The sequence below is a fragment of the Nonomuraea sp. NPDC003707 genome (genome assembly GCF_053587055.1).
In genome coordinates, this window is the sequence record NZ_JBSFNK010000011.1 from 323,508 (window position 1) to 370,251 (window position 46,744).

Genomic DNA, 46,744 nt, shown 5'->3' on the forward strand with positions numbered 1-46,744 from the left:
GAGGGCCTAGGCTGAGACCATCGTGCCGACCGGCAGCCTGCCCTCCATCACCCCGGGGTCCTCGGTGTAGCCGAGCGTGGCGCCCAAGGAGATCAGCAGCCTGCGCATCCTGGCGTTGTCGGACAGCATGGTGGCCTTGACCTCGGCGTACCCCAGGTCGCGGGCGCTCCGCACGAGCATCCTGGCCATCGCGGTGCCCAGGCCGTGCCCCTGCCAGCGGTCCTCGACCAGGAAGGCCATCTCCGCGATGCCCGGGTCGGGGGTGAACATGAGGTTGGCCATCGCCACGACCTGCCCGTCATGCCCGGCGACCAGCGAGAATCCCCTGCTCCTGTCGCACAGCCGGTCGAACGTGCGCGCCGGCAGCGCGGGCATCGAGGTGAAGTAGCGGAACCGGCGCGACTCGGGCGAGCACCTGTCGTGCAGGTCGCGCACGGCCTCGCGGTAGATCGAGGTGAGCGGCCGGACCGTGACCTCGACGCCGTCGGAGAGCTTGATCGCGCGCTCGGCGGCGCTCGTCTCCGCGGGCTGGGCGAGCCTGGCGAAGGAGGCCGCTCTGGCCGCCTCGGTCAGCGTGAACGGCAGCTCCGCGCGGCGCAGCCGGACCGCCCGCCTGGGGGCCACGGGGACGACGAGCTGGGTCGGGTCGGGAAGATCACTCACCGCTTCACCATAGATCCACCTGGCGTCGTCCGCGCGCAGCAGCTCGGCCAGGAGCTCGGGCAGCCGCCACGGCATGGAACGCAGCCTGGAGGCCAGCAGCAGCGCCCTGGTGGGCTCGTCGGTCAGCTCGTGGGCGGTGGCGGGGACCACCTGGACGCGGCGGCCGCCGGCCGCCTCCAGCGCCTCGCGCACCGTCTCGGGGTTGGCGGGGATGTCGGCGACGAACTCGTCGACGGTGCCGTCCGCGTCGGACTGCACGCTCAGGCCGAGGATGTTGCCGCCCCTGGCCGCCAGGGCCGCGGCGAGTGAGGCCAGCCGGCCGGGTCGCTCGTCCACCGTGGTGCGGATGCGCAAGAATCCCATGGCTTGAGCATGCCTGGCAGCTGTTACACGACCGCTAACGATGTGTTTCATCGCGTATTTCATCGCTAGATCGTGCGATTTATACCCATATTTCCCTCCATCGCCCCCTCCGCACCCGCCGCTCCCCGAGCGCGGCGAGGACGCCGTCACGGGCCCGTCAGCAGCCCGGGGGCCGCCCCGCTTGTCGCAGGTCACCGGGCCGGGCGGGAAGATGTACGGCGGGCTCGGAGCGCGCGAGCCGGATCCACCACAGAAAGGAACCCCATGAACATCCTCTTCCGAGGAGGCCGCGTCTTCACGCCGGGCGGCGTGCGGGACGAGGCCGTGCTGGTGAGCGACGGCGTGATCGCCGCGGTGGGTCCGGAGGGCGAGCTGGCCCGCCAGGCGCCGTCCCACGAGACGGTGGATCTGGAGGGTGGACTGCTGGTGCCCGGCTTCACGGATGCGCACATGCACCCGGTCCAGGCGGGCCTCGAACGGGCAAAGTGCGACTTGTCAGAAGATTTCGGCCTTGACGCGTACATAGCCGTGATAGCCGACTATGCCGCGAAAAATCCGGCTAAAGAGTGGATCGATGGCGGCGGCTGGGACATGGCGGCGTTCCCCGGCGGCCTCCCCCACCGCGACCAGCTCGACTTCCTCGACCGTCCCGCGTACCTCATCCAGCGCGACCACCACGCCGCCTGGGTCAACACCCGGGCCCTCCGGCTGGCCGGCATCACCAAGGACACGCCGGACCCCGCCGACGGCCGCATAGAGCGCGACGCCGCGGGCGAGCCCACCGGCGTGCTGCACGAGGGCGCGATGGACCTCGTCGGCCTGCTCACCCCGCGCCCGACCGCCCAGGACCTGGACGACGCGCTGGAGGACGCGCAGCGGCACCTGTTCTCGCTGGGCATCACCGGCTGGCAGGACGCCATCGTGGGCTCCTACGCGGGCTCCCAGGACCAACTGCCCACCTACCTGTCCGCGGCCCGCTCAGGCAGGCTCAGGGCGCGTGTGGTTGGTGCCCTGTGGTGGGACAGGACGCGCGGCCTGGACCAGATCGAGGAGCTGGTCGAACGCCGTGCCGCCGCCGAAGGGCTCGACCGGTTCAGGGCCACCTCGGTCAAGATCATGCAGGACGGCATCACGGAGAACTTCACGGCCGCCACCCTGGAGCCGTACTGCCTCTGCGGCGGCACGGGCCTGTCGTACGTGGACCCGTACAAGCTCAAGGAGTACGTCGCCGAGCTGGACCGGCTCGGCTTCCAGGTGCACTTCCACGCCATCGGCGAGCGGGCCGTGCGCGAGGCCCTGGACAGCTTCGAGGGCACCGACCCCGCCAACCGCCACCACATCGCCCACCTGCAGATCATCGAGCCGTCGGACGTGCCGCGCTTCGCCGCCCTGGGCGTCACGGCCAACCTGCAGCCGCTGTGGGCCACGCACCACGCCCAGATGGACGAGTTGACCCTGCCCTACCTCGGGGAGCCGCGCTCGTCGTGGCAGTACCCGTTCGCGGACCTGCTGGCGCACGGCACCCGCTTCTGCGCGGGCAGCGACTGGCCGGTCTCCAACGCCGACCCGCTGCAGGGCATGCACGTCGCGGTCAACCGCACGGAGCCCGGCGGCTCGGTGCACGCCGGCTACCCGACCGCGCAGACCCCGTTCCTGCCCGGCCAGCGCATCGGCCTGGCCGCCGCCATGACCGCCTACACGGCGGGCTCGGCCTGGATCAACCGCTCTCCGGCCGGAGCCGTCGAGCCGGGCCGCCCGGCCGACCTGGTGGTCCTGGACCGCGACCCGTTCGAGCTCGCGCCGGGCGAGATCTGGACGACGCGGGCGCGCCTGACGTTCGTGGACGGCGATGTGGTCCACGAGGACCGCTGAGCGGCCGCGGAAACGGCGAAAGGGCCTCGGAGAACCGAGACCCTTTCGCCGAACCCAGCCACTACCAGGGGGACTTGTTGTTCCTCAGGCGCTCCAGTGCCTCCTCGAGGATCGCCTTGCCGTCCTTGTCGCTCCTGCGCTCCTTCACATAGGCAAGATGCGTCTTGTACGGCTCGTTCTTCGGTGGGGCAGGCGGGGCCGACTCGTCCTGTCCGGCAGGGAGGCCGCAACGTGGGCAGTCCCAATGTTCGGGAACCGCCGCGTCGCTGGCGAAACTGGGGCGCGTCTCGTGCATGTTGGCGCACCAGAACGAGACCCGCACTCTCGGAGCTGCCTCGCCGCGCTCGGCCTCCCCCATAGGGCCGGCGCCGACTCGGCTGCCACGGATCGCGTTGCCACTACCCACGGATGAACTCCTCGCTCGATCGCCCCGCGCGCAGGCACGGGGGGAGAATCACTGTCACGCGTTAACTTGTTTGCTCAGGGCTTCATGAGAAGGCCGAGAGCGATGATGCAGACGAACCAGATCGTGCCGGTGATGATCGTCAGCCGGTCGAGGTTGCGCTCCACCACCGAGGAACCACCGAAGTTCGACGAGAAACCGCCGCCGAACATGTCAGACAAGCCGCCACCCTTGCCCTTGTGGAGCAGCACGAGCAGGATCATGAGACCGCTCGCCAGGATGAGGGCGATGGAGATTCCGATTTCCACGGTATGCCTGTTCCTTCAATGCTTTGTTACGCGTGACGATTCAGACTTGCCTTCTGAGGGTACGGCCTGTTGTCAAGTCGCACCCCCAGAACGACTCAGTTAGCCTGGCATATCGGAGAAACGGCAGATCTTCGCGAACTCTCCGGCGTCGATGCTGGCACCGCCCACGAGCGCGCCATCGACATCGGGTTGAGCCATGATCCCCGCGATATTGCCCGACTTGACCGAGCCTCCGTAAAGGATACGGATCCCGGCGGCCACTTCGGAGTCGTAGAGCTCCGCGAGTCTGACTCGCAGCGCGCCACAAACCTCCTGGGCGTCCTCCGGGGTGGCCACCTCACCGGTGCCGATCGCCCACACCGGTTCGTAGGCCACCACTATCGATTTTGCCTGCTCGGCGCTGATTTTGCGCAGCGCGCCGTCGAGTTGTCCAAGACTGTGCGCGATGTGGCCGCCCTCTTGACGCACGGACAGGCCCTCCCCGACGCACAGGATCGGGGTGATCGAGTGCCGGTAGGCGGCCTGCACCTTGGCGTTGACCAGGTCGTCGTCCTCGTGGTGGTACTGCCGCCGCTCCGAGTGGCCGATCACCACATAGGTGCAGCCGAGCTTGGCCAGCATGGCGCCCGAGATCTCACCGGTGTAGGCGCCGCCCTCGTGCTGCGACAGGTCCTGGGCGCCGTACACGATCCTCAGCTTGTCGCCGTCGACCAGCGTCTGCACGCTGCGCAGGTCGGTGTACGGCGGCAGGACGGCGACCTCGGCCTTGTCGAAGTCCTTGTCGTTGAGTGCGAAGGCCAGCTTCTGGACCAGCGCGATGGCCTCGAGGTGGTTGAGGTTCATCTTCCAGTTGCCGGCGATGAGCGGCTTGCGGGTGCTCATGAGTAGCTCAGTCCTCCAGGGCCGCGAGTCCGGGGAGGGCCTTGCCCTCAAGGTATTCGAGGCTGGCCCCGCCACCGGTGGAGATGTGCGAGAAACCGTCCTCGGGGAGCTCCAGCTTCCGCACGGCCGCCGCCGAGTCGCCGCCGCCCACCACGGTGAAGGCCCCTTCGGCGCTGGTACGGGCGATCAGCGCCTCGGCCACCGCCCTGGTGCCGCCGGAGAACGCGTCGAACTCGAACACGCCCATGGGGCCGTTCCAGAAGACGGTCCTGGCGTCGGCCAGCTTCGAGGCGAACAGCTCGCGCGTCCTGGGCCCGATGTCGAGCCCCTCCCGATCGGCCGGGATCTCGGTGGCCGCGACCACGTCGTGCTCGGCGTCCGGCCCGAACGTGACCGCCGCCAGCACGTCGACCGGCAGCACGAGGTCGACGCCGCGCTCGGCGGCCGTGTTGAGGAAGCCGCGCACCTGGTCGAGCTGGTCCTCCTGGAGCAGCGACTTGCCGACCTCGTAACCCTGGGCCTTGAGGAACGTGTACGCCATCCCGCCGCCGATCAGCAGCCGGTCGACCTTGGTCAGCAGGTTGGCGATGACACCGAGCTTGTCGGAGACCTTGGCGCCGCCCAGCACCACCACATAGGGCCGCTCGGGGCTCTCGGTCAGCTTCTTCAGCACCTCGACCTCGGCCACGACCAGCCCGCCCGCCGCGTGCGGCAGCAGCCTGGGCACGTCGTAGACGCTGGCGTGCTTGCGGTGCACCGCGCCGAACCCGTCGCCCACGTAGAGCTCGGCCAGTCCCGCCAGCTTCCCGGCGAACGCGGCCCGCTCGGCGTCGTCCTTGGACTCCTCGCCCGGCTCGTAGCGCAGGTTCTCCAGCAGCGCGACCTCGCCGCCCTGGAGCGTTTCAACGGTGCCATGGGCGCTGTCGCCGACCACGTCGGTCGCGAACGCCACCTCCTGGCCCAGCAGCTCGCCCAGCCGCCCGGCCACCGGCCTGAGCGAGTATTTCGGGTCGGCCTTGCCCTTGGGCCTGCCCAGATGGGCACAGACGACGACCTTGGCGCCCCGGTCCACCAGCGCCTTGATCGTCGGCACCGACGCCCGGATGCGGCCGTCGTCGGTGATCGTCTCCCCGTCGAGGGGGACGTTGAGGTCGACGCGCACAAGCACGCGCCGCCCCTTCACGTCGAGCTCGTCGAGCGTGCGCATGCTCATGCTCCTGTTCATTGCCTCCGCTCCGCGGAGGCGGGCTCGGTCGCTTCGAGCCGTCGCCTGCCCTCGTCGCTCCGGTCGCTTCGCTCCCTGCGCTCCTCAGTCCAGGCGACGGCGCTCCCTCGCGAACACATGGGCCCCACCCCACGGCGGCGGCTTGTTCGCTCTGAGCCGTTGCCCTCCCTCACCGGGCAAGGCAACGGCGTTCCCCCACGGACTCGGTGGGTCAGAGGTCGCGGCCGACCAGCTCGATCAGGTCGGCGAGGCGGTTGGAGTAGCCCCACTCGTTGTCGTACCAGCCGACGACCTTGACCTGGTTGCCGATGACCTTGGTCAGGCCGGCGTCGAAGATGCACGAGTGCGGGTCGGTGACGATGTCGGAGGAGACGATCTGGTCCTCGGTGTAGCTGAGGATGCCCTTGAGCGGCCCCTCGGCGGCGGCCTTGACCGCGGCGTTGACCTCCTCGACGGTGACCTCGCGGCTGACGTCGACGGTGAGGTCGGTGGCCGAGCCGGTGGGGATCGGCACGCGCATGGCGAAGCCGTCGAGCTTGCCCTTGAGCTCGGGCAGCACCAGGCCGATGGCCTTGGCGGCGCCGGTGGAGGTGGGCACCACGTTGAGCGCGGCGGCGCGGGCGCGGCGCAGGTCGCCGTGCGGGCCGTCCTGGAGGTTCTGGTCCTGCGTGTACGCGTGGATGGTGGTCATCAGACCCTTCTCGATGGTGAAGGTGTCGTGAATGACCTTGGCCATCGGCGCCAGGCAGTTGGTCGTGCAGGAGGCGTTGGAGATGATCGTGTGGCTGGACGGGTCGTAGCTCTTCTCGTTGACGCCCATCACGATCGTGACGTCCTCGTTCTTCGCCGGAGCGGAGATGATGACCTTCTTCGCACCGTTCTCGGCGTGCACCTTGGCCTTCGTGGCGTCGGTGAACAGGCCCGTCGACTCCACGACCACGTCCACACCGAGGTCGCCCCAGGGCAGCTTGCCCGGGTCGCGCTCGGCGAAGACCTTGATCGCCTTGCCGTCGACCGCGATCTCGTCGCTCGTGGCCTTCACCTCGTAAGGCAGGCGGCCCAGGATGCTGTCGTACTTCAGCAGGTGGGCGAGCGTCGCGTTGTCGGTCAGGTCGTTGACCGCGACGATCTCGATGTCCTTGCCGCTGGCGGCGACAGCGCGCCAGAAGTTGCGACCGATGCGGCCGAAGCCGTTGACGCCTACGCGGATGCTCACGGGAACCGATCTCCTCGAAACCAGGTGGCGGGCTGAAACCTCAACCACGAACCCTATCGGACCTAAATTGGTTTAGACCACTGCAGGTCCCCGCATGTGAATCAGCGTTCCGGAGGCACGTTTTGCGAGGTTCGAGTAAAGTGCCCGACTCATCGATGTAAATTCGTGCATTCTCTGGGGGCTGAGATGTCACACAAGCGGTCCGGCCTGCTGCCCGGACTCATTGTAGGCGTACTATCTGCGCTGGTCAGCGCGGCAGTGCTGGGGGCGGCCGTGCTGTTCCAGACCCGCCTGCCCGCCGCCGTGATCGCCTTCGGCAACGGCCATCCGCTGTCGCTGGCCTCGTCTCTCGTGGTCGCCCTGATCGTCGCCCTGGCGATGGGCGCGGTACGGCCCCGCAGCATCCTCCTGATCCCCGTGGCCGCGCTGTACGCGGGCGGCGCCATGGCCGCGGGTCAGATCGCCGGCTCGTCGATCATGATCGGCTCCACCCTGCACACCCCGCCCGCCGAGCGCGGCCCCGCCGACCTGTCCGACATCACGCTGGACAACTTCTCCGCCGGCCTCCCCTTCGCGCCCGCGCTCTACCGGGATCCGCTCTCGGTGTCGTGGGCGGCCTGGCTCTACATCGCCGTGGCCGCCCTCGCCGCGCTGCTCCTGCTGACTTTGCGCGTGGTACGGGTCCGCCGCGCCCAGAGGGCCCAGGCGGCCGAGGCGGAGTCGGAGTCGGCGGAGCCGGAGTACCGCGCCCCGTTCGAGCCCGCCCAGGCCCCCACCCCGAAGCCGACAACGGACCTGTTCACCCCCCGCAACCCCACCAAGGACTGACCACCCCCACCCCACCTGTCCCGGGGCCCCACCCCCGCCCCACTGACAGGCACACCGCGACCGCCTGCCGGCCCACCGACAGGACGCGCCCCAGCCGCTCCACACCGCCGACAGGCGCACCCAGCCGCCCCAAAACCCGGCAACCCACCGACATGCGCGCCCCTGGCAACTCGGCAACCCGCCGACCGGCGCTCCCGACCGCTCGTCGGCCCACCCTCCGGACGCCGGCTCACCGGGCGCCGACCCACCCAAGTGCCCAGCCAGCGCCCAACCCCGGCCAACGCCCAACCCGGCGCCAACCAGCCAAGTGCTCCAACCAGCCGGTGGACCGCCTGCGCACCCCGACCACCCGCCGACCGACCACCGGCACCCAACGAGCCAGCACGTCGCCTCTGGGCCCTCCTGCGCCGCGCACAGCCACCGCGAATCCACGGCTCACGAGCCACCGGCACCCGGAGCACCGGCGCTGCAGCCACTGGCCGCACACCAGGCGCTCCAGCCATCCACGCAACGCACCAGCCATCGGCCCCCGGCCAAGCCGACCACGGAGCCGGCCCAGAATGCGCGTCGTCACGGCGAGCAACCCGTGAGCCTTCACGACCGGCCATGACAGACGGCCACCCACGTCGGCGCGTGCGGCCCACCGTGCGCAGCCGTAAAAGCTGGGCCAGACCGGTGCGCAGCCGTAAGAGACGGGCTTGAAGCGCACGCCGCAGCAGGTGACCGGGCCCCCACCAGGCACAGCCGCGGCATCCGGAGACCTAAAAAGTCACGGGGCCAGCATGTCGACGGTGAGGTTGGCCTCGGTGTTGGGGATGCCCATGTCGGAGGCGCGCTTGTCGGCCATGGCCAGCAGCCGCCGGATCCGCCCCGCGATGGCGTCCTTGGTCAGCGGCGGGTCGGCGATCTGCCCCAGCTCTTCCAGAGACGCCTGCTTGTGCTCCACCCGCAGCCGCCCCGCCACCACCAGATGATCGGGCGCCTCGTCCCCGAGGATCTCCAGAGCGCGCTGCACCCGCGCCCCCGCCGCCACCGCCGCCCGCGCCGACCGCCGCAGGTTGGCGTCGTCGAAGTTGGCCAGCCGGTTGGCGGTGGCCCGGACCTCGCGGCGCATCCGGCGCTCCTCCCAGGCCAGCACGCTGTCGTGCGCCCCCAGGCGGGTGAGCAGCGCGCTGATGGCGTCGCCGTCGCGCACCACGACGCGGTCGACGCCGCGCACCTCGCGCGCCTTGGCGTGGATCTTGAGCCGCCGCGCCGAGCCCACCAGGGCGAGCGCCGCCTCCGGACCCGGGCAGGTGACCTCGAGCGACATCGAACGCCCCGGCTCGGTGAGGGAGCCGTGCGCGAGGAACGCGCCGCGCCAGGCGGCCTCGGCGTCGCAGGCGGCCCCCGCCACCACCTGGCGGGGCAGGCCGCGCACCGGGCGGCCGTGGTTGTCGATGAGGCCCGTCTGGCGCGCGAGCGCCTCGCCGTCGCGGTAGACCCGCACGACGTAGCGCGAGCCCTTGCGCAGGCCGGCGGGCGCGAGCACCAGCACCTCGGCCTTGTGCCCGAACACCTCGCCGATGTCCTTGATCAGTCGCCGTGCGGTGGCGTTCGTGTCGAGCTCGGCCTCGATCACGATCCGTCCGCCCACCAGGTGCAGGCCGCTGGCGAATCGCAGCAGCGTGGAAACCTCCGCCTTGCGGCAGCACGGCTTCAGCACCGGCAGGCGGCTCAGTTCGTCTTTCACCACACCTGTCATGGCCATGCGTTAGTCCTCTCCCCCATCAGACCGGCTCTCAGCAGTCTCTCGCACCTTCGCGCCACGCCGACCAGGATCAACGCTTCTGGAGGAAAATCTCGTCCAGGACGGAGGCAAGACGTCGTGGGTCATGCCTCGGCGAGCCGTCCGCGGCGGCCACGTCGGCCATCACGAGCCGTGCGCCGAGCGCCGCAGCGGCCTTGTCCAGCGCGCCGGGGTCGTCCACCACTCCGGTGTCGGCGAGCACGACGTCGATCGACAGGTCGGGAGCGTGCTGCCTGAGCACCTCCAGGTGCTGCTGGGAGGAGAAATCGTCCGTCTCACCCGGCTGGGGCGCCAGGTTGAGGGTCACGAGCCGCTTGGCCTTGGTCGAGTGCAGGGCCCTGGCCAGCTCGGGCACCTTGAGATGCGGCAGCACGCTGGTGAACCACGATCCCGGCCCGAACACCACCCAGTCGGCCTCCTGCACCGCCTCGACCGCCTCGGGCCGCGCGGGCGGGTCCTCGGGCACGAGCGAGATCGCCTGCACCCGTCCAGGCGTCAGCGCGCACGCCACCTGCCCGCGCACGGTCGATCTGACGCCGTCGAGCTCCACCTCGGCCACGATGTCGAGCGGCACCGACGCCATCGGCAGCACCCGGCCGTGCGCGCCCAGCAGGCGTCCGACCCAGTCGAGCCCGGCCACGGGGTCGCCGAGCAGCTCCCACAGGGCCACGATGAGCAGGTTGCCGACGGCGTGCCCGTGCAGCTCGCCCTCGCTGCGGAAGCGGTGCTGCACCACCTCGCTCCAGGTGCTGCCCCACTCGTCGTCGCCGCACAGCGCGGCGAGCGCCATCCGCAGGTCGCCGGGGGGCAGCACGCCGAGCTCGCGCCGCAGCCGCCCGCTGGACCCGCCGTCGTCGGCGACGGTCACCACGGCGGTCAACCGGTCGGTCACCATCCGTAATGCGGACAGGGACGCGTAGAGCCCGTGCCCGCCGCCCAGCGCCACGACGTGCGGCCCGAACCCCGAGAACGTCCGCGTGTACGTCCCGCGCTCCGGCACCGGATTGCCCGCGGCCGGCCGCGCGAGCCGCACCGGGCACACGTCACCCTCCGAGGCCGGGTCCGGGTTCTCCTCACGCCCCACACCGGCCCCCTCAGAACCCGTACTCTCAGCACGCCCTTCAGAGCCCGGACCCACCGCGGGCGGTCCAGGCGCGTCCGAGCGGGTCACGGCGCCGGGAAGCCCGCCCTCCGCCGACCGCGGTGAACCTGCTGCTGCGAAGCCTTCATCGGTCACTCCCGCCCCACATCCCGATGGCTCACCTGGACCTCCATCCCACGGTCGCGCAGGCGGGCGCCGACCTGTTCGGCCATGGCCACGCTACGGTGCTTGCCGCCCGTGCAGCCCACCGCGAGCGTCGCGTAACTCTTGCCCTCGCGCGCGTATCCGGCCGCGACCACCTGCAGGACCTCCTCGTACGCGTCGAGGAACTCCTTGGCCCCCGGCTGCCCGAGGACGTAGTCGCGCACGGGCGCGTCGAGCCCGTTCATCGGCCGCAGGTCCGGCACCCAGTGCGGATTGGGCAGGAACCGGCAGTCGACCACCAGGTCGGCGTCCACCGGCAGCCCGTACTTGAACCCGAAGGACACGACGTTGAGCCGCAGCCCCGGCCGGTCCTCACCGCCGAAGTACGCGACGATCTTGTTGCGCAGGTCGTGGACGTTGTGCGACGAGGTGTCGATCACCAGGTCGGCGTTGGCCCTGACCTCCCGCAGGATCCCCCGCTCACGGGTGATCCCGTCGACCAGGCGCCCTTCTCCCTGGAGGGGATGTGGCCTGCGGACGTTCTCGAACCTGCGCACCAGCTCCTCGTCGCTGGCCTCCAGGAACACCACCCGCACCCGCACGCCGCGTCCCTCGAGCTCCTCGATGGCCGCGTTGAGGTCGGTGGTGAAGGCCAGGCTGCGCACGTCGACGACGGCCGCCACCTTGTCGGCCGCCAGCTTGACCTTGCCCGCCTCCTCCGCCATCGCGAACAGCAGCCCGGGCGGCAGGTTGTCGATGACGAACCAGCCCAGGTCCTCGAGCGCTTTGGCGGCTGTGCTGCGCCCCGCCCCGGACATGCCGGTGACGATGACGAACGCCGGCTCGGTGCTCATTGCCTCTCTCCGTCCCGCACGCCCTGCCCGGGCGCGCCACCATGGCGGAGGCACCCGGACACGCCGTGGCATCCTGGCGAGATCATGGTGACTCTCCCTTCAGTGTCGACACGATGACCTCGGCGATGGACGGGCCGATGCCGGGAACCTCGCACATTTCCGCGGCAGTGGCCTCGCGTAGCTTCTTCACGGAGCCGAAGTGTTTGAGCAGCGCCTGCCTGCGCGCCGGCCCGAGGCCGGGCACGCCGTCGAGCGCGCTCTCCTTCACCGTCTTGGACCTCTTGGAACGATGGTAGGTGATGGCGAACCTGTGTGCCTCGTCCCGCACGCGTTGCAGCAGGTAGAGACCCTCGCTTGAACGAGGCATGATCACCGGCTGGTCATCGCCGGGCAACCACACCTCCTCCAGCCGCTTGGCCAGCCCGCACACGGACACGTCGTCGATGCCGAGCTCGTCGAGCGCCCGCTGCGCGGCGGCCGCCTGGGGACCCGCGCCGTCGACGACGACGAGGTTGGGCGGATAGGCGAACTTGCGCGGTTTGCCGGTCTCAGGGTCGATGGGGCCGTGGCCGGTGTCGTCGTCGGCGACCAGCTCGCCGGTGGCCGAGCGTTCCTCCAGGTAGCGGCGGAAGCGGCGCATGATCACCTCGTAGATCGAGGCGACGTCGCCCTCCTTGGTCTTGACGGCGAAGCGCCGGTATTCGCTCTTGCGCGCCAGCCCGTCCTCGAAGACGACCATCGACGCCACGACGTTCTCGCCCTGCAGGTGGGAGACGTCGTAGCACTCGACGCGCAGCGGCGCCTGGTCGAGGTCGAGCGCGTCGGCGATCTCCTGCAGCGCCTTGCTGCGGGTGGTCAGATCGCTGGCGCGGCGGATCTTGTGCTGCGCCAGCGACTCCTTGGCGTTGCGCTCGACGGTCTCCATCAGCGACTTCTTGTCGCCGCGCTGCGGCACGCGCACCTCGACACGGGCCCGGCGCTGCTCGGTCAGCAGCTCGGCGACCGCGTCGTTGTCGGGCGGCAGCGCGGGCACGAGCACCTCGCGCGGCATCGAGTCGGGGCTCGCCTCGGCATACATCTGGAGCAGGAACTGCTCGACCAGCTCACCGGGGGAGCTCTCCTCGACCTTGTCGACCACCCAGCCGCGCTGGCCGCGGATGCGGCCGCCGCGCACGTAGAAGACCTGAACGGCGGCTTCGAGCGGGTCCTCGGCCAGCGCGATCACGTCGGCGTCGGTGCCCTCGCCGAGCACCACGGCCTGCTTCTCCAGCGCCCGCTGCAACGCCTGGATGTCGTCGCGCAACCGCGCGGCGCGCTCGTACTCCTGCTCGCCGGCGGCCTCGCGCATCTCCTTCTCGAGGCGTTTGATGAAGCGGCTGGTGTTGCCCGCCATGAAGTCGCAGAAGTCCTCGGCCAGCTCGCGGTGCTCCTCCGGGGTGACCCGGCCGACGCACGGCGCCGAGCACTTGTCGATGTAGCCGAGCAGGCACGGGCGGCCGATCTGGCCGGCCCGCTTGAACACCCCCGCCGTGCACGTGCGCACCGGGAAGACCCGCAGCAGCAGGTCGACGGTCTCGCGGATGGCCCACGCGTGCGAATAGGGGCCGAAGTAGCGCGTGCCCTTGCGCTTGGCCCCGCGCATGACCTGCACGCGCGGGAAGTCCTCGCCCATGGTGACCGCGAGGTAGGGGTACGACTTGTCGTCGCGGTATTTCACGTTGAAGCGCGGGTCGAACTCCTTGATCCAGGAGTATTCGAGCTGCAGCGCCTCGACCTCGGTGCCGACGACGGTCCAGTCGACGTCGGCGGCCGTGGTCAGCATCGTCTGGGTCCGCGGGTGCAGCGCGGAGAAGTCGGCGAAGTACGAATTGAGCCGCTGGCGCAGGCTCTTGGCCTTGCCGACGTAGATCACCCGGCCGTGCGCGTCCCTGAACCGGTAGACCCCCGGGGAATCGGGGATCGAACCCGGCTTGGGCCGGAAACTCAAGGGGGTGCCCGCTGATCTCGCCACGTTCAAAGACTAGTAGCCCCCACCGACAAGGTTGCCCGCCGCGCCTTCCCACCAGGCGCGGCGGGCCCTCCCTGAGAAGGGGCCCGCCTACGCGAGCGTGATCTGGTCGCCCTCAACCTTGATCTGCTGCGCGGGCAGCGGCTTGTCGGCCGGTCCGTCCTTGACCGAGCCGTCCGCGATGGCGAACTTGCTGTTGTGACACGGGCAGACGATCACCCCGTCCGAGACGCTGCCGACCGTGCACCCGTTGTGCGTGCACACGGCGCTGAACGCCTTGAACTCACCCGAAGTGGGCTGCGTCACCACGATCTTCTGGTCCTTGAAGATCGTCCCGCCGCCGACGGGGATGTCGGCGGTCTTGGCCAGCGCCCCACCGGCTTGCGGCGCGCCGGACTGCGGGGCGCTCGACTCGGAGGCGGTGCCGGCGGACTGTGCGGTATCGGTGCCGCCGCCGCAGGCGGTGAGCGCCAGCGCGAGGCCGCCCGCACCGACGCTCGCGAACACTGCACGGCGACTCTGAAGGTCATCTCCCATGCGCTCACCCAACCGCACCTAGGTGAGAAATTCATGAGACGCGATCTACGCGAGCTTGATCTTGTCTCCGTCCACGGTGATCTTCTTCTCCTCAAGCGGCTCGCTCGCGGGCCCGTCCTTGACGGAGCCGTCGCTGATGTTGAACTTGCTGCCGTGACAAGGGCAGTTGATCGTCTTGTTCGCGACGGTGGCGACCGTGCAGCCCGCGTGGGTGCAGACCGCCGTGAACGCCTTGAACTCCCCGGCAGTCGGCTGCGTGACCACGATCTTCTCGTTCTCGAAGACCTTCCCACCGCCTTCGGGGATATCGGCCGTGTCAGCCAGCGCCTTGCCGCCGCCGCTCTTCGCCTCGGCCTTTTTCTTCTTCGGCGACGACGACTCCTCGGCGGGCTCCTCCGCCGGCGGCTCCGCACTCGCCTCCGTCGTCGGCGAGCCGTAGCTCGCACACGCCGTCAGAACCGCCGCGAGCCCGGCGCCGCCGGCGCCGAGCATCATCGCCCGGCGAGTCGTTTCCGTCATGGTGTGTTCCTCCCAGATTGGCTTTCACTTCAGGTACGGCCAGCGCCCTCGCGCCGGTTCAGCGTGCCCGAGCCCAATCCGGTTCTCTACGCATAAGTACGTGTTCAGCAGGCCACTTCACGCCGCCACTTCACCCGCCACTTCAGGCGACCACGATGCCGTCACCCTCGACCCTGACCTTGTAGGACGTCAACGGGGCACTCGCGGGCCCCTTGGTGGCCTTGCCACTGTCGGCGGCGAACTCGCTGCCGTGGCAGGCACACCTGATGACGTTCTCCTTGGGGGTGCTGACCGCGCAGCCCTTGTGCGTGCAGATCGAACTGAACGCCATGAAGACCCCCTGCGTGGGCTGGGTCACCACGACCTGCAGGTCCTCGATCACCTTGCCCCCGCCCACGGGCACGTCGGCGACCTTGGCGATGACCTTGCCCTTGAGACTCGGCTGGGCCTTGGCATCTCCCCCGCCACACCCCGCCAACGCCAGCGAACACGCCGCGACCCCGGCCGCCCCCAGCACCTTGCGCCGCCCGAATCCCGCTTCAGGCCCCGTTTCAGGCACGGCTGCGCCCCCCTCCGTAACCGTCATGAACTGCCGACCCTCCGCGTCGCCGCTGACCCCCTGCAGGTCAAGCCGTTACCATCACCCAACCTTATTGCCGCCACCCCTCGGTCCCCCCGCCGGGTAGCACCCCCCACCACCACCCAGCCGGCCACTCCACCCCACCACAGCCACCACCGCGCCGCACGGCCGCCAGCACCTCACCAGCCCCCAATTATCGACCCCGACGACCGGCCCAGCCGCTTCCCAGCCACCCTCACCGACGAGAAGACCCGCCAATCCCCAGCCACCCGACCAGCAAGGCGATCCAACAACCCTCAACCACCCCAGCATGGAAGCCCGGTAGGCCCCGGCCACCCCCCACCAGCAAGGCAACCCGACACCCCAACCACCCTCGGCAGCGAGGCGATCCCGACAGCCCCACCAGCGAGAAAGCCCGGCAGCCTCGGCAGCCCCACTAGCAAGGCACCCGACACCCCCAACCACTCCAGCGCCGACGCGACCCGACACTCCCCACCAGCGGAGCAGCAAAGCAGCCCTCAGCCATCCACGCTGGCAACGCGGCCCAGCAGCCCTCAGCCGCTCACACCGGCGAGGCAGCCTCGCAGCCCCACAACCACCCCCACCAGCGAAACGGCCCAGCGACCCCACAACCGTCGGCATCCCGGCAATCGGTTGCCGAAGCGAGAACTCGACTACCGCCCGGCGTGATCGACGGTCAGCGGGTGGTAGGCCGGCGGTCAGCGCCGACGCCCACCCTGCCCATATGACTCTCACGACAGAACGCCCGACCACACCCCCCGTCCGACCCCGCTGGTGGCGGCGTCCCTGGGTGGCCCCTCTGGCGGTGGTGGCGATCGCGTTCGTCGCCTTCTCGCTGCCGCCCTACCTGTCCATGAACCCGGCCCAGTCCCGCGTGCCCGCCCCCGACTTCTTCCCACCTCACTTCGCGGTGCTGTCCCTGCACGTGATCTTCGGCTCGACCGCGATGATCACGTGCTGCCTGCAGATCTGGCCGTGGTTCCGCCAGCGCTATCCCCGCGCGCACCGCCGGATCGGCCGCGTGTACGTCTTCGGCGGCTGCCTGCCCAGCGGCGTGCTGGGCCTGATCGTGTCGGTCACCACGCCGTACTTCGGCCCGGTGACGGCGGCCAGCGGCGTTGTACTCGCAACCCTCTGGGTGGCCTGCACGCTGGCGGGCTGGCGGATGGCCAGGCAGCGCAGGTTCGTCGACCACCGCCGGTGGATGATCCGCAGCTTCGCCCTGACCCTGTCCATCATCACGAACCGCCTCTGGGGCGTCGTGTTCACCATCGCCCTGTCGCCCGAACTGGAGACAACCTTCCATGGCGACGAGACGCTGCTGGCGAGCATGGTAAGCGCGCTGAGCGCGTGGCTGGGCTGGGTGCTGCCGCTGCTGTTCGCCGAGTGGTGGCTGGAGCGCGGCGACGCCGCCAAGCGCCGCGCCCGCGCCGCCGCAAGCCGCCAAGCAGCCTGAACGCACACTTCGCCCCGCTACCACCCCGCGCACAGAACCAACGTCGCCCCGCTACTACCCGCGCACAAGCTACGAACGTCCCCCCGTTACCACCCCGCGCACAACTACGGACACCGCCCAGCGCCACCACGCACAACTACGAACGCTGCCCACGCCACCGCGCATGAGCACCCACGTCCGCCCAACACCCGCGCGTGTGGACACCGCATCTCTCCGGCATCACCACTTCGCGCGTAAGCACGAATATCGCCAGGCACCAGCACTCCGAGCCCAACCTCGTCCAGCACGACCACCCCACGTGGGCGCTGCTCCCACCAGCAACGCCCGCGCGCGGACACCCCGCGTCTGGCCTGCACCCCGTCCCGGCGCACCCCGGACCCATCCCGGCCGTCCCGGACCGCTGCGCGCGCACCGGGATGCCGCAGCGGTCCACACCGAGGCGGCCCCACCGGATGCCCCGATCGGCCACACCGAGATCTGCCGCCCGCACGAGGACACCCCCGTGCGGGACTCAGGCACGAGGACACCGCCCCATGCAGGATTCAGGCACGAGGACACCCCCGGGCGCGACTCAGAAGGAGAGAATCTTCCGCAGGAAGCGGCCCGTGTGGCTCTCCTCCACCAGCGCCACCTCCTCAGGCGTCCCACTGGCGACCAGCGTCCCGCCCCGGGACCCACCCTCAGGCCCCATGTCGATGATCCAGTCAGCGGTCTTGATCACATCGAGGTTGTGCTCGATCACGATCACCGTGTTACCGCCGTCGACCAGCCGTCCGAGCACCCCCAGCAGTCGCCGGATGTCCTCGAAGTGCAGCCCGGTCGTCGGCTCGTCCAGGACGTAGATCGTCCGCCCCGTCTGCCGCCGCTGGAGCTCCGAGGCGAGCTTGACGCGCTGCGCCTCGCCACCGGACAGCGTGGTCGCGGGCTGCCCGAGCCGTACGTAGCCCAGACCCACGTCGTTGAGCGTCTGCAGGTGGCGCTTGATCGCCGGGATCGCCTCGAAGAAGCCCAGGGCCTCCTCGATCGGCATGTCGAGCACCTCGGAGATCGTCTTGCCCTTGTAGTGGACCTCCAGCGTCTCCCTGTTGTAGCGGGCGCCGTGGCAGACCTCGCAGGGGACGTAGACGTCCGGCAGGAAGTTCATCTCGATCTTGATGGTGCCGTCGCCCGCGCACGCCTCGCAGCGCCCGCCCTTGACGTTGAAGCTGAAGCGCCCGGGCTGGTAGCCGCGCACCTTCGCCTCAGCCGTGGCCGCGAACAGCTTGCGGACGTGGTCGAACACGCCCGTGTACGTGGCCGGGTTGGAACGCGGCGTGCGCCCGATCGGCGACTGGTCGACGTGGACGACCTTGTCCACGTGGTCCATGCCGTTGATCCGCGAGTGCCGCCCCGGCACCGTGCGGGCGCCGTTGAGCTCCTTGGCCAGCGCGCTGTAGAGGATGTCGTTGACCAGCGTCGACTTGCCGGACCCCGACACACCCGTGACCGCCGTGAACACGCCCAGCGGGAAGTCGATGTCGACACCCTTGAGGTTGTGCTCGCGCGCCCCCTTGACCGTGATCTGCCGCTTCCTGTCGCGCTTGCGGCGCTTGGCCGGGATCGTGATGCTCTTGCGGCCGGACAGGTACTGGCCGGTCAGCGACTCCTCGCTGCTCAGGAGGTCCTGGACGGTGCCGGACACGACGACCTGGCCGCCGTGCTCGCCGGCGCCGGGGCCGATGTCGACCACCCAGTCGGCCGCCGCGATCGTGTCCTCGTCGTGCTCGACCACGATCAGCGTGTTGCCCATGTCGCGCAGCCGGACGAGGGTGTCGAGCAGCCGCATGTTGTCACGCTGGTGCAGGCCGATGGACGGCTCGTCGAGCACGTACAGGACGCCGACCAGGCCGGAGCCGATCTGCGTGGCCAGCCTGATGCGCTGGGCCTCGCCGCCCGCCAGGGTGGCGGCGGCGCGGTCCATGGTCAGGTAGTCGAGGCCGACGTCGAGCAGGAAGCCCATGCGGGCGTTGATCTCCTTGACCACCCGCTCGGCGATGTGCATGTCGCGGTCGGACAGCTTGAGCCCGGCCAGGAACTTCGCGCACTCGCCGATCGACATGGCCGCGACCTCGGCGATCGACTTGTCGGCGACGGTGACCGCCAGCGTGACCGGCTTGAGCCTGGCGCCCTTGCAGGCCGGGCACGGGATCTCCCGCATGTAGCCCTCGAACCGCTCGCGGGTCGAGTCGCTCTCCGCCTCGGCATGCCGGCGCTGCACCCACGGGATGACGCCGTCGTAGGTGGTGTAGTAGGAGCGCTGGCGACCGTAGCGGTTGCTGTAGCGTACGTGGACCTGCTCGTCGTGGCCGTACAGCAGCGACTTCTGCGCCTTCTTCGGCAGCTTCTCCCACGGCGTGTCGAGGGTGAACCCGACCGTGTGGCCGAGCGCCTCGATCAGCCTGACGAAGTATTCGCTCGTGTGGCCGCCGGACCAGGGGTGGAGCGCGCCGTCGCCGAGCGTGCGCTCGGGGTCGGGCACCACCAGGTCGGGGTCCACCTCCATCTTCGTGCCGAGGCCCGTGCACTCGGGGCAGGCGCCGAACGGGGAGTTGAACGAGAACGAGCGCGGCTCCAGCTCCTCGAACGACAGGTCGTCGTAGGGGCAGTAGAGGTGCTCGGAGTAGAACCGCTCCCGGTTGGGGTCGTCCTCCGGCAGGTCGACGAACTCGAGCGTGATCGTGCCGCCGGACAGCTGCAGCGCGGTCTCGACCGAGTCGTTGAGCCGGCGCCGCGCCGACTCCTTGACCGACAGGCGGTCGACGATGACCTCGATGTCGTGCTTCTCGTACTTCTTCAGCTTCGGCGGCTCCTCCAGCCGCACGACCGTGCCGTCGACCCTGGCCCTGGCGAAACCCTTGGTCTGCAGCTCGCGGAACAGCTCGGCGTATTCGCCCTTGCGGCCCCTGATGACCGGCGCGAGCACCTGGAAGCGGGTGCCCTCCTCCAGGTCCATCACGCGATCGACGATCTGCTCGGGCGTCTGCCTGGCGATCGGCCGCGCGCACACCGGGCAGTGCGGCTTGCCGATGCGCGCCCACAGCAGCCTCAGATAGTCGTAGACCTCGGTGATCGTGCCGACGGTCGAGCGCGGGTTCTTGCTGGTGGCCTTCTGGTCGATCGATACCGCGGGCGACAGGCCCTCGATGAAGTCGACGTCGGGCTTGTCCATCTGGCCGAGGAACTGGCGGGCGTACGCCGACAGCGACTCGACGTAGCGCCGCTGGCCCTCAGCGAAGATCGTGTCGAAGGCCAGGCTCGACTTCCCGGAGCCGGACAGGCCGGTGAAGACGATCAGCGAGTCTCGCGGCAGGTCGAGCGAGACGTCCTTGAGGTTGTGTTCTCGTGCACCACGCACGATCAGGCGGTCTGCCACGGCGATCCCGGAGGTCAAAAGGCGGATAGGTCCACGGGGGATGGTAGACGGAGGCTCCGACAATTTCGGCGGACCGTTGCCCGGCCCCCGAAAATCCGTCCCTCACAGGTTACGGCCATCTCCCACCCCGGCAGGAGCCCTTCCACATTCAACCAGCTGACCTGCGGCTTTATGCCGGGCGCCAGCCCACGCCCCCAACTGATGAAATATCCAGACATGACCGTCCTACTCGCGCTGCAGGCCGAGCCGGCCTCGGCCACCGGCCGGCTGCTGGCCACGGCCGCGTCCCTGTCCGACGCCGACCTCGCCGAGCCCTCCCTCCTGCCCGGCTGGACCAGAGGACACGTGCTCGCCCACGTCGCGCAGAACGCCGACTCCCACCTCAACCTCCTGACCTGGGCGAAGACGGGCGTCAAAGTCCCACAGTACGCCTCCCACGAGGCCAGGGCCGCCGCGATCGAGGCGTGCCCATGGTCGCGCTCGCACGGGGCTCCGCTGGTCACGCAAGCTGCCGCTCTCCGCCCCAGGCTCGCCGCTCCGGCACCACCCGCCCGGCCGCCCGGCACCTGGCCGACCTCGGGGACGGCGCCGCCCGCCTGGCCGCCGCCGTCCGCGACCTGCCCCAGGACCGCTGGTCGGCCCGGGTGGAGGGCATGCGCCCGCCCGAGCACCCCGCCTGGTACCTCCTGGTACGCCGCCTGCGCGAGATCGGCCTCCACCACGTGGACCTGGCCGCCGGGTACGGCCCCGCCGACTGGCCCGCACCGTTCGTCCTGCGCGAACTCCACGACTGCCGCGCCTGCCGGCCGCACGCCCGCGGCACGGTGAGCGAGATCATGCTCAAGAACCCGTCGGGCGAGATCACCGCCAGGTGGCCCGGCCTCGGCCCCGGCCCCACGGCCGAGGGCGCGCCGCCCGACATGCTGGCCTGGCCGACCGGCCGGTCGAGGGGTGAGGGCGTTACCCTGGTGCCAGTGGGGCAGTCGTTCACGCCCGCGGGCGAGGGCCTTCCGGAGCCGCCGCCGTGGCTGACGATGCCGGCCCCCGCTGATCTGCCCACGACACCCCCGAAGGACTACCCATGACCTACACAGGTGACGTCCAGGTCGGCGGCCCCGCCGACGTGCGCGAGCTGCCCGCGCTCACGATCTACAAGCTCGCCGTCGGCCCGTTCGACAACAACGCGTACCTGCTGCGTTGCTCGGAGACCGGCGACGGGCTGCTGATCGACGCGGCCGCCGACGCCGATCGGCTGCTCGCCCTGATCTCCGACCGGCCGGTCGGAGAGATCGTCACGACCCACCAGCACGGCGACCACTGGCAGGCTCTTGAGCAGCTGACCAAGGTCACCGGCGCCGAGGTGATCGCCCACCCGCTCGACGCGCCCGCCCTGCCCGTGCCGGTGGACCGCACGGTCGAGCACGGCGACACGATCACCGTCGGCGCCGTCACGCTGGAGGTCATCCACCTGCGCGGCCACACGCCGGGCTCGATCGCCCTGCTGTACGACGGCGGCGAGGCGGGACACCACCTGTTCACGGGCGACTCGCTGTTCCCCGGCGGCGTCGGCAACACCCAGAAGGACCCGCAGCGCTTCACCCAGCTCTACAACGACGTGGTGGAGCGCATCTTCGACCGCCTCCCCGACGAGACCTGGGTCTACCCGGGCCACGGCAAGGACACCACCCTCGCCACCGAACGCCCGTCCCTCCCCGAATGGAAGTCTCGCGGCTGGTGACCTAAGCGCCATTTGGGCGGGCCGCGCTGTTTCGGACGGAATTGCGCGGCCTGCCGCTTGGGGACGACCGTCTGAGAGCAAGCAACGCCTCTTCCGCGAGGGCGCCGCGCTCTCGACGCCGCCGTGGTCAGACTCATCACGGAATCGGCCCAGAACGCGCGTCGTCACGGCGAGCAACCCGTGAGCCTTCACGACCGGCCATGACAGACGGCCACCCACGTCGGTGCGTGCGGCCCACCGTGCGCAGCCGTAAAAGCTGGGCTTGAAGACCGGCGCGCGGCCCACCGTGCGCAGCCGTAAAAGATGGGCCTAGGGATGGGTGGAGAGGACGTGGAGGATGCGGTCGGCGGCGAGGGCGGGGTCGTCGGCCAGGCCGACGACCTCGCCCCACGACCACCGATAGAACCATCCCTCGGACATCGGCACGCAGTCGACGGTCTCCGCCAGCAGCGCCGTGTCGGGATCGCTGATCCGCAACGCGGGCGGGTAGGGCCGGAGCGTGACCGTCAGCCCGCGTTGCTCCAGCTCCGTGGCCAGCTTGCCGAGATAGTACGTGCGCGTGTGCTCGCGCGGCGTAGCCGACATGGCTCCATCAAAGCCGAAGTAAGACGAAAAATCCCGGTCAGTTGTTAATACGTTCGGCCTCGCGGCGCTGCTCCCGCTTGTAGACCAGCACCCGCAGAGGGATCGCCGCCACGAGCGCGATCTGCATGCTCGCGCCGATCTTGATCGGCATGTCGCCGCCCTCGGGCCAGGCCACCCAGAAGGTCAGGAACGCCACGTTCACCATGATCCAGCCCAGGACGCCCGCCAGGAGCTGGCCCTTCGGCTTTGGGTACTCGATCCGGCTGACCATCAGCCACGCCACGGCGAGCACGGCCAGCAGGGACCAGACGCTCGGCTGGAACAGCAGCACGATGGAGATCACGGTCATGGCCCCCATGGGGATGGGCAGGCCCATGAAGTCGCCGCTCTTGGTCTTGACGCAGGCGAACCTGGCCAGGCGTACGACGCCGGCCACCAGCACGGCCGCCGCCGCCCCGACCACCATCGGGAACGGCACCTCTTTGGTGAACCCGCCCCAGATCACGACCATGAACGCGGGCGCGAACCCGAAGCTGATGACGTCGGCCAGGTTGTCGAGCTCGGCGCCCATCGCGGAGGCTCGGAAACGCCGCGCCACGAGGCCGTCGAACAGGTCGCACGTCGCGCCGATGAGCAGCAGCACGATGGCGGTGGCGAAAGAGCTGGGAACGGGCGTGAAATGACCGCCGGCGACCGTCAGCTGCTGGATCGCGGAGTAGGCCAGCACGCACACCGCGAGGAACCCGCAGACCGCGTTGCCCAGCGAGAGGGAGTCCGCGGCGGACAGGCGGAACGCCTTGCCGACGGGACCACGAGGTTCTTCCTCATCCGCCTGCCAACTGCCGGCGTCAGCCGCGGTCAATTCTGGTCACCCCCGCAACCGTCTTCTCACCCACGGACACCGCGGGAGAGATCCCTTCGGGAAGGTAGATGTCGACGCGCGAACCGAACCTGATGAGCCCGATCCGCTCGGCCTGCGCCACCTTCGCACCGCTGCTCACGTATGGCACGATCCTGCGCGCCACCGCGCCCGCGATCTGCACCATCTCGATGTCGCCCAGCGTGGTCTCGAAATGCCACACCACGCGTTCGTTCTGGTCGCTGTCCTTGTTGAACGCCGGCAGAAACCCACCTGCCACATGCTGCACGGAGGTGACATTTCCCGCAAGAGGGGCCCGATTGACGTGTACGTTCAGCGGGCTCATGAAGATCGCGACCCTGGTGCGGCCGTCCGGCCACGGGTCGATGCTCTGCACCACGCCGTCGGCGGGCGACAGGACGCGTCCCTCGCCGGGAGTGCGGTCAGGGTCGCGGAAGAACCAGAGCATACCGCCGGTGAGCGCGCTCAGCGGCACCGCCGCGAGCGCCCAGCGCCGGTCTCGGCGCGTCAGCAGCGCGGTGGCGGCCGCCGCGGCCACCGTCGGGAGGAGCCACGGGGAGACCCCGCGTGCGAGCCTGACGCGGCTCGACTTGGCAGAATCGTCTGACACGTACAACCTTTGATGGTGACTGGATTGGGCGCTTTGCCGTGATGTTACAGAACTAGCAACTATTACACGGCACAACTACACAAGCAAAGCGCCTCGAAGCCCTTTTCGCTAGACCTGCTCCGGGTGCGGTTCCTCGCCCTTGCGCGCGTCGATGCGGGCCTTGATCAGGCTGGCCACGGTGGTGATGACCATGGTGGCGCCGATGACCGAGAGCGACACCCAGATGGGAATTTCGGGCGCCCAGGAGACATGGCTGGCGTGCAACGCCTCCAATATCAGCTTAACCCCGATGAACCCCAGGATGAACGCCAAACCATAGCTGATGTAGACCAGTCGCTGCAGCAGCCCGCCCAGCAGGAAGTAGAGCTGACGCAATCCCATCAGGGCGAACGCGTTGGCCGTGAAGACGATGAACGGGTCCTTGGTGAGCCCGAAGATCGCCGGAATCGAGTCGAGCGCGAAGAGCAGGTCGGTGCTTCCGATCGCGACCATCACGATGAGCATCGGGGTCACCATGCGCCGGCCGTCGATCTTGACGGTGACCTTGGAGCCGACGTACCCGTCGGTGGTGGGGAAGGCCCTGCGCACCCACCTCAGCACGACGTTCTCGTTGAACTCCTCTTCCTCGCCCTTGAGGTGCTGGCGGATGAGGTTGATCGCGGTGTAGACGAGGAAGGCGCCGAACACGTAGAAGAGCCAGCTGAAGCGCTCCAGGGCGGCGGCCCCGAGCGCGATGAAGATACCGCGCATCACCAGCGCGAGCAGGATGCCCACGAGCAGCACCTTGTGCTGGTATTCGCGTGGCACGGCGAATCTGCTCATGATGATGAAGAAGATGAAGAGGTTGTCGACGCTCAAGCTGTATTCGGTGATGTAGCCGGCGAAGAACTCACCGGCCTTGTCTCCTCCGACAGTGGCCCACAGGAGCACTCCGAACACAATGGCGAGGGCGACATAGAAGGTCACCCAGTATCCGGCCTGCCGCATGGAGAACTCTCGGGCTTCTCCACGGTCGACTATCCACAAGTCAATGGCGAGGACGACAAGGAGACCGCCGATCACGGCGATCCAGGCCCACACGGGTACAGTCACGTCAAGACCCTCCGGCATGCACGACTCATTGCCGGAGGTCTCTCCCGCCCGCTGAAAACCGCGGACCGGCAGCCCCGGGGGCCCCGTGGAGCGGGGCTGCACCGTGATGACGAGGCTGTCGCGAAGGGATACTCCCCTCCCTAACCCAGGCAGTATACGAGAACCGTTCGGCGCGGCCTAATCATCCTTTGGATCTTGACCACCGTAAACGGCCAGCACGCTCTCGACGGCGTCGTCATCCCCGGGCATCTCCAGCCCCCGCCGCGCGGCCGCCGCAGCCAGTGTTTCCGCAGCTCCGGGAGCTACGAGCGCCTGTACGGCCCGGCGCAGCGCCTCAACATCCCCGGGTGGAACCAAGATCCCAGCATCCCCCAAAATTTCTGGAATTCCACCCACATCGGATGCGATTGCCGGTGTTCCCGACATGAGCGCCTCGCGGAGGGTCAGCGGCTGGCCCTCCCACCGGCTCGGCATCACCAGCACGACGGCGGCCCCGAGCAGGTCGGGCACGTCGTCCCGGTTGCCGAGCAGCATCACGGGCAGGCTCTCGGCCTGGATCCTGCTCTGCAACTCCCCGCGCAGCGGCCCGTCCCCCGCGACCACGAACAACGGCTGCTCGGACGCCCACGGCCCGGCGGCGACGTCGAGCAGCGTCTCGAGCCCCTTCTGCTGGGCCAGCCGGGCGATCGTCAGGAGCACCGGCCGGTCGCCCGCGCCCAGCTCGTCCCGGACCTGCCGCGGCGTGCGTGCCACCGGCCGGAGCCCCGGCGCGGGCACCACGGCGGCCCGCACGTCGCGGGCCCCGAGCCGGGCCATGCCCACGCCGAGGTCCGGCGAGACGACGAGCACGTGATCGGCCCGCCGCGCCACGATGCGCTCCAGGACCCCGTAGACGAGCCCGACGAACCCTCCGGCGGTCAGCGCGTTGTGCAGGGTGACCACCAGTCGCGGCCCGCCCCGCTGCCCGAGGGCGGCCAGCGCCCCGGCCCGCAGCCCGTGGGCGTGCACGACGTCGGCGTCCCGGGTCAACCGCCTGATGGCGAGCGCGGTGCGCAGGTCGTTCGCGGGGTGCGGCCGGTCCGAGACGGCCACCGCCGCGAACCGCGCCCCGGCACGACCGTAGGAGAACTGCTCCTCGACGCTGCGCGGCCCGATGACGGCCACCTGATGCCCGCGCCGCACCAGCCCTTCGACCAGCATCCGGACATACCTCCCGGTGCCGCCGGACGTGGTGCCCAGCACGAAAGCCACCCGCACAACCCGCTCCTTCCTCGCCGCTCCCGACCGCCGGGCCACGGAGCGGCCCGCTCAACCCGGCCCGCTCAACCCGGCCCGCTCAACCCGGCCCTGCTCAGCCCCTGCCCGCTCAGCCCAGCCCGCTCTCAACCCCGCCCGCCCCGGCGCAGCAGTCCGGCCACGGCATCGGCGTCGGCCCGATCGACCAGGGCCACGACCACGGCCCCCGCCACCAGCGCGACGGCGGCGGCCAGGACGGTGGCCCACACGTTGGGCCAGATGCCGCTCGGCCCGACCAGCCCCACCACGCCGGTCCCTGCCAGGTAACCCAGGAAACCGCCTCCGGCCGCCGCGACCGCCGCCCGGGGCAGGCCCGCCACCGCCGCGCTCCCCCGGGCGCGGACCACTGAGCCAAGCAGCAGCGCCCCGCCCACGCTCATGCCGACGCTCATCCCGAGCGCCAAGCCACCGATCTTCCACCCCCCGGGCAGTGCCAGCGCGAAGACCGCCTGCGCGACCGTCGCCACCACCCACGCGGTCACGGTCCCGGTGGCGACCTCCCGGCCGCGGCCGGCCGCGTAGAGGACCCGGCTCAGGTGAGCGATCAGCCCGTATCCGACCAGGCCCGGCGCGAACAGCGCGATGGCGTGGGCCAGCTCGGACGGGTCCACCTCGGTCTTGATCCCGAGGAACACCACCGCTCCCGGCCCCGACGCGGCGGCCAGCACCCCGGCGGCCAGCCCGGACACCAGCACCACGGCCCGCGTGGTGCGCGCCGCCAGCTCGGCGAACGCCCGCGGCTCGCCGGCCTGCGCGGACAGCCGGGGGAACGCGCTGGTGGCGATGGGCACGGCCAGCACCGCGTACGGCACCAGGTAGATCGCCCACGCGTAGTTGTAGACGACGATGGCGCCGTTGCCGATCGCGTGGTTGGACAGCACCAACACCATGATCGTGGCGGCCTGCTGGGCGAGGAGCGCGGCGATCCCGGCGAAGGCGAGCCGGCGCACCTGCCCGGCCACCCCGTCGGGGAACCGCAGGGTGGGCCGCCATCTCAGCCCCAGCCGGGCCGTGGGCCCGATCACGGCCAGCACCAGGGACAGCACCCCCAGGCTGGTCCCCAGCGACAGCGCCAGCTCGGCCGGGCCCAACAGCGGCTCAGGGTTGCTGTCGCCACCGCTGAGCGGCACGAACAGCAGGTAGGCCACGATGACCACGATGCTGGACACGAGGGGCGCGACCGCGGGCCCGGCGAAGCGCTTGTGCGCCTGCAGCACGCCGTAGAGCACGACGGCGACACCGTAAAGGGGGATCTGGGGCGCGAAGACGACCAGCATCCGGGTGGCGACCGCCGTCACCGCGCCCATGTCGCACCCTTTGATCGGGGAGCCGAAGAACAGCCCGATGACCGGCCCGGCGAACAGCGCGGTGAGCACGGCCAGCGGGACGAGCACCACGACCACCCACGTCAGCAGCGCCGAGCTGATCCACCCCACCCGCTCGCCGGTCTCCCGGTCGTCGTCCGAGGCCCGGGCGGCGAGCACCGGGACGACCATCCCGGCCAGGGCCCCGCCGACGACCACCTCGAACACGATGTTGGGGATCTGGTTGGCCGTCATGTAGGCGGTCGAGAGGCAGTTGGTCCCCACCGTCTGGGCGAAGGCGTACTGCTTGGCGAACCCGGCGACGCGTGCCAGCACCGTGATGGCCCCGATGAGCATGGCGCCGCCCGCGACCCCTCGCGCCGTCACCACTGCCACCCGGCCTCCCCAGCCCCGCGCCCGATCGCGCCGACGCAGAACATCCTGGCAGGTCGTACCGACAATCGAGCGGTCACACAGGGTCGACCGGACGGCGGCCGAGCATGTCGAGGCGGTTGAGCACGGGGTTGCCGGCGATGACCTTGGTGAAGCTGACCTTCTCCGCGGCGGCGGTCAGCGCCACCACGGTGCCCAGCAGGACATAGCGGCCCGGACGGCCCAGCTTGGTGACGGCGGCGAGCCCGAGCAGGGCGCCCAGGGAGTTGGCCCCGGCGTCGCCGAGCATGGCGCGCTCGCCCAGGTCGTCCGGCAGCAGCGCCGCGGCGGCCCCCAGCGGCACGGCGGCCAGCGCCGCGGCGGCGGGCGAGTCGCGGAAGAGGGAGGCGGCCAGCAGCGGCCCGCCGGTCAGCAGGCCCACCTTGATGGCCCGGCCGGGGCGCAGGTCGAAGAGGTTGGCGAGGTTGGCGGCGCCGGCGATGGCGGCGCCGTTGACCAGGGTGTCGACCGGTCCCTGCGAGACGAGGGCGGCGGCGCCGAGCCCGGTGGCGCCGATGCCGAGGATCTTGACGGCGCCGCTGGTGACCTCGCCCCGGGCGAGCGCGGTCAGGTGGCCCTTGAAGCCCTTGGACGACGTGGTGCCGTACAGGTCGTCGTAGGCGCCGAGCGCGCCGCTGCCCGCGCCCGCGACGAGCGCTGCCAGGCGCAACCGCCCCGGCAGGCCGGGCGTGAGCGCGGCCGCCGTGCTCGCACCGGCCACGAACGCGGGGCCTTCGAGCAGCGTGATGGGCTCGCCTCGGTGGTTCTTGCGCGTCCAGCGGCCGCTCAGGTCGGCCGGCTTGTTGCGGGTGAACGCGGCGTACGCGACGCGGGCGGCCGCGGCGCCGATCGCGGCACCGGCGAGCGCGTAGAGGAGGCCACGGGCCTGGGTGGCAGGCATGTCAGCTCCCTGATTGGGTGGTGGGGGACGGAGTGGCGGTCGTCACCGTGGGCAGCATCGCCGAGGCGCCCTTGCCGATGCCGTACTGGCCGGCACGCCCGTTGAGCTGCTCCCGGAGAGAGTAGACGATCGCGACCCGGCCCGCGGGCATGTCGGCGGTATCGACCGAGCTGACCCTCTTGGAGACCTCGCCGTCGTCGCGCAGGGCGGCGATCGGGTCGCCGGGCGCGGCGGGGGTCGCGACGGTCCCGGCCAGGACCGCGCCCTTGCCCGCCAGGTCGAGCCCACCGGCCACGGAGACGAGCGCGCCGGCCTGGACCTCGGCGCTCTCGCCCTCGTACGGCTTCTCCGGTGCGAGCAGGACGGCGAGCGTGGCCCGCTTGACCGGGTCGCCGTCGGTGGTGAGCAGCCCGCCCGTCTCGAAGGAGCTGACGACCTCGGCGGTGGCCGGGTTGGGAGTGTTGGCCTGTGCCTGGTCGGGGGTGACGAAGGCGGCCGACAGCAGCATGGCGGCCCGGTCCCAGGAGGTGGCCGTGGCCGGGAAGATCATGTTGGCCGGCTTGAGCTGGTTGACCAGGCCGTCCAGCACGCCGACGCCCTTGGGGTCGAAGAACTTCTCCGTCAGCGAGGCCCGCCCGGAGATCTCCGCGCCCGCCTGCGTGAGCACCTGCTGCGCGGCCTCGCGAACGGTGGTGCTGGAGCCGGGCGTCTCGACGAGGAGCACCCGCTGGCCCGTCAGGTCACCCGTCACCAGGTCCGGCGTCAGGGCGGTGATGAGCGCGTCGTTGCCGGCCTCGCGGCCCTGGAGCGCGTCGAGCTGCGTCCGCAGCTCCTCCTTCGACTTGGTGAGCTGGGCGGCCACCTCCTGCGCCGACTTGACCGCGGGCTCCTGCAGCAGCGTGGTGCCCAGCACGATTCCCACCGCGAGCGCCAGGAAGATCGCGACGATGGAGACGAGGTGGTAGCGAAAATCGATCACGAGAAAAGTCCGACCAGCCAGAAGATGAAGGCGTTCCAGGCATCTTGCAGACCGTTCAGCCAGGTCTGGCCGATCGGTGAGAGGAAGAGCGCGACGCTCATCACGATGAGCGCCGTGATCACGAGCAGGAGCAGCTGCGGGGTGGAGATGCGGCTGCGGTAGAGCCTGCTCACGCCCTTGGCGTCGATGAGCTTGCTGCCGATGATCAGCCGGGTGAGGAACGTGCTGGCCATGCCCGGGCGTCCCTTGTCGAGGAACTCCTCCAACGTCCCGTGGGTGCCGACGGCCACGATCAGCTCGGCGCCCTTGTCGTCGGCCAGGAGCATCGCGATGTCCTCGCTGGTGCCGGTGGCGGGGAAGATCACCGCCTCGCGGCCGAGCTGGTGGACGCGCTCCAGGCCCGGCGCCCTGCCGTCGCGGTAGGCGTGTACGACGAGCTCGGCGCCGCAGGTCAGGGCCTTGGTGGAGACGGAGTCGAAGTCGCCCACGATCACGTCGGGCAGGTAGCCGGCCTCCATGAGCGCGTCGGCCCCGCCGTCGACGCCGACGAGGACGGGACGGTATTCGCGGATGTAGGGACGGAGGGTGGCGATGTCTTCTTTGTAGTGATACCCGCGCACCACGATGAGGACATGCCTGCCCTCCATCGGGGTGCGGATCTCAGGTACGCCGACTCCGTCGATGAGCAGCTTGCCCTCACCACGGACGTACTCCATGGTGTTGACGGCGAAGGCCTCGATCTGCACGGCGAGCCCGGCGCGGGCCTCGGCCATGGCCGACTCGACGGCCTCGACGGTCTGCTCACTGCCCTTGCCGACGATGTCGTCGTCGAGGTAGACCACGCCGTCGCTGACGCGTACGACGTCGCCGTCCTTGACGCGTTCGAACAGCTCCTGATTGACGTTGTCGACGAACGGCACGCCCGCTTCGAGCAGAATCTGGGGCCCCAGGTTGGGGTAGCGGCCGCTGATGCCGCAGGCGACGTTCACCACCGCCGCGGCACCGCATGCGACGAGCGCCTCCGCGCTGACCCGGTCAACGTCAACGTGGTCGATAATCGCAATTTCCCCGGGCTGGAGGCGCTTTGTCAGCCTCTTGGTCCGCCGGTCGATTCTCGCCACTGCCGTTACACCTGGAAGGTCTCCGACCTTCCGGCCGCGGAGGCCCGGCATCTTGCTTCCCGGAACCTTCATCAAGACCATCCTGCCAGAGCGAAACAGCGCAGAGGCCACGCATGACGCGGCGTGTCCGCTATGTCACCCAGGATCACCTGTCTGCCGCGGCCAGTCCCAGGAGTTCTTCCGCGTGGGCTCTGCCCAATTCGGAGTCCTCCAAGCCCGCCAACATGCGGGAGAGCTCGCGTACCCTGCCCTCGTGGTCGAGCGTGACCACGCCGCTGCGCACGACACTGCCGTCGCTCGCCTTCTCGACCACCAGATGCTGGTCGGCGAACGCGGCGACCTGCGGCAGGTGGGTGACCACAATCACCTGCGCGGTGCGGGCGAGCCTGGCCAGCCGGCGCCCGATCTCGACCGCGGCCTTGCCGCCGACCCCCGCGTCCACCTCGTCGAACACGAACGTCGGCACCGGGTCCGCCCCCGCGAACACCACCTCGATCGCGAGCATGACCCGGCTCAGCTCACCGCCGGAGGCGCCCTTGTTGAGCGGCAGCGGCGGCGCGGCGGGGTGGGCCGCCATCCGGAGCTCCACCTCGTCGCGGCCCTCGGGGCCGAACTCCTCGCTCTGGCTGAGCTGCACCACGACCCTGGCATGGGGCATGGCCAGCGCCGTCAGCTCCTCGGTCACGGCCTGGCCGAACCGCTCGGCGGCGCTCTGGCGCACCCTGGTGAGCTCGGCGGCCAGGTCGGTGAGCCGCGCGGTCAGCTCCTCGTGCTCGCGGGTCAGCTCCTCGATGCGCTCGTCGTCGCCCTCCAGCTCGGCCAGCCGTGTGGCGGCCTGCTGCGCCCAGGCCAGGACGCCCGCGCTGTCCTCCGCGTATTTCCTGATCAGCCCGGACAGCACGGAGCGGCGCTCCTGCACCGCCGCCAGCCGCGCCGGATCCGCCTCGATCGACTCCGCGTAGGCCGCCAGGTCGGTGGCCACGTCGGAGATCAGGTAGCCGGCCTCGGCCAGCCGGTCGGCCACGGAGGCGAGCTGGGGGTCGAAGTCGCGTACGGCCTCCACGGCCGTACGCGCCTCGCCGAGCAGCGAGACCACGTCGTGGGGGCTTCCCGCCGCCTCCATGGGGTCGCCGAGCAGCGCGGTGTGCGCGGTGGTGGCGGCGCTGCGCAGCGCGTCGGCGTGCGAGAGCCGCTCCTCCTCACCGCGCAGCTCGGTGTCCTCGCCCGGCTTGGGTTCGACCTTCTCGATCTCCTCCAGACCGAACCGCAGCCGGTCGGCCTCCTGCGTGCGCTCCCTGGCCCTGGTGGTCAGCTCCTCGAGCAGCGCGCCGACCTGCTTGTGCCGCTTGTACGCCTGCGAGTACGCCCGCAGCGGCTTGACCAGCTCGTTTCCGGCATAACGGTCGAGCGCCGCGCGCTGCCTGGCCGGCTGGAGCAGCCGCTGCTGGTCCATCTGCCCGTGCACGGCCACCAGGTCGTCGGCGAGGTAGGTCAGGGTGCCGACGGGCACCGTGCGCCCGCCGAGCCAGGCTCTGGATCTGCCCTCGGCCGAGACGGTGCGCGAGATGATCAGCTCGCCGTCCTCGACCTCGCCGCCGATGTCCTCGACCTGCTGGGAGACGCGCCCGGCCGGCTTGATGACCAGCGTGCCCTCGACGCGCGCCCGATCGGCCCCCGGACGGATGCGCGAGGGGTCGGCCCGGCCGCCGAACAGCAGCCCGAGCCCGGTCACGACCATCGTCTTGCCCGCGCCGGTCTCGCCGGTGACCACGTTGAAGCCCGGCGAAAGCTCGAGCACGGCCTCGTCGATGACGCCGAGCCCCTGGATGCGGACCTCCTCGACCCTTGGTCGCACTGCCCACTCCCGTTCACTGCCGTGTCTGATGGTCACCCGCGTCGTCTCCGAACACGTGTGCCAACGTGTGCCCAGGCGATCCTACGCGGTCCCGCCTCCATTGACTCAGGGTCGCACCCTTCCGCGCCAGCCCTGAACAGGAAGCTCGAACTTGGCGACCAATCTGTCGGTGAACGGCGCGCCGCTGTTCTCCACGCCGTGCAGCCGCGCCAGGCGTACGGGCTCGGCGCCTCTGCGCACCTCGACCCGCGAGCCCGACGGCAACTCGAAGCGGCGCCGCCCATCGCACCACAGGACGCCGCCCGGCGTCTCGGGCAGGATCTCGACGGCCAGCGTGGAACGCGGCGAGACCACCAACGGCCTGGCGAACAGCGCGTGCGCGCTGATGGGCACCATGAGCAGCGCCTCCACCTCCGGCCACACGACGGGTCCGCCCGCCGAGAAAGCATAGGCCGTCGAGCCCGTCGGGGTGGCGCAGATCACGCCGTCGCACCCCCACCGCGACAGGGGGCGGCCGTCGATCTCGGCGACCACCTCGAGCATGCGCTCCTGCTTCTCCACGGTCACCTCGTTGAGCGCCCACGTGTCGGCGATCACCCGGCCGTTCTGCCTGGCGAGAACGTCGATGGTCATGCGCTCCTCGACGTCGTAGCGACCCGCCACGACGCTGTCGACCGCCTCGGCCAGGTCGGCGACCTCCGCCTCGGCCAGGAACCCGACATGTCCGAGATTGACCCCCAGCAGCGGCGTGCCCGCGGGCTTGGTCAGCTCGGCCGCACGCAACAGCGTGCCGTCGCCACCGAGCACGATCATGACCTCGGCGTCCTTGACCGCGCCCGGGTCTCCGGGCACCGTCTCCACGCCGCCGCAGCCGACCTCGGCGTACTCGGTCTCGAGCACCCTGACGTTGATTCCGGCGTCCACCAGCCGGTTGATGACCAGGCGTGCGCTCTCGACTGCGGCGTCACGCCCGGTGTGTACGGCGACCAGCACGGTCCGTTTCATTGCGGCCCTTCCGCGACGGCACGTTGGATCTCGGCTTCGAGGTCGGCGACAGCCGGCTCGCCCTCCCCTTTGCCCAGCCAGAGCAGATATTCGACATTTCCCGATGGTCCCGGCAAGGGGCTGGCGGTCACACCGCGCACAGTCAGCCCCAGCTCCCGGGCCTTGGCGGCGGCATCGCTCACCGAACGCCTGCGCAACTCGGGATCGCGCACGACGCCACCCGCCCCGACGAGCTCCTTGCCCACCTCGAACTGCGGTTTGACCAGCATCACGAAATCGGCCCGCGGCGCGGCGACCGAGGCCAGAGCGGGCAGCACCAGCCGCAGCGAGATGAACGACAGGTCGCCCACGACCAGCGTGGGCGGCTCGCCGACCATCTCGGGGGTCAGGTCGCGTACATTGACGCGCTCCATCACCGTCACCCGCTCATCGGTACGCAGCGACCACGCCAGCTGGCCGTATCCCACGTCCACGGCGAGCACGTGACCGGCGCCGCGGCGCAGCAGCACGTCCGTGAACCCGCCGGTGGAGGCGCCCGCGTCGAGGCAGCGCCGGCCCTCCACACTCAGATTCTCGAACGCCTCGAGCGCGCCGAGAAGTTTGTGCGCTCCTCGCGAAACGTAGTCGGGCCCGTCCTCCGACTCGGCCACCACGATCGCGGAGGCGGTCTCGACCTGGGTGGCGGGCTTGCGCGCCGCCTGGCCCCCGACGCTGACCCGGCCGGCCTCGATGAGCTGGGCGGCCTGCTCGCGTGACCTGGCCAGGCCCCGGCGTACCAGCTCGCTGTCGAGGCGGATCCGCCGGCTCACTGCTCTTCCACTGCGGTGGCCAGCGTGGACTCGAGCCCGGAGAACGCCTCGTCGAAGACCTGAACGTGCTCGCTCACCGGCAGCTCGCCAAGGCGGCCCAGACCAGCCACGATGGCATCGACCCGCTCGTTGCCGGTCTCCTCCGGCAGCTCACTCATGACTCGACCGTAACGCCTCCCGCGAGCGCCCGGGACCTTGGCAGGCGTGTCACGCGTTGAAGCTCATACGGGGGTGCTACTGATGTGGAACGCTACCGTCCGCAAAGGGAAATGAAAGGATGCGCATCATGGCAAGCGTCGAGGAGTGCCGGGCGGCACTGGTGAAGCTCGTCGCCCAGTTCGACGAGATCGACGAGCAGGATCGTGCCAAGCACGTGGTCGAGCGGACGGTCAGCTGCCGGGTTCCCGACCTCGACGTGATCTTCTACGGCCGACTGCACCACGGAGGGCTCGACCCGTTCACCGAACGTCCACCATCGGACGGCAAGCCGGCGGACGTCAAGCTCACGATCGCGAGCGACGACCTGATCGCCCTGGTGGACGGGGAACTGGATCTCGCTCGCGCGCTCCTCGGGGGACGAGTGAAGGTCGACGCCAGCTTCGGCGACCTCCTCCGCCTCCGCAGACTCCTCTAACGGAACCCACCCACCCAACAAACCCATCACCCCACCTCAACAAGCCCATCACTCCACCCCAATGAACCCATTGGCTTACCCCAACGAACCCGGCACCCCAACCAACGAACCAGCCACCCTGCCCAACTGACCCGCTGCCCTGCCCCTCGGGCCCGCACACCACCCCAACCCTCCCCAGCCGCCCCCAAAGGGCGGCTCACCACTCACCGCCCCTGAGCCTCCTGCCCGCTCTCCCTCCGTCTGCCCGCTCTCCCTCCGAACGGCCAGACCATCTGATGACCGCGACCGGCATAGTCGCCACGATGGCACCACCTGCTGCCAGCCCCACCCCTGACGCCAACCCCGCCGAACTCACCCCGCGCGCCCCAACCCCAGCAACACCGCGCAGCCGAGACATCAGGTCGCCAACACCGGCCCGTCCAGTAGCGGGGCAGGCACCACCAACCAGCCCCTGAGCAGACTCACCGCCGCCCTGCCCGCAACCCCAGCAGGAAGCACACACCCCCAACGCCAACCAGCCCCTGAGCAGATTCACCGGCTCCGAGCCCGCACTCCCAGCAGGGCCGCACACGCCCCAACCCCAACCAGCCCCGCTGTCTCCACCTCAACCCTGGCGACACCACGCAGCGGAGACATCCGAGCCGACCCACCCGTCCAGCAGCGGCGACCATGGCAGCGACGGCGACCACGGCAGCGACCACCGCAGCGGCGGGGACGGGGACCACAGCTGTGGCAGCGGCGACACCCGGGCGGCAGCTTGAGGCAGCGCCAACCACCCGACACCCCTGCGCCAGATTCACCGGCCTGCCTCTACCCGGCGACACTTAAGTGAGACCGGCGAACCCTCAAGGGTGGCCCAGCCCTCGCGAACCTCAGCCCAACCGATCCAGCACGGGCTTCACGGCGTCCTCCTCTACCCGCCCCTCCCCAGCCACGGCCCACGCCGCGTCGCAGGCGGCCCGCAGCCCGTCAATTCGGCTCCCGTCACCATCGAGCCGCAGCACGCCGTCCTGCCACCAGGCCCGCCAACCCCCGCAAGCCCCATCCCGCACCTCGGGATAAGACTCCAGCAACGTACGCAAATCCGCACCGACATAGGTGGGCCGATGACGCGGTCCCGCCGTCAGCACATCGACAGCCGTAGCCACCCCGGTCAGCACCAGCAGGCTCTCAACCCCCGCGTTGGAGGCCCCCTCGATATCGGTGTCCAGCCGATCCCCCACAACCAACGGCCGCCGCGCCCCCGTACGGATCATGGACTCCCGATGCAACGGCGGATCAGGCTTGCCCGCATAAACCGGCTCAACCCCGGTAGCAGCCGCGATCACCCGAACCATCGCCCCGTTCCCCGGCAACTCCCCTCGCCCGGTAGGCATCGTGCTGTCCCCGTTGGAGGCCACGAACAACGCCCCCTGCCGCACCGCCAGCGCCCCTTCCGACAGCAGCCCATACGACAGCCCGGGGGCGATCCCCTGCACCACGGCAACAGGTGACTCGGCGGCGGTAGAAACAGGCCGAAGCCCCCGATCCCGTAGGGCCAGCCGCAACCCGGACCCTCCGACGACGAGCACGTTCGACCCAGGCGGCACCCTTTCGGCGACCAACCGAGCAGCGGCCTGAGCCGAAGTCACCACGTCGTCAGCCGAGGCCGGTGCCCCAAGCTCGCGAAGGTGAGTGGCGATGGCAGCAGGCGTGCGAGAGGCGTTGTTGGTGACGTACGCCAGCCGCACCCCACGCCGCTGAGCCTCCTCCAACGCCGCCGGCGCCCCCGGCACCGCATGGCTGCCCAGATAGACCACACCGTCGAGGTCGAGCAGCAGGGTGTCATAGCCGTCGATCAGCACAGTGCCTCTCCCCGTTTGACTCTCACGCCGCGTGCGACTCTAGCGCCGCCGCAACCCTCACCCACACAAGGGCCGACCATTTCCACGCCCACCGCCGATGCGCGTGGACACCCACCTCCACACCACGCGCACACGCAGAGACACCCACCCCTACATGCGCAGAGCGCCCACCTCCACATGCGCAGACCGCCCAACTTCACATCCCACGCCCACACCAACCAACGCCCCTCATCAGCCGCCGCATTCACGGTCACCATGTCGAGCCGACTGACCCAGCGGCCGTTCCCTCGCGCCCCAAACGCATTACAGCCCGCCTGGGCTCCACAACCCACCCTGGCTACATCGCCGGTCTCCTCACCCTTGTCGGCACCAGAGCACCCTGCACGCCCGAGCTCCACACCGCCACTCGCGCGGGCGGCACCCACACCCACCAGCCCCAGCTTTCAAACCGGAGCAATCTTCACCCGCGCCCGGGCGCCCCGAGATCACTCAATACCAAACCTCACGCCCCCGCCCCGCCCGCGCTCGGGCCACAGGACACGGCCCGAGCCAACCGCCGAACAGCGCGACGCCATTACCGACCACTCGATCCCGCACGAAGACAACAAGAACGCCGCCTAACCGCCCACTCACACACCAGGCCGGCTCAAGCACCGAACCCCTCGCCGGAACGACGCAAGGCATCGCTCAACACGCATCCCACACCCAGAACCACATAGCTCAAGACAGCCAAAGAAGACGACCACAAGAGACCAGGGCGGCCACCCGACGCTACGTCCTCCGACTACATTTCGCGACGAGCTCGCAAGGTAGCGCGAACACTCTTCAAAGCCGACACATAATGCCGCTCATCCGGCCGCATGGCCACCGCGATGGCCAGAGGCTCCTGGGCCCCCTCCACATCCCCGGTCCGCCACAGCGACAACCCCAACCCAAAGTAGGCATAATCCTCGGCCGGATTAGCATTCACGATCTGCCGGAAACTAGCGGCAGCCTCCGCGTACTGCCGTGAATTGAACTGCGCCCGAGCCAACGCCTCCAGAATGCTGCGCGATGCGGGTTCGGCCGCGGCAGCGCGCTCCAGCAACGCGGCAGCGGCAGCCGGGCTGCCCTCTTTCAGCAATCTCACCCCACGCTGATACCAATCGTAAACACCGCCCCCGGGAGCACCTGAGTTCTCGTTCTGAACGTTTCCATCGTGGGCCATGCGTGGGGACTCCTTCATCGCTGAACGACGGACCCGCTTCGCCTTGCTACGGAAAGGGCACGGGCTGCAACCATGGGGCGACTTCCGGGAGGGAGAAGCATTTATGGGAGCATGCCCGGTATGGGGACTCCTGAACTGCCGATGCCGGACGGGCTGGTGCTGCGACCCTTCCGAGGGGTACGTTTCGCCGTCGAAGATCCCGCCAAGGTGACCTCCCCGCCATACGACCTGATCTCCGACGCCGACGTGGACGCCCTCCTGGACTCCCATCCGAACAACGTCGTCCGACTCATCCTTCCCCGCTCCCCCCGAGGCGATTCCTCCGTCAAACCACCAGCCCCCCATCGGCAACAGGAACCAAACCAAACACCCAGCACCGCGCCCCACCGCCCGTCGGCTGACGGCGAGCCGACCACCACGCAGCAGCAGGCGTCCGTTCCTCCCACACCGTCCGACGCCGGGCTTGAAACCCGCTATGCCAAGGCGCGGGACACGCTGAGGGCCTGGCTGGACACGGGTGTCCTGGTGCCGGACGACGTTCCAGCGCTCTACGTGTACGAGCAGAGCGGGCCGAACGTGCTGCAACGCGGCTTGATCGGCGACGTGGGCCTGGCCGATCCGGGGCAGCGCATCATCCTCCCCCACGAGGACGTCATGCCGGGCCCCATCACCGACCGGCTCGCCCTCATGAGCACCACGCAGGCCAACCTCGAACCCATCTTCCTCCTCTACAACGGCGACAACGGCACGGCCACACGCCTGGTGGACGAGGTGGCCTCGGAACGGCGCCCCCTCGTGTCCGCCCACACCGAGGATGGCCTCACGCACCGCCTGTGGGCCATCACGGACGTATCCGAGATCAACGCGATAAACGCCGATCTCCACGACCGCCAAGCCCTGATCGCCGACGGCCACCACCGGTACGCGACGTACCGCGTCCTCCAACGCCAGGAGCACGCCACCCACCGCTCGGCCCAGCCCGAGCAGCCGCTCACCACCACCACGAGACCGGAACCACCCGACATCCCACAGACGCCGCCACCGCTGCCCACCGCCACGTCAGAAGCCCACCTCTCCCAGCCTGCCGCCACTTCAAGGGCGCAGTCACCCAACGCCTCGGAGGCAGAAACATCCACTGCCTCAAAGACCGAGTCACCTGGCGCTCAGGACGCAGAACCATCCGCCACCTCTAAAGCCCAGTCGCCCACTGCTCTGGAGCCAGAGCCATCCAGCGTCTCAAAGGCCCAGTCACCCGGCGCTCAGGACGCAGAACCATCCACCACCTCCAAGGCCCAGCCACCCACCGCTCTGGAGACGGAACCATCCAGCGTCTCAAAGGCGCTGTCATCCAGCGCCGTAGAGACAGAGCCGGTGGCCGTCCCCAAGGCCCACCCGCTCCGCACCACCACGCGCCCAGCCACCACTCCAGAAGCCGAGCAGCACGCCACCACCTCAGCAGCACCCGACGCCACGTCTGAGGCCCCGTCGTCTTCCTCTGACGTCGAACCAGCGGCTCAACCACCTCATCCCGCCATCCCTTCGGAATCACAGACGTCTTCCCCCAGCGGGAACCTCGACCTGGATGGGACGCCGTCGATCCCTGACATCCCCCAGGCCTCCCAGGTCTCCGGGACCGATGGTGTCGCCGGCAAGGCCGGATCCGTGCCCTCAGGCGGCGGCCGCTCGACACCAGAACCCGTGGTCGGGCCGTGGGACTTCGGGCTGGCCCTGCTCGTCGACTCCACCGCGTACCCGCCCAATCTGCAGGCCATCCACCGCGTGATCCCCGGGCTCCCCCTCGCCGAGGCGGTCGCCAAGGCCAGAGGCGCGTGGCGCGTTCACGACTTCGACGACTTGGCGCAGGGCCTGGCCGCCCTGGAGGAGGCTCAAGAGCCGGCCTTCCTGCTCGGCGGGGAGGGTGGCACGCACCTGCTCACCAACCCCGACCCGGTGCAGCTCGCCCGCGCCATGCCGCCCGACCACTCCGAGCGCTGGAACTCCCTCAACACCTCCGTTCTCACGGAGTTCGTCCTGCCCAAGGTGTGGGGCATGCGCGATGACGAGCAGGCCGTACGCATCGTCCACCACGACACGGACGCCGCGGTGCGACTGGCCATCCGCACCGGCGGCACCGCGGTGCTCCTCAAGCCGCTCGCGGTTGACGACGTACTGGCCGTCGCTGCGGGCGGCGAACGAGTCCCCCGCAAGTCCACCTCCTTCGGTCCGAAGCCCAGGACCGGCCTGGTCCTCCGTACGTTCGCCATCGACTGACGCAGCCGTCTCCCCTCAACCGCGGCGCAGGATTCTTCACGATCGCCGACGTCCGCCGTCTGCGCGGCGATCGTAAGGACGTCCCCGCCGTCCACAAAGCGCTGTGCGGTGGCTCCTGCGAGAACCACCCGTGGGCGGCGGGACACACGGAACGGTGCAACACCCAGCACGACCGCCCAGCCGCGGACAGCCCCGATCGAATGGCCGGCCCAGCCACCCGCCAGCGAGCGCTGCCTGGCCGAGCGACTCCACGTGATGACCGCGAGCACTACCGCTGACCGCGGCGGCCGGTTATGTGCTCTCGGTCGACGGACGGCCGAGGAAATCCACGCCCTCGACCGGCCGGCCCGCCACCCCACGAGAGGGCGCTGTCCACGACCGGGCGAGGCTCCAGCGCTCTCCGCGCATGCCAACTCTCCACAACCGGTGGGTCAGCTTGCTGGGGCGAGGTAGACCACTTGGCGGGGGATCAGGGCGGCGAGGCTTCCGTGAGAGCTGTGGGTGGGGCCGTCCGGAAGGTCGCTGGGGAGGGGAACGTCGGCTTCGTACGGTCTGGCGGAGCTCACCTCCACCTCGTACCGCCAGATCTTGGCCGCGGACGGGCCGAAGACGCGGCAGCGGAAGGACCCGCTCACCTCCATGTAGTCGCGGGGTTTGAGACCGCGGACTGTGGCCGCCGTCTCCGGGTCGAAGGTGACGCACGGGATGCTGTCGGTCAGGGCGGCTCCGCGTCGGTTGCGGCGGCGGCGCACGATGATGCGCCACTTCGCCACGGTGTCGCCGCTGGGCAAGGAGTGCTCCTCGACCCCCGCCGACAGGCGGCCTACCAGCAGGACTTCGTTCCGGTCCACTGTCGTCCTCCTATCTGTGCTCTGGTGGAGATCACTATCTACGATGAGGAGGAGGCCGGATCGGCTGGAATGCCGTTCTGGGGACAGCTGCTGGAGGCTCGGGAGTTCCTGTGGAAAACATCACCGCGTTGGGTGGCGACGTCTATGAGATCGACACCAAAATGGCTGGATACACGGGTATCACGGCCGGCTATCTGATTTTGGGGGATCGGCCGTGCCTCGTGGAGACGGGCACCTCGACCTCGGCCCCTGTGGTGCGCGATGCGCTGGCCTCGCTCGGTGTCGGCCCGGAGGACCTGGCCACCGTCGTGGTGACGCACATTCATCTGGATCACGCCGGTGGCGTGGGCGACATCGCCAAGTTCTTCCCGTCCGCGCAGGTCGTCGTACACGAGAAAGGCGCCCGCCATCTGGCTGACCCGTCACGGTTGATGGCCAGTGCACGGATGGTGTGGGGTGACAAGCTCGACACACTATTTGGTGAACTGTCGCCCACCGAGGCCGAACGCATCGTGGCCCTCGGCGACACCGGAGCCGTCGACCTGGGCAACGGACGCACGCTGAACAGCCACTACTCCCCTGGACACGCGAAACACCACGTGGGCCTGATCGACTCCGCCACCGGAGACCTGTACGTCGGCGACGCGGCCGGCGTCTACCTCCCCGAAACGGGCGACCTCCGTCCCGCGACGCCGCCGCCGGACTTCGACCTGGAGACGGCGCTCGATTCGATCGCGTTGTTCGAGGCGCTTGGGCCGCAACGGCTGCTGTTCAGCCACTATGGGCCGGTCGATGCCGTACAGGAGACTTTGGAGCGGTCTGCGGAGGAGCTTCGCATCTGGGTTGATCTCACTCGGCGGGCTCATGCTGAGGGGATGGATCTGGACCACGCCGTCGCCATGGTCAGGGATCGCACCAAGGATCGCTATCGGGCGTTGGAGGCTGCTGGTGGGGAGGATGGGGCGGCTGAGCAACTCGAGCTGTTGAGTGGTGCTCCGTCAAACGTGGCGGGGATCCTCCACTGGCTCAACCGCGTCTCACCGTAGTCGCGCGTTGTGGGAGGTGCCGGGCGATGGGGGCGGGCGGATGTCCCCGTCGTCGCCTGGCCGGTATCCGCCTTCCTCGCCTGGCCAATGAATCTCGCCGCAGAAGCCGTGTGTCAGGGGGCGTCGTGCTCCCGTGTGTGGCGGTTCTTGGCGTCATACGGGTCAGGGGGCGTCGTGCCGTTGCACGTGCGCCGACGTCGTCGACGTCAGATTCCCCTAGGTCACGCGTGTACTGGGCTTCTCGCGGGTCAACGCTTTGCAGGATTTCTCGCGGTCGAAGGCCTGCGGGGTTTCTCGCATGAAGACGGGAACTTCACGCGGTCAGATGCGTAGGGGATTTCAGGGCCGATGGATGTGAGCTGGGTTTCTCGGCACCGTACGAGGAGCCGAGTTCCTCGCCATCAATCGCGCGGGGGATTCTCACGCTCATGCCGTACAGAATCCACCGGCGGGCCGGATGGGCGGGCGTTCGTCATCGAGTGAGACCGTGAGCGGTCGCCCACCCGTCCCCGCCGTACCGGACCGGCTTGACCGTCGGATGGCGACGGTATCGGTCCGGGTACGGCGGGGACGTGGCGTCAGTCGTCGGACTTGCGCTTGACGTCCGAGGCAGGCTCGTCGGACTCGCCGTTGAGCGTGTCTCCGAAGTTGGGCTCGATGAACGCCGGGGTGATGCTCAGCGCCTCGGCCTGCTTCGGGGCCTCCTGAGCAGGCCGCTCAGTCTGCTCCTCGGCAGCGTCGGCGGGACCGGACTGCTCGGGCGCGTCGGCCGGGGCAGCCTCCTGCCCACGATCCGATGCGTCCGCAGGGGCAGCTTCTCGCGACTCCCCATCCCGTACGTCTGCCGAGGCCGCCTCCTGCGGCTCCTCGTCCAGAACGTCCGCCGGCTGCTCTTCCAGGACGTCGGCCGGCGCCGCTTCCCGCGGCTCCTCCTCGGCCGGGGCCGTTTCCGGGGACTCCTCATCGACTACGTCGGCGGACGCCTCGTCCGAGACGCTCTCCGGGGAGGCCAAGAGGTCGCCCGCTTCGGCCAGGGCCGTGGCGTCATCCACGTCCTCGGCCGCCTCAGCTGCCTCGGCCGCGCCGGCGTCGTCGAAGTCGTCCTCGTAGTCGAACTCCTCCTCGACGTCTTCGATGACGGACCCGGTCAGCTCGGCGTAACGTTCGGCCGCTTCCGTCTCCCCGTCCTCGTCGAACGCCATCGCCCGCCCGAACCAGTCCGTAGCCGCCTCCTGGTGCCCGGCCTCGGCCAGAGCGTCCGCATACGCGAACGCCAGCCGCGCCGACCACGGCCTGGGCTGCGGGTCACGCAGTTCGGGGAGGCGCTGCAGGGTGATCACGGCGGCGTCGTGCTGGCCCAGGTCGCGGCGGGCGCCGGACTCGACGATGGTCAGCTCGATGCGTCCGGCGCGGTCGAGGCGTTCGGCCTCTGGCGAACGTACGAGGTCAAGCGCCCGCTCCGGACGACCGAGACCGCGCTCGCAGTCGGCCATGACCGGCAGGTACGCGTCAGAGCCCGTCATCCTCCTGGCCGCGCGCAGATCGCTCAGCGCTTCGGAGAAGTGGCCCGCACGGTAGGCGACGATGCCCGCGGCCTCCCGTACGACACCGATCCTGGCCGCGAACCTGCGTGCCACCTTCGTGTGCTCGTGCGCCCGGTCGGGGTCGTCGTCCTCGAGCGCCCGTTCGGCGGCGACGAGGTGCCGGCCCACCAGCTCGGCGAGGTCGCCGGGCAGGGAGCGCAGCTCCTCGCGGACTTCCTTGTCGAGCTCGTCCGCGGTGATGTCGGGCGCGACCTCGGGCAGCTTCTCGCGCTGCGGGGCCTCGGCGTCGCGGTCGGACCTGCCGTACCTGGCGCGGGTGCCCGAGGAGTCGGGACGCTCGCCGCGGTCGTCCCGCGAGAACGGCCGCGAGTCCCGGCGGGGACCGAAGCCACCTTCGCGACGGTCGCCGCCGCCACGCGGGCCGCGGTCGCCCTCGCGCCTGCCACCGAATCCGCCTTCACGACGCGGACCCCGGTCCTCCCGGAACCCGCCCTCGCGGCGGTCGCCGTAGCCGCCTTCCCGGCGGGGGGCACGGTCGTCCCTCGAGAACGGACGCGAGCCTTCGCGCCGGGGGCCGCCCCCACTCTCGCGCCGGTCACCGTAGCCGCCCTCGCGACGGGGGCCGCGATCATCCCGATCCCGGAACGGACGACGCTCGTCACCCTCACGACGGGGGCCGCGATCATCGCGGTCCCGGTAGGTACGACGATCGTCACTCCGGGGTCCGCGATCATCACCCTCACGTCGAGGGCCACGGCTGTCGCCGAAGCCGCCCTCGCGACGCGGGCCGCGGTCCTCACGGAACCCGCCCTCACGGCGCGGGCCACGGTCGTCGCGGAAGCCACCTTCGCGGCGCGGTCCTCGATCGTCACGAGACCCGCCCTCACGGCGCTCGCCGAAGCCGCCCTCACGGCGCGGGCCACGGTCATCACGGAAGCCGCCCTCACGACGGTCCCCGTACCTGCCCTCGCGCCGTTCGCCGAAACCGCCCTCACGACGAGGACCGCGATCATCCCGGTCCCGGAACGGACGACGCTCGTCACCCTCACGACGGGGGGCGCGATCATCGCGGTCGCGGTAGGTACGACGATCGTCACTCCGGGGTCCGCGATCATCACCCTCACGTCGAGGGCCACGGCTGTCGCCGAAGCCGCCCTCGCGACGCGGGCCGCGGTCCTCACGGAACCCGCCCTCACGGCGCGGACCCCGATCATCGCGGAAGCCACCTTCGCGACGCGGGCCACGGTCGTCGCGGAACCCGCCCTCACGGCGCGGTCCTCGGTCGTCGCGGAACCCGCCCTCACGGCGCGGGCCACGGTCGTCGCGGAAGCCACCTTCGCGGCGCGGTCCTCGATCGTCACGAGACCCGCCCTCACGGCGGTCGCCGTACCGGCGCTCGCCGAAGCCGCCTTCCCGGCGCGGGCCACGGTCCTCACGGAAGCCGCCCTCACGACGGTCGCCGAACCCGCCCTCACGACGAGGACCGCGGTCATCCCGGTCCCCGAACGAACGACGCTCGTCACCCTCACGACGCGGGCCGCGATCATCTCTGTATCCGTCGTCGCGCCGCGGCGTCCTGTCTCCACGACCGTAGGAGCGCGACCTGTCGTCGGAACGGAACGGACGGTCGCCGCCGGAGTCTCGCCCACGAGAGCCGTACCCGCCGCTCCTGCCGCCTCCGCTGGAGCGCCTGTCCCCATGGTCGCCGCGCCCGCGCTGTCCGCCGTCCGATCCGTTATCACTGTTCACTTCTGGTCCATTTCGTTGGCTCACTCAGCGGACTCATAACGACGGTCCACCGTGGCTGGTCGCCGCCCTCGGGCCTTACGCGACGAAGGCCACCCGTGGGGTGGCCCGGTTCCTTCCAGCCTAGCAAGCCCCAGTACGTCCATGAGCCCGGACGCAAGCCATATATCGGCGCGACCAGAAACGTACGGTCAGCGAGAGTGTTCGCACTGTCACCACGCCTCGCGGAAATCTTGATCCGCGAACGGGATTCGGCCGAAGTTGCCGCTCTGCCATCGGGGCGGTCAACACCCGTCGTCCGTTCACGAAGGCGCTCGAATTGCGGAACAGCGCACAGCTGCGCCGTTAGCGGAACGTCACAGCTACAGAAATGTGGCCTCGGACGCCGATCGGGCCAGTGAGTGGAAGGGCGGGCAGCCGGCCGCGCGAGGGAACGCCTCACAGCTCCCATCACAGCCGACACAGCACACAAAAAAAAGGGGGTCCGACGCCCAAGGCGTCGAACCCCCTCAAAAGATTGTCCGGCGGCGACCTACTCTCCCACACCCTCCCGAGTGCAGTACCATCGGCGCAGAGAAGCTTAACTTCCGGGTTCGGAATGTAACCGGGTGTTTCCTTCCCGCCATAACCGCCGTAACCCCTCGAAACACACAAGCACAGAATGCTTGCTGTCTCAGAATCACATAATGGACGCGAGCAACGACTAGAAAAGTCTGCTTTGTGGTCAAGTCCTCGGCCTATTAGTACCGGTCAGCTCCACACGTTACCGCGCTTCCACCTCCGGCCTATCAACCCGGTCGTCTACCGGGAGC

41 protein-coding genes and 2 rRNA genes are annotated in these 46,744 nt (G+C 69.8%); 9 read left to right on the plus strand and 34 right to left on the minus strand.

The genetic code is table 11. The features are described 5' to 3' along the window. Positions 1 to 6: 6 nt before the first annotated feature. Complete coding sequence (locus ACWDRB_RS29330) at positions 7 to 1,026, minus strand: N-acetyltransferase family protein (protein ID WP_449898916.1); 1,020 nt, start codon at positions 1,024 to 1,026, stop codon at positions 7 to 9. Positions 1,027 to 1,290: 264 nt separating this feature from the next. Here ACWDRB_RS29330 and ACWDRB_RS29335 point away from each other — a divergent pair, with 264 nt between their 5' ends. Then, positions 1,291 to 2,898 carry an amidohydrolase gene (locus tag ACWDRB_RS29335; RefSeq protein WP_449898918.1) on the plus strand — a complete coding sequence of 536 codons (1,608 nt, stop codon included), beginning with the start codon at positions 1,291 to 1,293 and terminating at the stop codon, positions 2,896 to 2,898. 61 nt (positions 2,899 to 2,959) lie between these two features. Here ACWDRB_RS29335 and ACWDRB_RS29340 read toward each other — a convergent pair whose 3' ends face one another. The 5 genes from ACWDRB_RS29340 to gap form a co-directional block, all read right to left on the minus strand. Then, complete coding sequence (locus ACWDRB_RS29340) at positions 2,960 to 3,304, minus strand: RNA polymerase-binding protein RbpA (RefSeq protein ID WP_350739960.1); 345 nt, start codon at positions 3,302 to 3,304, stop codon at positions 2,960 to 2,962. A gap of 74 nt (positions 3,305 to 3,378) precedes the next feature. After that, positions 3,379 to 3,609, minus strand: a complete 231-nt coding sequence (gene secG / locus ACWDRB_RS29345; RefSeq protein ID WP_185076999.1) for a preprotein translocase subunit SecG — start codon at positions 3,607 to 3,609, stop codon at positions 3,379 to 3,381. Positions 3,610 to 3,708: 99 nt separating this feature from the next. Further along, entirely contained in the window at positions 3,709 to 4,491 is a 783-nt protein-coding gene (tpiA, locus tag ACWDRB_RS29350; RefSeq protein WP_449898920.1) for a triose-phosphate isomerase, read from the minus strand. A gap of 7 nt (positions 4,492 to 4,498) precedes the next feature. After that, positions 4,499 to 5,698, minus strand: a complete 1,200-nt coding sequence (locus ACWDRB_RS29355; protein WP_449898923.1) for a phosphoglycerate kinase — start codon at positions 5,696 to 5,698, stop codon at positions 4,499 to 4,501. A 229-nt stretch (positions 5,699 to 5,927) separates the two neighbouring features. Next, positions 5,928 to 6,932, minus strand: coding sequence for a type I glyceraldehyde-3-phosphate dehydrogenase (gap, locus tag ACWDRB_RS29360; protein WP_350739951.1), 1,005 nt, complete (start codon positions 6,930 to 6,932; stop codon positions 5,928 to 5,930). A 273-nt stretch (positions 6,933 to 7,205) separates the two neighbouring features. Between gap and ACWDRB_RS29365 the strand changes: the two genes are divergently transcribed. After that, the gene (locus ACWDRB_RS29365) at positions 7,206 to 7,760 is read left to right on the plus strand and encodes a hypothetical protein (protein WP_449898926.1); all 555 of its coding nucleotides are present in this window, start codon (positions 7,206 to 7,208) and stop codon (positions 7,758 to 7,760) included. Between the two features lie 769 nt (positions 7,761 to 8,529). On the opposite strand, the gene whiA is transcribed toward ACWDRB_RS29365, so the two are convergent. The 7 genes from whiA to ACWDRB_RS29400 all read right to left on the minus strand — a co-directional run bounded on the left by whiA (position 8,530) and on the right by ACWDRB_RS29400 (position 15,272). Then, on the minus strand, positions 8,530 to 9,510 hold the full coding sequence (gene whiA, locus ACWDRB_RS29370; protein WP_350739945.1) for a DNA-binding protein WhiA: 981 nt from the start codon (positions 9,508 to 9,510) through the stop codon (positions 8,530 to 8,532). A gap of 70 nt (positions 9,511 to 9,580) precedes the next feature. Continuing rightward, positions 9,581 to 10,444 (minus strand): uridine diphosphate-N-acetylglucosamine-binding protein YvcK, encoded by an 864-nt coding sequence (locus ACWDRB_RS29375; protein ID WP_435054344.1) that lies wholly within the window; start codon positions 10,442 to 10,444, stop codon positions 9,581 to 9,583. Positions 10,445 to 10,782: 338 nt separating this feature from the next. After that, positions 10,783 to 11,649: an RNase adapter RapZ gene (gene rapZ / locus ACWDRB_RS29380; protein WP_355384327.1), complete on the minus strand. Its 867-nt coding sequence runs from the start codon at positions 11,647 to 11,649 to the stop codon at positions 10,783 to 10,785. An 82-nt stretch (positions 11,650 to 11,731) separates the two neighbouring features. Then, positions 11,732 to 13,660, minus strand: a complete 1,929-nt coding sequence (gene uvrC, locus ACWDRB_RS29385; protein ID WP_449898930.1) for an excinuclease ABC subunit UvrC — start codon at positions 13,658 to 13,660, stop codon at positions 11,732 to 11,734. An 87-nt stretch (positions 13,661 to 13,747) separates the two neighbouring features. Further along, complete coding sequence (locus ACWDRB_RS29390; protein ID WP_192785735.1) at positions 13,748 to 14,194, minus strand: Rieske (2Fe-2S) protein; 447 nt, start codon at positions 14,192 to 14,194, stop codon at positions 13,748 to 13,750. A gap of 45 nt (positions 14,195 to 14,239) precedes the next feature. Further along, positions 14,240 to 14,713, minus strand: coding sequence for a Rieske (2Fe-2S) protein (locus tag ACWDRB_RS29395; RefSeq protein WP_350739937.1), 474 nt, complete (start codon positions 14,711 to 14,713; stop codon positions 14,240 to 14,242). A 142-nt stretch (positions 14,714 to 14,855) separates the two neighbouring features. Further along, complete coding sequence (locus ACWDRB_RS29400) at positions 14,856 to 15,272, minus strand: Rieske (2Fe-2S) protein (protein ID WP_449898934.1); 417 nt, start codon at positions 15,270 to 15,272, stop codon at positions 14,856 to 14,858. A gap of 766 nt (positions 15,273 to 16,038) precedes the next feature. Here ACWDRB_RS29400 and ACWDRB_RS29405 point away from each other — a divergent pair. Then, complete coding sequence (locus tag ACWDRB_RS29405; protein ID WP_449898936.1) at positions 16,039 to 16,770, plus strand: DUF2306 domain-containing protein; 732 nt, start codon at positions 16,039 to 16,041, stop codon at positions 16,768 to 16,770. A 571-nt stretch (positions 16,771 to 17,341) separates the two neighbouring features. Here ACWDRB_RS29405 and uvrA read toward each other — a convergent pair. Together uvrA and ACWDRB_RS29415 are read right to left on the minus strand one after the other, a co-directional pair. Then, positions 17,342 to 20,182: an excinuclease ABC subunit UvrA gene (gene uvrA, locus ACWDRB_RS29410; protein ID WP_449898939.1), complete on the minus strand. Its 2,841-nt coding sequence runs from the start codon at positions 20,180 to 20,182 to the stop codon at positions 17,342 to 17,344. Between the two features lie 225 nt (positions 20,183 to 20,407). Further along, positions 20,408 to 20,563, minus strand: coding sequence for a hypothetical protein (locus tag ACWDRB_RS29415; RefSeq protein WP_449898941.1), 156 nt, complete (start codon positions 20,561 to 20,563; stop codon positions 20,408 to 20,410). A gap of 89 nt (positions 20,564 to 20,652) precedes the next feature. Here ACWDRB_RS29415 and ACWDRB_RS29420 point away from each other — a divergent pair, with 89 nt between their 5' ends. Continuing rightward, a complete protein-coding gene (locus ACWDRB_RS29420; RefSeq protein ID WP_449898944.1) occupies positions 20,653 to 21,267 on the plus strand; it encodes a maleylpyruvate isomerase N-terminal domain-containing protein in 615 nt (204 codons plus the stop codon). Beyond that, positions 21,264 to 21,920: an MBL fold metallo-hydrolase gene (locus ACWDRB_RS29425; RefSeq protein ID WP_350739922.1), complete on the plus strand. Its 657-nt coding sequence runs from the start codon at positions 21,264 to 21,266 to the stop codon at positions 21,918 to 21,920. Before ACWDRB_RS29420 ends, ACWDRB_RS29425 begins: the two co-directional genes overlap by 4 nt. 309 nt (positions 21,921 to 22,229) lie before the next feature. Here ACWDRB_RS29425 and ACWDRB_RS29430 read toward each other — a convergent pair whose 3' ends face one another. The 13 genes from ACWDRB_RS29430 to ACWDRB_RS29490 form a co-directional block, all read right to left on the minus strand. Beyond that, positions 22,230 to 22,505 carry a hypothetical protein gene (locus ACWDRB_RS29430; protein ID WP_449898946.1) on the minus strand — a complete coding sequence of 92 codons (276 nt, stop codon included), beginning with the start codon at positions 22,503 to 22,505 and terminating at the stop codon, positions 22,230 to 22,232. Between the two features lie 37 nt (positions 22,506 to 22,542). Continuing rightward, complete coding sequence (pssA, locus tag ACWDRB_RS29435; RefSeq protein WP_350739917.1) at positions 22,543 to 23,367, minus strand: CDP-diacylglycerol--serine O-phosphatidyltransferase; 825 nt, start codon at positions 23,365 to 23,367, stop codon at positions 22,543 to 22,545. After that, the gene (locus ACWDRB_RS29440; RefSeq protein ID WP_350739914.1) at positions 23,354 to 23,995 is read right to left on the minus strand and encodes a phosphatidylserine decarboxylase; all 642 of its coding nucleotides are present in this window, start codon (positions 23,993 to 23,995) and stop codon (positions 23,354 to 23,356) included. The genes pssA and ACWDRB_RS29440 overlap by 14 nt, the downstream gene beginning before the upstream one ends. Before the next feature lie 108 nt (positions 23,996 to 24,103). Then, positions 24,104 to 25,087 (minus strand): TerC family protein, encoded by a 984-nt coding sequence (locus ACWDRB_RS29445; protein ID WP_192785743.1) that lies wholly within the window; start codon positions 25,085 to 25,087, stop codon positions 24,104 to 24,106. A gap of 177 nt (positions 25,088 to 25,264) precedes the next feature. Next, positions 25,265 to 26,344 (minus strand): glycosyltransferase family 4 protein, encoded by a 1,080-nt coding sequence (locus ACWDRB_RS29450; RefSeq protein WP_449898950.1) that lies wholly within the window; start codon positions 26,342 to 26,344, stop codon positions 25,265 to 25,267. A gap of 125 nt (positions 26,345 to 26,469) precedes the next feature. After that, a complete protein-coding gene (gene murJ / locus ACWDRB_RS29455) occupies positions 26,470 to 28,083 on the minus strand; it encodes a murein biosynthesis integral membrane protein MurJ (protein WP_449898952.1) in 1,614 nt (537 codons plus the stop codon). A 73-nt stretch (positions 28,084 to 28,156) separates the two neighbouring features. Then, the gene (locus ACWDRB_RS29460; protein WP_355200592.1) at positions 28,157 to 29,020 is read right to left on the minus strand and encodes a hypothetical protein; all 864 of its coding nucleotides are present in this window, start codon (positions 29,018 to 29,020) and stop codon (positions 28,157 to 28,159) included. A 1-nt stretch (position 29,021) separates the two neighbouring features. Further along, positions 29,022 to 29,999: a copper transporter gene (locus tag ACWDRB_RS29465; RefSeq protein WP_449898955.1), complete on the minus strand. Its 978-nt coding sequence runs from the start codon at positions 29,997 to 29,999 to the stop codon at positions 29,022 to 29,024. After that, positions 29,996 to 31,192, minus strand: a complete 1,197-nt coding sequence (gene steA / locus ACWDRB_RS29470; RefSeq protein WP_350739900.1) for a putative cytokinetic ring protein SteA — start codon at positions 31,190 to 31,192, stop codon at positions 29,996 to 29,998. The genes ACWDRB_RS29465 and steA overlap by 4 nt, the downstream gene beginning before the upstream one ends. Before the next feature lie 73 nt (positions 31,193 to 31,265). After that, positions 31,266 to 32,975: a DNA repair protein RecN gene (gene recN / locus ACWDRB_RS29475; protein ID WP_350739897.1), complete on the minus strand. Its 1,710-nt coding sequence runs from the start codon at positions 32,973 to 32,975 to the stop codon at positions 31,266 to 31,268. Between the two features lie 105 nt (positions 32,976 to 33,080). Then, on the minus strand, positions 33,081 to 33,980 hold the full coding sequence (locus ACWDRB_RS29480) for an NAD kinase (RefSeq protein ID WP_350739894.1): 900 nt from the start codon (positions 33,978 to 33,980) through the stop codon (positions 33,081 to 33,083). Beyond that, positions 33,977 to 34,789, minus strand: a complete 813-nt coding sequence (locus ACWDRB_RS29485; protein ID WP_449898958.1) for a TlyA family RNA methyltransferase — start codon at positions 34,787 to 34,789, stop codon at positions 33,977 to 33,979. Before ACWDRB_RS29485 ends, ACWDRB_RS29480 begins: the two co-directional genes overlap by 4 nt. Continuing rightward, the gene (locus tag ACWDRB_RS29490; protein ID WP_350739888.1) at positions 34,786 to 34,947 is read right to left on the minus strand and encodes a hypothetical protein; all 162 of its coding nucleotides are present in this window, start codon (positions 34,945 to 34,947) and stop codon (positions 34,786 to 34,788) included. Before ACWDRB_RS29490 ends, ACWDRB_RS29485 begins: the two co-directional genes overlap by 4 nt. Positions 34,948 to 35,075: 128 nt before the next feature. Between ACWDRB_RS29490 and ACWDRB_RS29495 the strand changes: the two genes are divergently transcribed. Next, positions 35,076 to 35,423: an SCP2 sterol-binding domain-containing protein gene (locus ACWDRB_RS29495; protein ID WP_350739886.1), complete on the plus strand. Its 348-nt coding sequence runs from the start codon at positions 35,076 to 35,078 to the stop codon at positions 35,421 to 35,423. Between the two features lie 872 nt (positions 35,424 to 36,295). On the opposite strand, the gene ACWDRB_RS29500 is transcribed toward ACWDRB_RS29495, so the two are convergent. Both ACWDRB_RS29500 and ACWDRB_RS29505 read right to left on the minus strand, forming a co-directional pair. Next, the gene (locus ACWDRB_RS29500) at positions 36,296 to 37,267 is read right to left on the minus strand and encodes an HAD-IIA family hydrolase (protein WP_449898961.1); all 972 of its coding nucleotides are present in this window, start codon (positions 37,265 to 37,267) and stop codon (positions 36,296 to 36,298) included. A gap of 784 nt (positions 37,268 to 38,051) precedes the next feature. After that, positions 38,052 to 38,474 (minus strand): tetratricopeptide repeat protein, encoded by a 423-nt coding sequence (locus ACWDRB_RS29505; RefSeq protein WP_350739880.1) that lies wholly within the window; start codon positions 38,472 to 38,474, stop codon positions 38,052 to 38,054. Between the two features lie 120 nt (positions 38,475 to 38,594). Here ACWDRB_RS29505 and ACWDRB_RS29510 point away from each other — a divergent pair, with 120 nt between their 5' ends. After that, a complete protein-coding gene (locus tag ACWDRB_RS29510; protein WP_449898963.1) occupies positions 38,595 to 40,745 on the plus strand; it encodes a DUF1015 family protein in 2,151 nt (716 codons plus the stop codon). A 431-nt stretch (positions 40,746 to 41,176) separates the two neighbouring features. On the opposite strand, the gene ACWDRB_RS29515 is transcribed toward ACWDRB_RS29510, so the two are convergent. Continuing rightward, a complete protein-coding gene (locus ACWDRB_RS29515; protein ID WP_449898966.1) occupies positions 41,177 to 41,596 on the minus strand; it encodes a single-stranded DNA-binding protein in 420 nt (139 codons plus the stop codon). Between the two features lie 110 nt (positions 41,597 to 41,706). On the opposite strand from ACWDRB_RS29515, the gene ACWDRB_RS29520 reads away from it, so the two are divergent. After that, on the plus strand, positions 41,707 to 42,642 hold the full coding sequence (locus ACWDRB_RS29520; RefSeq protein ID WP_350739871.1) for an MBL fold metallo-hydrolase: 936 nt from the start codon (positions 41,707 to 41,709) through the stop codon (positions 42,640 to 42,642). A gap of 578 nt (positions 42,643 to 43,220) precedes the next feature. Here the strand turns inward: ACWDRB_RS29520 and ACWDRB_RS29525 are convergent. Beyond that, positions 43,221 to 44,354, minus strand: a complete 1,134-nt coding sequence (locus ACWDRB_RS29525) for a hypothetical protein (RefSeq protein WP_449898969.1) — start codon at positions 44,352 to 44,354, stop codon at positions 43,221 to 43,223. Here ACWDRB_RS29525 and ACWDRB_RS29530 point away from each other — a divergent pair. Then, entirely contained in the window at positions 44,292 to 45,974 is a 1,683-nt protein-coding gene (locus ACWDRB_RS29530; protein WP_449898972.1) for a hypothetical protein, read from the plus strand. The two genes, ACWDRB_RS29525 and ACWDRB_RS29530, sit on opposite strands and share 63 nt — an antisense overlap. Before the next feature lie 477 nt (positions 45,975 to 46,451). Here ACWDRB_RS29530 and rrf read toward each other — a convergent pair. Next, positions 46,452 to 46,568: ribosomal RNA gene (gene rrf, locus ACWDRB_RS29535) — 5S ribosomal RNA — on the minus strand. Between the two features lie 84 nt (positions 46,569 to 46,652). Continuing rightward, positions 46,653 to 46,744: ribosomal RNA gene (locus ACWDRB_RS29540) — 23S ribosomal RNA — on the minus strand; the annotation flags it as partial.

Excerpts from the sequence above, each read along its gene's own strand:
- ACWDRB_RS29330 (WP_449898916.1), bottom strand. The coding sequence starts at position 1,026 with ATGGGATTCTTGCGCATCCGCACCACGGTGGACGAGCGACCCGGCCGG.
- ACWDRB_RS29460 (WP_355200592.1), bottom strand. The coding sequence starts at position 29,020 with ATGCCTGCCACCCAGGCCCGTGGCCTCCTCTACGCGCTCGCCGGTGCC.
- ACWDRB_RS29405 (WP_449898936.1), top strand. The coding sequence starts at position 16,039 with ATGACTCTCACGACAGAACGCCCGACCACACCCCCCGTCCGACCCCGC.
- whiA (WP_350739945.1), bottom strand. The coding sequence starts at position 9,510 with ATGGCCATGACAGGTGTGGTGAAAGACGAACTGAGCCGCCTGCCGGTG.
- ACWDRB_RS29395 (WP_350739937.1), bottom strand. The coding sequence starts at position 14,713 with ATGACGGAAACGACTCGCCGGGCGATGATGCTCGGCGCCGGCGGCGCC.
- ACWDRB_RS29425 (WP_350739922.1), top strand. The coding sequence starts at position 21,264 with ATGACCTACACAGGTGACGTCCAGGTCGGCGGCCCCGCCGACGTGCGC.
- ACWDRB_RS29355 (WP_449898923.1), bottom strand. The coding sequence starts at position 5,698 with ATGCGCACGCTCGACGAGCTCGACGTGAAGGGGCGGCGCGTGCTTGTG.
- ACWDRB_RS29390 (WP_192785735.1), bottom strand. The coding sequence starts at position 14,194 with ATGGGAGATGACCTTCAGAGTCGCCGTGCAGTGTTCGCGAGCGTCGGT.
- ACWDRB_RS29490 (WP_350739888.1), bottom strand. The coding sequence starts at position 34,947 with ATGAGTGAGCTGCCGGAGGAGACCGGCAACGAGCGGGTCGATGCCATC.
- ACWDRB_RS29505 (WP_350739880.1), bottom strand. The coding sequence starts at position 38,474 with ATGGCCCACGATGGAAACGTTCAGAACGAGAACTCAGGTGCTCCCGGG.
- ACWDRB_RS29430 (WP_449898946.1), bottom strand. The coding sequence starts at position 22,505 with ATGTCGGCTACGCCGCGCGAGCACACGCGCACGTACTATCTCGGCAAG.
- ACWDRB_RS29495 (WP_350739886.1), top strand. The coding sequence starts at position 35,076 with ATGGCAAGCGTCGAGGAGTGCCGGGCGGCACTGGTGAAGCTCGTCGCC.
- ACWDRB_RS29420 (WP_449898944.1), top strand. The coding sequence starts at position 20,653 with ATGGTCGCGCTCGCACGGGGCTCCGCTGGTCACGCAAGCTGCCGCTCT.
- ACWDRB_RS29335 (WP_449898918.1), top strand. The coding sequence starts at position 1,291 with ATGAACATCCTCTTCCGAGGAGGCCGCGTCTTCACGCCGGGCGGCGTG.
- ACWDRB_RS29375 (WP_435054344.1), bottom strand. The coding sequence starts at position 10,444 with ATGGTGACCGACCGGTTGACCGCCGTGGTGACCGTCGCCGACGACGGC.
- steA (WP_350739900.1), bottom strand. The coding sequence starts at position 31,192 with ATGAAGGTTCCGGGAAGCAAGATGCCGGGCCTCCGCGGCCGGAAGGTC.
- tpiA (WP_449898920.1), bottom strand. The coding sequence starts at position 4,491 with ATGAGCACCCGCAAGCCGCTCATCGCCGGCAACTGGAAGATGAACCTC.
- rapZ (WP_355384327.1), bottom strand. The coding sequence starts at position 11,649 with ATGAGCACCGAGCCGGCGTTCGTCATCGTCACCGGCATGTCCGGGGCG.
- ACWDRB_RS29510 (WP_449898963.1), top strand. The coding sequence starts at position 38,595 with ATGGGGACTCCTGAACTGCCGATGCCGGACGGGCTGGTGCTGCGACCC.
- ACWDRB_RS29480 (WP_350739894.1), bottom strand. The coding sequence starts at position 33,980 with ATGAAACGGACCGTGCTGGTCGCCGTACACACCGGGCGTGACGCCGCA.